General features: G+C 67.4%; 42 protein-coding genes (1 of these 42 running past the window's edge). 17 read left to right on the forward strand and 25 right to left on the reverse strand.

Annotated features, from left to right (window positions below; all coding sequences use genetic code 11):
• The 4 genes from KVS69_RS05295 to KVS69_RS05310 all read left to right on the forward strand — a co-directional run.
• Positions 1-26, forward strand: partial view of a M23 family metallopeptidase gene (locus KVS69_RS05295; RefSeq protein WP_217537408.1) — the final stretch only. It extends 865 nt beyond the left edge of the window; the window shows 26 of its 891 coding nt (coding positions 866-891); its start codon lies off the left edge, out of view; its stop codon occupies positions 24-26.
• Between the two features lie 75 nt (positions 27-101).
• Positions 102-1706, forward strand: coding sequence for a peptide chain release factor 3 (locus tag KVS69_RS05300; protein WP_093532832.1), 1605 nt, complete (start codon positions 102-104; stop codon positions 1704-1706).
• A 57-nt stretch (positions 1707-1763) separates the two neighbouring features.
• Positions 1764-2402, forward strand: coding sequence for a hemolysin III family protein (locus KVS69_RS05305; RefSeq protein WP_217537430.1), 639 nt, complete (start codon positions 1764-1766; stop codon positions 2400-2402).
• Positions 2403-2952: 550 nt separating this feature from the next.
• A complete protein-coding gene (locus tag KVS69_RS05310; RefSeq protein WP_254622043.1) occupies positions 2953-4845 on the forward strand; it encodes an AsmA family protein in 1893 nt (630 codons plus the stop codon).
• 219 nt (positions 4846-5064) lie between these two features.
• Here the strand turns inward: KVS69_RS05310 and KVS69_RS05315 are convergent, their stop codons facing one another.
• Genes KVS69_RS05315 through mtgA form a run of 3 tightly spaced genes read right to left on the reverse strand, consistent with a single transcriptional unit; the run spans position 5065 to position 7228 of the window.
• Complete coding sequence (locus tag KVS69_RS05315) at positions 5065-5496, reverse strand: CBS domain-containing protein (protein ID WP_095364327.1); 432 nt, start codon at positions 5494-5496, stop codon at positions 5065-5067.
• On the reverse strand, positions 5456-6475 hold the full coding sequence (locus KVS69_RS05320; protein ID WP_217537410.1) for a glycosyltransferase family 2 protein: 1020 nt from the start codon (positions 6473-6475) through the stop codon (positions 5456-5458). Before KVS69_RS05320 ends, KVS69_RS05315 begins: the two co-directional genes overlap by 41 nt.
• 3 nt (positions 6476-6478) lie before the next feature.
• The gene (gene mtgA, locus KVS69_RS05325) at positions 6479-7228 is read right to left on the reverse strand and encodes a monofunctional biosynthetic peptidoglycan transglycosylase (protein ID WP_093532827.1); all 750 of its coding nucleotides are present in this window, start codon (positions 7226-7228) and stop codon (positions 6479-6481) included.
• An 83-nt stretch (positions 7229-7311) separates the two neighbouring features.
• On the opposite strand from mtgA, the gene KVS69_RS05330 reads away from it, so the two are divergent.
• The 3 genes from KVS69_RS05330 to KVS69_RS05340 all read left to right on the forward strand — a co-directional run bounded on the left by KVS69_RS05330 (position 7312) and on the right by KVS69_RS05340 (position 12326).
• On the forward strand, positions 7312-8205 hold the full coding sequence (locus KVS69_RS05330; protein ID WP_217537411.1) for an Hsp33 family molecular chaperone HslO: 894 nt from the start codon (positions 7312-7314) through the stop codon (positions 8203-8205).
• A gap of 152 nt (positions 8206-8357) precedes the next feature.
• The gene (locus tag KVS69_RS05335; protein ID WP_179197306.1) at positions 8358-9182 is read left to right on the forward strand and encodes a hypothetical protein; all 825 of its coding nucleotides are present in this window, start codon (positions 8358-8360) and stop codon (positions 9180-9182) included.
• 369 nt (positions 9183-9551) lie between these two features.
• Entirely contained in the window at positions 9552-12326 is a 2775-nt protein-coding gene (locus KVS69_RS05340; RefSeq protein WP_068853699.1) for a TonB-dependent receptor, read from the forward strand.
• Between the two features lie 115 nt (positions 12327-12441).
• On the opposite strand, the gene KVS69_RS05345 is transcribed toward KVS69_RS05340, so the two are convergent.
• Positions 12442-13044, reverse strand: a complete 603-nt coding sequence (locus KVS69_RS05345) for a TetR/AcrR family transcriptional regulator (protein ID WP_068853700.1) — start codon at positions 13042-13044, stop codon at positions 12442-12444.
• A gap of 175 nt (positions 13045-13219) precedes the next feature.
• Here KVS69_RS05345 and KVS69_RS05350 point away from each other — a divergent pair, with 175 nt between their 5' ends.
• From KVS69_RS05350 to KVS69_RS05360, 3 genes are all read left to right on the forward strand, one after another.
• Positions 13220-14140 carry an alpha/beta hydrolase gene (locus KVS69_RS05350; protein ID WP_217537412.1) on the forward strand — a complete coding sequence of 307 codons (921 nt, stop codon included), beginning with the start codon at positions 13220-13222 and terminating at the stop codon, positions 14138-14140.
• Positions 14137-16617 (forward strand): acyl-CoA dehydrogenase, encoded by a 2481-nt coding sequence (locus KVS69_RS05355; RefSeq protein WP_217537413.1) that lies wholly within the window; start codon positions 14137-14139, stop codon positions 16615-16617. Before KVS69_RS05350 ends, KVS69_RS05355 begins: the two co-directional genes overlap by 4 nt.
• 88 nt (positions 16618-16705) lie before the next feature.
• Positions 16706-17179, forward strand: a complete 474-nt coding sequence (locus KVS69_RS05360) for a hotdog fold domain-containing protein (protein ID WP_217537414.1) — start codon at positions 16706-16708, stop codon at positions 17177-17179.
• Between the two features lie 521 nt (positions 17180-17700).
• Here the strand turns inward: KVS69_RS05360 and KVS69_RS05365 are convergent.
• Positions 17701-18057, reverse strand: a complete 357-nt coding sequence (locus tag KVS69_RS05365) for a DUF1304 domain-containing protein (protein ID WP_068853704.1) — start codon at positions 18055-18057, stop codon at positions 17701-17703.
• 29 nt (positions 18058-18086) lie between these two features.
• Complete coding sequence (locus KVS69_RS05370) at positions 18087-19424, reverse strand: MFS transporter (RefSeq protein ID WP_217537415.1); 1338 nt, start codon at positions 19422-19424, stop codon at positions 18087-18089.
• A gap of 144 nt (positions 19425-19568) precedes the next feature.
• On the opposite strand from KVS69_RS05370, the gene KVS69_RS05375 reads away from it, so the two are divergent.
• Complete coding sequence (locus KVS69_RS05375; RefSeq protein ID WP_217537416.1) at positions 19569-21161, forward strand: choline dehydrogenase; 1593 nt, start codon at positions 19569-19571, stop codon at positions 21159-21161.
• A 27-nt stretch (positions 21162-21188) separates the two neighbouring features.
• Here the strand turns inward: KVS69_RS05375 and KVS69_RS05380 are convergent, their stop codons facing one another.
• Positions 21189-21368 (reverse strand): hypothetical protein, encoded by a 180-nt coding sequence (locus KVS69_RS05380; protein WP_217537432.1) that lies wholly within the window; start codon positions 21366-21368, stop codon positions 21189-21191.
• On the opposite strand from KVS69_RS05380, the gene KVS69_RS05385 reads away from it, so the two are divergent.
• A complete protein-coding gene (locus KVS69_RS05385) occupies positions 21304-22695 on the forward strand; it encodes a serine hydrolase domain-containing protein (RefSeq protein WP_095364335.1) in 1392 nt (463 codons plus the stop codon). The two genes, KVS69_RS05380 and KVS69_RS05385, sit on opposite strands and share 65 nt — an antisense overlap.
• 234 nt (positions 22696-22929) lie before the next feature.
• Here the strand turns inward: KVS69_RS05385 and KVS69_RS05390 are convergent, their stop codons facing one another.
• From KVS69_RS05390 to nudE, 7 genes are all read right to left on the reverse strand, one after another.
• Positions 22930-23469, reverse strand: coding sequence for a histone (locus KVS69_RS05390; RefSeq protein ID WP_068853707.1), 540 nt, complete (start codon positions 23467-23469; stop codon positions 22930-22932).
• Between the two features lie 839 nt (positions 23470-24308).
• Positions 24309-24704: a glycine cleavage system protein GcvH gene (gcvH, locus tag KVS69_RS05395; RefSeq protein WP_217537417.1), complete on the reverse strand. Its 396-nt coding sequence runs from the start codon at positions 24702-24704 to the stop codon at positions 24309-24311.
• A gap of 62 nt (positions 24705-24766) precedes the next feature.
• Positions 24767-25879: a glycine cleavage system aminomethyltransferase GcvT gene (gcvT, locus tag KVS69_RS05400; RefSeq protein ID WP_068853709.1), complete on the reverse strand. Its 1113-nt coding sequence runs from the start codon at positions 25877-25879 to the stop codon at positions 24767-24769.
• Positions 25880-25969: 90 nt separating this feature from the next.
• The gene (locus tag KVS69_RS05405; RefSeq protein WP_217537418.1) at positions 25970-26293 is read right to left on the reverse strand and encodes a YnfA family protein; all 324 of its coding nucleotides are present in this window, start codon (positions 26291-26293) and stop codon (positions 25970-25972) included.
• A complete protein-coding gene (gene mazG / locus KVS69_RS05410; protein WP_217537419.1) occupies positions 26290-27102 on the reverse strand; it encodes a nucleoside triphosphate pyrophosphohydrolase in 813 nt (270 codons plus the stop codon). Before mazG ends, KVS69_RS05405 begins: the two co-directional genes overlap by 4 nt.
• Before the next feature lie 11 nt (positions 27103-27113).
• Positions 27114-27917: a 3'(2'),5'-bisphosphate nucleotidase CysQ gene (gene cysQ, locus KVS69_RS05415; protein WP_184126776.1), complete on the reverse strand. Its 804-nt coding sequence runs from the start codon at positions 27915-27917 to the stop codon at positions 27114-27116.
• Complete coding sequence (gene nudE / locus KVS69_RS05420) at positions 27914-28462, reverse strand: ADP compounds hydrolase NudE (protein ID WP_068853712.1); 549 nt, start codon at positions 28460-28462, stop codon at positions 27914-27916. The genes cysQ and nudE overlap by 4 nt, the downstream gene beginning before the upstream one ends.
• Positions 28463-28524: 62 nt before the next feature.
• Here nudE and bioA point away from each other — a divergent pair, with 62 nt between their 5' ends.
• Together bioA and KVS69_RS05430 are read left to right on the forward strand one after the other, a co-directional pair.
• Positions 28525-29916 carry an adenosylmethionine--8-amino-7-oxononanoate transaminase gene (gene bioA, locus KVS69_RS05425; protein WP_217537420.1) on the forward strand — a complete coding sequence of 464 codons (1392 nt, stop codon included), beginning with the start codon at positions 28525-28527 and terminating at the stop codon, positions 29914-29916.
• Positions 29907-30641 (forward strand): 16S rRNA (uracil(1498)-N(3))-methyltransferase, encoded by a 735-nt coding sequence (locus KVS69_RS05430; RefSeq protein ID WP_217537421.1) that lies wholly within the window; start codon positions 29907-29909, stop codon positions 30639-30641. Before bioA ends, KVS69_RS05430 begins: the two co-directional genes overlap by 10 nt.
• A gap of 58 nt (positions 30642-30699) precedes the next feature.
• On the opposite strand, the gene KVS69_RS05435 is transcribed toward KVS69_RS05430, so the two are convergent.
• The 7 genes from KVS69_RS05435 to pilG form a co-directional block, all read right to left on the reverse strand.
• Complete coding sequence (locus KVS69_RS05435) at positions 30700-31170, reverse strand: chemotaxis protein CheW (RefSeq protein WP_068853715.1); 471 nt, start codon at positions 31168-31170, stop codon at positions 30700-30702.
• Between the two features lie 34 nt (positions 31171-31204).
• A complete protein-coding gene (locus KVS69_RS05440; protein WP_217537422.1) occupies positions 31205-32548 on the reverse strand; it encodes a chemotaxis protein CheB in 1344 nt (447 codons plus the stop codon).
• Positions 32514-39035, reverse strand: coding sequence for an Hpt domain-containing protein (locus KVS69_RS05445; RefSeq protein WP_217537423.1), 6522 nt, complete (start codon positions 39033-39035; stop codon positions 32514-32516). Before KVS69_RS05445 ends, KVS69_RS05440 begins: the two co-directional genes overlap by 35 nt.
• Positions 39036-39129: 94 nt before the next feature.
• Positions 39130-41166 (reverse strand): methyl-accepting chemotaxis protein, encoded by a 2037-nt coding sequence (locus KVS69_RS05450; RefSeq protein ID WP_184126770.1) that lies wholly within the window; start codon positions 41164-41166, stop codon positions 39130-39132.
• A 43-nt stretch (positions 41167-41209) separates the two neighbouring features.
• Positions 41210-41740 (reverse strand): chemotaxis protein CheW, encoded by a 531-nt coding sequence (locus KVS69_RS05455; RefSeq protein ID WP_068853719.1) that lies wholly within the window; start codon positions 41738-41740, stop codon positions 41210-41212.
• The gene (locus tag KVS69_RS05460; protein WP_068853720.1) at positions 41740-42105 is read right to left on the reverse strand and encodes a response regulator; all 366 of its coding nucleotides are present in this window, start codon (positions 42103-42105) and stop codon (positions 41740-41742) included. Before KVS69_RS05460 ends, KVS69_RS05455 begins: the two co-directional genes overlap by 1 nt.
• Before the next feature lie 18 nt (positions 42106-42123).
• Complete coding sequence (gene pilG / locus KVS69_RS05465; protein ID WP_068853721.1) at positions 42124-42525, reverse strand: twitching motility response regulator PilG; 402 nt, start codon at positions 42523-42525, stop codon at positions 42124-42126.
• Positions 42526-42773: 248 nt separating this feature from the next.
• Here pilG and gshB point away from each other — a divergent pair, with 248 nt between their 5' ends.
• Both gshB and KVS69_RS05475 read left to right on the forward strand, forming a co-directional pair.
• Positions 42774-43724, forward strand: coding sequence for a glutathione synthase (gene gshB / locus KVS69_RS05470; protein WP_093533781.1), 951 nt, complete (start codon positions 42774-42776; stop codon positions 43722-43724).
• Entirely contained in the window at positions 43721-44608 is an 888-nt protein-coding gene (locus KVS69_RS05475; protein WP_068853723.1) for an energy transducer TonB, read from the forward strand. Before gshB ends, KVS69_RS05475 begins: the two co-directional genes overlap by 4 nt.
• 30 nt (positions 44609-44638) lie before the next feature.
• Here the strand turns inward: KVS69_RS05475 and tsaB are convergent, their stop codons facing one another.
• Genes tsaB through mrcB form a run of 4 tightly spaced genes read right to left on the reverse strand, consistent with a single transcriptional unit; the run spans position 44639 to position 50415 of the window.
• Positions 44639-45343, reverse strand: a complete 705-nt coding sequence (gene tsaB, locus KVS69_RS05480) for a tRNA (adenosine(37)-N6)-threonylcarbamoyltransferase complex dimerization subunit type 1 TsaB (RefSeq protein WP_217537424.1) — start codon at positions 45341-45343, stop codon at positions 44639-44641.
• 5 nt (positions 45344-45348) lie between these two features.
• On the reverse strand, positions 45349-47385 hold the full coding sequence (locus tag KVS69_RS05485) for an ATP-dependent DNA helicase (protein WP_217537425.1): 2037 nt from the start codon (positions 47383-47385) through the stop codon (positions 45349-45351).
• Positions 47386-47422: 37 nt separating this feature from the next.
• A complete protein-coding gene (locus KVS69_RS05490) occupies positions 47423-47953 on the reverse strand; it encodes a hypothetical protein (RefSeq protein ID WP_217537426.1) in 531 nt (176 codons plus the stop codon).
• 23 nt (positions 47954-47976) lie between these two features.
• A complete protein-coding gene (gene mrcB, locus KVS69_RS05495; protein WP_217537431.1) occupies positions 47977-50415 on the reverse strand; it encodes a penicillin-binding protein 1B in 2439 nt (812 codons plus the stop codon).
• A gap of 95 nt (positions 50416-50510) precedes the next feature.
• Between mrcB and KVS69_RS05500 the strand changes: the two genes are divergently transcribed.
• The coding region (locus tag KVS69_RS05500; protein ID WP_217537427.1) for a glycosyltransferase family 2 protein at positions 50511-52048 on the forward strand (1538 nt) is incomplete at its 3' end.

The following is a 52048-nucleotide window of genomic DNA, read 5'->3' on the forward strand; positions in this document are numbered from 1 at the left end:
ACGGCGGCGACGCGGCCAGCCACTGACCCGCCGGGCGGGGCGGCCCGGTATACTGGCGGGCTTATCTCCATGAGAAGCGCCCCGGGCGGGCGCGTCACGCCATGTCCGAAGTCGCTACCGAAGCTGCGCGCCGCCGCACCTTCGCCATCATTTCCCACCCTGACGCCGGCAAGACCACGCTGACCGAGAAGCTGCTGCTGTTCGGCGGTGCGATCCAGATGGCCGGCTCGGTCAAGGGCCGCAAGGCCGCGCGCCATGCCACCTCGGACTGGATGGCGCTGGAAAAGGAGCGCGGCATCTCGGTCACCTCATCGGTGATGCAGTTCCCGTACGAAGGCAAGATCGTCAACCTGCTCGACACCCCCGGCCACGCCGACTTCGGCGAGGATACCTACCGCGTGCTTACCGCGGTGGACTCGGCGCTGATGGTGATCGACGTGGCCAAGGGCGTGGAAGAGCGCACGATCAAGCTGATGGAGGTGTGCCGCCTGCGCGACACCCCGATCATGACCTTCATCAACAAGCTCGACCGCGAGGGCAAGGAGCCAATCGACCTGCTGGACGAGGTGGAAAGCGTGCTGGGCATCCAGTGCGCGCCGGTGACCTGGCCGATCGGCATGGGCCAGCGCCTGAAGGGCGTGGTCCACCTGATCAGCGGCGAAGTGCACCTGTACGAACAGGGCCGCAACTTCACCCGGCAGGATTCGACCATTTTCCCGTCGATCGATTCACCGGGCCTGGCCGAAAAGATCGGCGCGGGCATGCTGGCCGAACTGCGCGACGAGCTGGAACTGGTGCAGGGCGCCAGCCACGCGTTCGATCTTGATGCCTACCTGGCCGGCAGGCAGACGCCGGTGTTCTTCGGTTCGGGCGTGAACAACTTCGGCGTGCAGCCGCTGCTGGACTTCTTCGTCGAGCACGCGCCGTCGCCCCAGGCACGCGCCACCACTGGTCGGGTGATCGCCCCACAGGAAAACAAGCTGACCGGCTTCGTGTTCAAGATCCAGGCCAACATGGACCCGCAGCACCGTGACCGCGTGGCGTTCATGCGGGTCTGTTCGGGGCGCTTCGTAGCGGGAATGAAGACCTTCCACGTGCGCACCGGCAAGGAAATGAAGCTGGCCAACGCGCTGACCTTCATGGCCAGTGACCGCGAAATCGCCGCTGAAGCATGGCCGGGCGATGTCATCGGCATCCACAACCACGGCACCATCTCCATCGGCGACACGTTCACCGAAGGCGAAGCGGTGAGCTTCACCGGCATCCCGAACTTCGCGCCGGAACTGTTCCGTCGCGCGCGCCTGCGCGATCCGCTCAAGCTCAAGCAGCTGCAGAAGGGCCTTGCGCAGCTGTCCGAAGAAGGCGCCACCCAGTTCTTCCGCCCGCTGATGAGCAACGACCTGATCCTGGGCGCGGTGGGCGTGCTGCAGTTCGACGTGGCCGCCTACCGGCTGAAGGACGAGTACGGCGTGGAAGCGACCTTCGAGCCGGTGAGCGTGACCACGGCGCGCTGGGTGACCTGCAACGATGCGAAGAAGCTGGAAGAGTTCCGCGAGAAGAATGCGGGCAACCTCAGCATCGACGCGGCGGGCCAGCTGGTCTACCTGGCGCCGACCCGGGTCAACCTGCAGCTGGCGCAGGAACGCGCGCCGGACGTGCGCTTCGCGGCAACCCGCGAAGCGGCGCACAGCATGTCGGTCGCCTGACCTGGCGAAACCGGCGATGATAGGGGGGAGCGGGCTCCCCCTCCCCGCGCGACGATCATCGCCATGACCTCTGTTGCTTCCGTACGTGAAGAAATCGCCAGCGCCCTGACCCACGGGCTGGGCGCGGTGGCCGCGCTTGCCGGCAGCGCGGTATTGATCACCCTGGCCGCGATCTACGGCGACGCCTGGCAGCTGGCCAGCGCCATCGTGTTCGGCGTGGCACTGCTGCTGCTTTACACGGCCTCCACGCTCTACCACGCCATCCAGCACCCGATCGCCAAGGGCCGGCTGAAAGTATTCGACCACTGCGCGATCTACCTGCTGATCGCCGGCACCTATACCCCATTCACCCTGATCGGCCTTCGGGGTCCCTGGGGCTGGGGCATGTTCACGGCCATCTGGGCACTGGCGCTCGCTGGCGTGGTCTTCAAGCTGTTCTTCACCGGCCGCTTCAAGCTGCTCTCCACGATCATCTACATCGCGATGGGCTGGATGGTGCTGGTGGCGATCAAGCCGATGTGGTCCCACATCGACGGCTGGACCCTGGGCTGGCTGTTTGCCGGTGGCCTGTCCTACACGCTGGGCACCTATTTCTACCACCGCGAATCCATCCCCTACTCCCACGCGATCTGGCACCTGTTCGTGATCGGCGGAAGTGTCTGTCACTTCGTTGCGGTTACTGCACAGATTCTTTGAAGCAACCGCAACCGCAACGGCAACAGCAGGTTGCCGTTTGCTTGCTGTTTAGGGGCGGTGTGGGTGGGCCGCCGGGACACGCCGCAAGTACGTCCTTGTAGGCTCGTTCGCGCCATCCATGGCGCTCTACGGTCCCGTCAACCCACCCACACCGCCCCTTCGACATCTGGTCGGCAGGCAACGGAGATCAAGAGCAGGCCCTTGCTCTTCCCACCGCTGAGAAACTGCTTGGGGGCGGGCGGGGGTAGCCCATGCCGGGACCGTAGAGCGCCATGGATGGCGCGAACGAGCCCCCATGGATGGGTTTACGGCGTGGCCCGGCATGGGCTACCCCCGCCCGCCCAGCACGTATCAATGAATAGCAAGCGCTCCAGCCTTGGCTTCGGCTTTGGCGCCACACTGACGCGATCCTTACCAATGCTTCGCGTTGCCTGCACGATGAACGGGCAAGGATGGGCGGGTGAATACCGTTCCCGCTCCTACGCCCGTTGCGCCATCCTCCCGCTCACGCTGGCGTTTTCGCCGACCGGGCAAGCGCGGGCAGCGCTGGCTGGCGGTGCTGGTTTTCCTTTTCGCGCTGATCCTGCTGGTGATCGCGCTGTGGGACTGGAACTGGTTCAAAGGCCCCGTCGAGCGCGCCGTGCAGGCCAAGACCGGCCGCGAATTCCATATTGGCGGCAATCTGGATGTCGATCTCGGGCGCACCCTTACCGTGCGCGCCGATGGCCTGACGTTCGCCAATGCCGAATGGTCCAAGACCCCACGGATGGCGAGCGCCGACCGCGCCGAGATCGACCTGCGCGCCTGGCCCCTGCTGCGTGGCGATATCCGCATTCCGGAAATCCGCCTGACCCGCCCCGATCTGCTGCTGGAAACCGCGCCTGGCAAGGACCAGCCCGGCAACTGGGATTTTCTTGGCCCCAGCGATGGCGAACCGCCGGTGCTGCAGCGACTGCTGGTTGACGATGGGCGCCTGAAATTCCTCGATGCCGCCGGTAAAACGGACATCCTGGTCGCGATCACCAGCGGCAAACCACGCAATGCCGACAGCGCACCGCCGCTGCTAGTCAGCGGCAAGGGCCGCTGGCAGGGCAATCCGTTCACCTTGGCAGGCAACACCGAATCGCCGTTGGAACTGACCAACAGCGAGCATCCGTTCCGCATCCATCTGGATGGCCGTGCCGGCAGTACCCACGCCATTGCCAGCGGCACCCTGACCAACCCGTTCGCCCTGCGCACCTTCGATCTTGATTTCGCGCTCAGCGGCCAGGACATGGAAGACCTGTATCCACTGATCGGCCTGGCCATCCCCTCCACCCCGCCGTATCGCCTGAAAGGCCGCCTCAAGCGCAACAACGATGTCTGGCGGTACGAGAACTTTACCGGTGTCGCCGGCGACAGCGACCTGGGCGGTACCGCGCAGATCGACGTCAGTGGCGACCGCCCCTTCCTCAAGGCCGAGCTTGTTTCCAAGCGCCTGGACTTCGACGACCTTGCCGGCTTCGTCGGCGCCCCGCCCAAGACCGGCGCCGGCGAATCGGCCAATGCCGAACAGAAGGCCGAGGCCGCCGCACTCGCAGTGAAGGCGCGCGTGCTTCCGGATACGCCCTACGACCTCAGCAAGCTCCGCGCGATGGATGCCGATGTGCACTGGAAGGCGCAGCGCATCAACTCCCCCGCGCTGCCGCTGGACGACATGGATGCACACCTGAAGCTGGACGACGGCCTGCTGCGCCTGGAGCCGCTCAACTTCGGGGTCGCCGGCGGCGACATCCGCAGCACCATCCGCATGGATGCACGCAAGCCGACCATTGCCACCCAGCTCAAGGCCAGCATCCGCAAGGTGCAGCTGGGCGGGCTGTTCCCCGACGCGAAACTGGCCGAGCAGGCCTCCGGTGGCATCAGTGGTGAGATCAACCTCACCGGCAACGGCAACTCGATCGCATCCATGCTGGGAAGCTCCGATGGCGCTGTTGCGGTGGGCATCGGCCGCGGCCATGTCGGCAACCTGATCATGGAACTGGCCGGCCTGGACGTGGCCGAATCGCTGAAGTTCCTGTTCACCGGCGACAAGCAGATTCCGCTGCGCTGCGCGTGGGGCGATTTCGGCGTGAAGCAGGGCCTGATGACCTCGCAGCAGCTGGCGTTTGATACCACCGATACGCTGATCCTTGGAGAAGGCACGGTGGACCTGAAGCAGGAAAAGCTCGACCTGCTACTGCGCCCCCGTCCGAAGGACATCAGCATCCTGGCACTGCGTTCGCCGCTGCGCATCGGCGGCACGTTCAAGGATCCGTCGTTCCGGCCGGACTTCAAGGCGCTCGGGCTGCGAGGTGCCATCGCGCTCACGCTGGGCAGCATTGCCCCGCCTGCCGCGCTGCTGGCCACGATTGAAACCGGGCCAGGTGAGGATTCGAATTGCGGCGGCCGGTACGCGAAGTAAAGAGCCACGCCCTGCGTGGCTGCTCTTCGTTTCCGCGCACGACCAACCCTCGGGGGCGGCCGGCGGGCAGCCCTCGTAGGGACTGTCAAAAACATGGATGTTTTTGCCAAGCCCCCATGGAAGGGTTCACGGCGTGTCCCGTAGAGGGCTGCCCGTCGGCCGCCCCAGCACGGAAGAACTGAAACGCTGCTCTTCGCTTGAAAATACCTGCAGGCAGGCTCAGCCCGCGACGATGTACTGCTGCAGCTGGTCCAGCTTCTGGGCCTGTTCGTCGATCACCGATTTCACCAGGTCGCCGATGGAGATCACGCCGATCACGCCGCCGCTGTCCACCACCGGCAAGTGGCGGATGCGGTAGTCGGTGACCAGTTGCAGGCAGTGTTCAACCTGCTCGGACGGCGCCACCGTTACTACCTTGGCGGTCATGATGTCGCTGACCTTCGTCGACCTCGAAGAGCGGTCATGCAGCACGATCTTGCGTGCGTAATCGCGTTCGGACAGGATGCCGACCAGGCTGCGGCCGTCCATCACCAAAACCGCGCCGATGCCCTTGTCGGCCATCAACCGGATCGCGTCGATCACCGCCGATTCCGGGCCTACCGCGAACACCTCAGGGGACTTGCCTTCCAACAGCTGTCGTACCGTGGTCATCTCGCTGCTCTCCACCGATGGGATGCACGCCCGAGTCTGCCACGAACGGTGCATGCCAGGTGTCAACCACGTACAACGGCCGCTGCTTGGATTCCTCGTACAGCCGGCCCAGGTACTCCCCGATCAGGCCCAGCGCGATCAGCTGCACCCCGCCAAGGAACAGGATCACCGCCATCATCGTGGGGTAGCCGGCTACCCGATCGCCGTAAAGCGCCGCCTTCAGCACCACCCACCCGCCAAACAGGAATGCCACGCCTGCCGTGGCCATTCCCAGGTAGGTGGCCGCCCGCAGCGGCACCGTGGAAAAGCTGGTGATGCCTTCCAGTGCGAAGTTCCACAGCTTCCACAACCCGAACTTGCTGTCGCCCACCATCCGCGCATGCCGGTGATACGGCAACGCAACGCGGCGGAAGCCGACCCAGCCGAACAACCCTTTCATGAACCGGTGGCGTTCACGCAGCTGACCCAGCGCCTGCAGCGCGCGCGGTGACAGCAGGCGGAAATCGCCGGTATCGGCTGGAATCGGGATCCTCGACAGCCGCCCGATCACCCGGTAGAACGCCGCCGCGGTACTGCGCTTGAGCCAGCTTTCGCCGTCGCGCGCCTGGCGGGTGCCGTACACGTTGTCATAGCCCTGCCGCCACAGCGCCACGAATTCCGGAATGAGCTCGGGCGGGTCCTGGCCATCGGCATCGAGGATCATCACCGCGCCGCCGTCCACGAAGTCCAGTCCGGCCGTCAATGCCGCCTCCTTGCCGAAGTTGCGCGACAGGCGCAGCACGCCCACGCAGCTGTCGGCTGACGCCAGTTCCTGCATCACCTGCCAGGTGGCATCGGTGCTGCCATCGTCGACGTACACGATCCGCCCCTCGACGCCCTCCAGTCCATCCAGGACCGCGCGCAGGCGCGGCTGCAGCAGGGGCAGCGCCAGCGCTTCGTTGTGGGCCGCGATGACCAGGGTGAGGCGTTCAATTGTCATGGCTCACTCATCTTTCAGGTAGGCGCCGCCGCCGAGCTGCCGCGCCTGTCGCTGGATCCAGGCGGCGCGTCGCTGCACATAGGGGCCGGGGCGTGCGGCATTGTACCGGCGCGGAGCCGGCAACACGGCCGCCAGTTTTGCGCTTTCGGCCGGCGACAGCCGCGCCGCATCCTTGTTCCAGAACTGCCTGGATGCCGCCTGCGCACCGTAGATGCCATCACCGAACTCGGCGATGTTGGCGTACATCTCCAGGATCCGAGACTTCGGCCACAGCGTTTCGATCAGCAGCGTGTACCAGGCCTCCAGCCCCTTGCGGATCCAGCTGCGGCCCTGCCACAGGAACAGGTTCTTGGCGACCTGCTGGCTGATGGTGCTGGCGCCGCGCAGGCGCCCGCCGCGGGCATTGTGGTCGCGCGCCTTTTCAATGGCCTGCAGGTCGAAGCCATTGTGTTCGGGAAAGCGCTGGTCTTCGGCCGCTACCAGCGAGATGGGCAGGCTCGGGGCCATCTGGTCGAGGTCGCGCCACTGGTAATGCAGCCGGTAGCTCCAGTCGCCCTGGCCCAGCGCCTCGCCATAACGCCACAGCATCACCGTCGACAGCGGCGGGTCGATGAAGCGCAGCACGGCCACCTGCAGCACGCTGCCGGCCACGAACAGCACCGGAAGCCACAGCAGGTGTTTCCAGCGCCAGCGGCGCCGGCGGGTCGGTTCCAGGCCCGGTTCGGCCTTGTGGTTGCTGCGCTCTGCCCCCATTAGTGGTGCATCCTCTGCTTGCACGGTTGTCGGCGCATTATCCGGCAACACGCCCTCATTACTTAAGCGCAGCCACCGACCCGATGACCGCCCAGACCGATTCCCTCATCCGTTTCCTGCTTCCCGATGCCGGCGTGCGCGGCGTGCACGTGCACCTTGACGCCAGCTGGCAGCAGATCCTCTCCTACGGCACCTACCCGCCGGCCGCGGCCGAGCTGCTGGGTGAAGCCACCGTGGCCTCGGCGCTGTTCACCGGCCACACCAAGGTGGACGGCCGGCTGTCGATCCAGCTGCGCAGCAACACCGCCATGCGCACGCTGTTTGCCGAATGCACCGCCGCCGGCACCCTGCGCGGCATCGTCCAGCTGTCCGGCGAAGGCGATGCCCCGCGCGACCTGACCGCACTGGGCGAGGACGCGCTGCTGGCCATCACCATTGAAAACCCCGGGCTGGACCCGCGCGAGCCACAGCGCTACCAGAGCCTGGTCGGCCTGGGCGCATCAGGACTGGACGAGGCCTTCGAAGACTACTTCCGCCAGTCCGAACAGCTTCCCACGCGCCTGCTGCTGGCCGCCGATGGCGACCGTGCCGCCGGCCTGCTACTGCAGAAGCTGCCCGGCGACGAGGGCGATACCGACGGCTGGTCCCGGGCCAGTGCGCTGTTCGAGACGCTGGGCAAGCAGGAACTGCTGGACGTGGCCGGCAATGAGCTGCTGCACCGGTTGTTCCATGAACAGGCCCCCGAGCTGCTGGGCGAGCGCCCGCTCCGCTTTGCCTGCTCCTGCTCGCGCGAACGGGTGGAGGGCATGCTGCAGTCGCTGGGCGAAGTGGAAGCCCGGGCGGCCGCCGAACCCACGGGGTCCGTGGACATCCGTTGCGAATTCTGCGGACGGGAGTATCACTTTCCGTTGACGGAATTCGACATACTGTTCCGCGACGCCGTTGTTTCCTCACCGGCACCTGAACGGCTTCAGTAATCGCCGCGCGAGTTTTGTTCTGGGGAGAACCAAGACTTGTTAAGAATTCATAAACACCCTAGGATCAGTGTCCCGCTTCGGCGGGAACTTGTGCTCATTACCGCTGTCTGAGAATTCCCATGCGCGCCCTTCTGCGTCTACCGCTGGCCCTGATGATCGCCCTCGCCGCGATCCCGGGCGCCTATGCGCAGTCCAAGGCCCGCCAGGACAGCACGGTGATTCCGGTCTGGAACAAGGGCAGCGGCAAGGTCGAAGCCCTGCTTTACCTGGAACCCACCGGGGAACAGGCTGCCGGCGCCCGCTGGCACTTCGGGCGCAGTTCGCTGGATGCCGCTTTCGGGCTGTCCTCGGGCGATTCGCTTGGCCTGCTCTGCAACAGCAGCCGCGGCACCAGCATCAGCGGGCTGGCCAGCCACTGCATGCTGGCCAGCCTGGGTGACGAGGACGACAACGCGCTGAGCCGCCGCGTCACCGGCACCGCCGCGTTCAACCGCCCGGGCGGTCGCGTCGGCATCACCGCCGGCACTGGCAAGGACACCCTGCCCGCCTGGCTGGCCGGCCCGAACAAATCGCCGGCGCTCCGCGCCGAGCAGAACGACCTGACCGTGTTCGGCCAGAAGAACATCGGCCGCGAAGGCTTCGTCTCCATTGGCGGCACCTACGCCAAGGCACGCCTGGTGCCGTTGTCCGACGTGTCCCCGGCTTTGGTGGACCGCTGGGACAGCAAGAGCCTTACCCTGGGTGCCGGCTACGGCAACTTCAGCGGCAACATCATCGGCCGCGTGGTCGACGTGCCCGGCCAGCCCGGCAAGTGGGAGGGCCTGGGCGTGGGCCTGACCTGGCGTACCCCGTGGAGCGGCCAGCTCACCGTGGGTGCCGAAAACGTGATCACCCGCGGCAAGAACCCGTTCGCCCCACGCAACGAGAGCACCGATGAGGGCACCGTGCCCTACGTGCGGTACGAGCAGGACCTCTGAGTCCAGGTTTCGATGACCCGGGAAGACCAGAAAAGGCGCGCCATTGGCGCGCCTTTGTCGTTCCAGCGCCCCGGTTGAGGTCACTGAACACGCCAACCTGATACAGAGCGTGACAAAACAACTGCAACTATTTTGCTAACAATTTGTTAACAAATGAGCCGTTTGACGCTTGCAACCCTCTCAAGGGCCTTGATCCACAAGGACTTTGCCGAATTTCACACAGATCACAGACTTCATTAACGCTACTTTAATTCTTTCGAAGCGGCAGTTACTATCGAGTCAGCCTTGTGGTCTTTGGTGCTCTCTATTGGCACCGCCTGAGGCAAACACCCCAGTGAATACCCAAGATTCCCTTGGAGAGAGAGAGCAATGAACTTTAAGTCCAACAAGCTGCGTGATGCAGTGGTCGTTGCACTGGTCGTCGCGGCCGGCACCGCCACCGCGCAGGCGCAGGAAGCTGCCAATACGACCAACCTGGACCGCATCTCGGTCACCGGTTCGCGCATCAAGAGCACCGACATCGAGACCTCGCAGCCGGTGCTGAGCCTGACCCGCGCGGACATCGACAAGCAGGGCGTGACCTCGGTCGCCGACATCCTGCAGCGCGTCTCCGCCAGCGGCGCCGCACTGAACCGTACCTTCAACAACGGCGGTGACGGCACCTCCGGCATCAGCCTGCGCAACCTGGGCAGCCAGCGTACCCTGGTGCTGGTCAACGGCCGCCGTTGGACCACCGGCATCACCGGCAGCGTCGACCTGAACACCATCCCGACCGCGATGGTCGAGCGCATCGACATCCTGAAGGATGGCGCTTCGACGATCTACGGTTCGGACGCCATCGCCGGCGTGGTGAACATCATCCTGAAGAAGGATTTCGACGGCGCTGAAGCGAACGTCTACAAGGGCCAGTACAGCGCCGGCGACGGCGAGCGCGAAGCCTATGACTTCACCCTGGGCACCACCACCGACCGCGCGTCGGTGATGATGGGCGCTTCCTACGTCAAGGAAGGCTCGGTCATGGCCGGCGACCGCGCGATCTCCGCCGGTGGCCCGCCGTTCTTCAGCGGCCAGAGCAGCACCGGCATCCCGGGCTCGTACATCCGCGGCGGCACCCGCTACGTCATTCTCAATGGCGTCGAAACCGTGTTCGACCCGAACATCCACGGGTACAACACCTCGCCGGACAACTACCTGCTGACCCCGCAGGAACGTACCTCGCTGTTCACCACCGGCTCCTACAACATCACCGACAACGTGACGTTCAAGGCCGAAGCGCTGTACAACGAGCGTAAGTCCGAGCAGCTGCTGGCCGCCATGCCGGTGACCAGCCAGACGCTCAGCGCGCAGAGCATGTACAACCCGTATGGCGTCAACCTGACCGGCGTGAACCGTCGTTTCAATGAAACCGGCGGCCGTTCGTTCAACCAGAACGTCAAGAACTGGCACTTCTATGGTGGCTTCGAAGGCTTCTTCGAGTTCGCTGACCGCACCTTCGATTGGGATGCCGGTTACCGCTACGACAAGACCGACGAGAATGTGCTGACCTACGGCCTGTTCAACAAGACCAACCTGGCCCTGGCCTATGGTCCGTCGCGTATCGACCCGCTCACCGGCAACCCGGTCTGCGTGACCAACACCGGCGCCACCGGCACGATCATTCCGGGCTGCGTCCCGGTCAACCCGCTGGGTCCGGAAGGTTCGATCTCGCAGGCTGCGATCGACTACACCGCCTTCACCGCGCATGACTCCTCGACCCTCGAGTCGAAGGGCTACTACGCCAACATCTCCGGCACCATCGTTCCGCTGCCGGCCGGTGACCTGGCCTTCGCAGCCGGTTACGAATACCGCAAGGAAAGCGGCCAGTTCGACCCGGACGCCTTCATCGCCGCTGGCCTGAGCACCGGCAATGGCGCCAAGCCGACCAAGGGTTCGTACGATCTGGACGAGTTCTACCTGGAACTGTCGATCCCGGTGCTGGCTGACCTGCCGGGCGCAAAGCTGCTCGACTTCAGTGCGGCCACCCGCTACTCGAAGTTCAGCAACTTCGGCAACACCACCAACAACAAGTTCGGGTTCCGCTGGAAGCCGATCGACGAACTGATGATCCGTGGTAACTACTCGGAAGGCTTCCGCGCGCCGAGCATCAACGACCTGTTCGCCGGTGATGCCGATTCGTTCGAAACCTACGCCGATCCGTGCTCCAGCACCAACGGCCTGCGTGTCGGCGGCGTGGCACAGCAGTGTGCCGACCAGGGCGTTCCGGCCGGCTTCGTGCAGCCGGGCGCCGGCAGCGGCGCCAACAAGCAGACCCCGGAAGCGTTCACCTGGACCTCGAACCCGGATCTGAAGCCGGAAACCTCGACCAGCAAGACGCTGGGCCTGGTGTTCAGCCCGAGCTTCGTGACCGGCCTGAATGTCACCCTGGACTGGTGGCAGATCGAAGTCGAAAACGCGATCACCCGCCCGGCGATCAACGACATCATGTCGTACTGCTACGGCGGCACCCCGCAGCAGCAGGCAACGTACTGCGGTCTGATCACGCGTGACCCGAACTACGGCACCGCCGCGCAGAACGGCGCCATCGTCGACGTCCGCATGCCGCTGCAGAACCTGTCTTCCTACAATGTGGAAGGCTGGGACCTGGGCGTGCAGTACCGTCTGCCGGAAACCAGCTTCGGCCAGTTCACCTTCACGGTCGATGCCACCTACCTGAGCAAGTGGGAAACCAAGGCTACCGCAGACGCAGACGTCGACGGCCGCCAGGGTAACTACCTGGACCAGGATCCGTACTGGCGCATCCGCGGCAACGCGTACCTGGATTGGTCGTACGGCGACTTCGGCGTCAACTACGGCGTGCGCTACAAGTCGGGCATGACCGAAGATTGCCCGTTCGATCCGTCCGATACCGATGTCTTCGGTTACTGCTCGGATGGCGACAACGGCACCAACCACATCGGTGCGACCACCTATCATGACATCCAGTTCCGCTACAACACCCCGTGGAACGGCACCGTCATGCTGGGTCTGAACAACGTGTGGGACAAGGATCCGCCGGTGTCGTACCAGGTGTCGTACAACATGTTCGACCCGCAGTACGACCTGCCGGGCCGCTACTACTACATGCAGTACAAGCAGAAGTTCTGATCGATCCACTGATCGGTACCTGATGCAGCAACGGCCCCGAAAGGGGCCGTTGTTTTTTGTGCCATCCATGAAAAAGGCCGCATTCCGCGGCCTTTTCCTTTCCTGTGCAGTGCGCTCAACCGATCGGGATCAGCGTCTCGATCACATGCTCCACATACGCTTCGAAATCCTCGCGCGCCGGCTTGGGCTGCTGCAGCTGCAGCGACAGCTGCAGGAAGCCGACGTACGCCGCGTACGCCAGCCGCGCACGATGCTGCGCGTCGGTACGGCTCAACCCGGCCTGGCGGAACGAAGCCACCAGATACTCCAGGCGGCGGTGCGACACGCGGTCGATCACCGGCCGTACCATCGGATGGTCCAGTGCCTTGAGCAGTTCGCTGTAGATGATGTGCGGCTGCACTTCGTGCGCCACCACCTGGAACAGCTGGCGCAGGCGCGCACGCGGATCCGGCACGTCTTCCAGGCTGCCGAACACCTGCTCCTGTTCGAACAGCTCCCAGCGCTCCAAGGCGGCCTGCAGCAGCGCATCGCGCGACGGGAAATGCCAATAGAAGCTGCCCTTGGTCACTCCCAGGCGCCTGGCCAGCGGCTCCACCGCGACCGCGCCGACACCCTGTTCAGCGATGAGATCCAAGGCGGCCTGCGCCCAGTCTTCCGCGCTCAGGCGGCTGTTGCGGCCGGCTCGGGGCTCGCCGGCGGAAGCTTCAGGTTCATTCATGCGCTGATTTAACCATACGCCGGGGTCGGTTTGTGTGGAATTGGCCGAAACCGCGGCCGGAAAACCCTGCGCTGTCGGGCCGCACCGCGTAGAGGCACGCCCAGCGTGGCTGCTTGGGATGCCAACCATACTAGAGAGTATTGACATGCCAGAAGCCAGGTCCATACTAGCAAGTATGGTAACTCCCGCCTCCCGCCCATCCGTCCCCACCGACGAGCGCCTCACCGCCGCGCACGACACCGTGCTGGCGGCAACCCGCTCGGCCCCAGGGCGCCGCGGCACCGTGCTGTTCGCCCATGGTTTCGGCCAGACCCGGCACGCCTGGACTGCCACCGCGCAGTCGCTGGCCGCCGCCGGCTACCAGACGTTCGCCTACGATGCACGCGGCCATGGCGACTCGGACTGGAACCCGGCCACCCTCGCCTATCACGGCGAACAGTTTGCTGATGACCTGATCGTGCTGGCCGGCGAACAACCGCAGCCGCCGATCCTGGTGGCCGCGTCGATGGGCGGGCTGTTCGGCCTGCTCGCCGAAGCGCGCTGGCCGGGCCTGTTCTCGGCGATGGTGCTGGTGGACATCACCCCGCGCTGGGACACCGCCGGGGTCGAAAAGATCCTGATGTTCATGACCGCGCATCCGGAAGGATTCGCTTCCCTGGAACAGGCGGCCGATGTGATCTCGGCCTACCTGCCGCACCGCCCGCGCAAGTCGGAAGAGTCGCTGCGCGCCCTGCTGCGCGAGGATGGCCACGGCCGCTGGCGCTGGCATTGGGACCCGCGGCTGGTCGCCGAACTGGCGCGCGACAGCGAACAGCACCAGGACGCGCTTGCAGACGCAGCGCGCCAGGTGAAATGCCCGGTGCTGCTGGTCAGCGGCGAGCGCAGCACGTTGGTCACCCCGCAAACGGTGGCCGAATTCCTGGCGTTGGTGCCGCACGCGCGCCACGTGCAGCTGCCGGAGGCCACGCATATGGTCGCCGGCGACGACAACAACGCCTTTACCGCTACTGTGTTGGACTATCTGGACGTGTTGCCCTCGGCCTCCGCCGTGGCACAGTCCGCCACAACCGAGCACGTCACCGGAGCACGCTCATGAGCATTGTCGTTCCCTTCCTTGCCATCCTGCTGGCAGGCGCCATCGTCGCCTACCACCGGATGCGGCTGATCACCTGGACGCTCGTCAGCCTGGTGCTGCTGGCGGCCTGCTGGTTCGTCCCCTATGTCAACCAGACCGCCACGATCGTGGCTGCGGCGATCGTCGCCGTCATTGCCGTGCCGCTGCTGCTGCCGTTCATCCGCAAGCCGCTGCTGACCGCGCCGATGATGAAGGTGTTCCGCAAGGTGCTGCCGCCGCTGTCGCAGACCGAGCGCATCGCGCTGGAGACCGGTTCGGTCGGTTTCGAAGGTGAGCTGTTCACCGGCGACCCGGACTGGAACAAGCTGCTCAACTACCCCAAGCCGCAGCTCACCGCCGAAGAACAGGCCTTCCTGGACGGCCCGGTGGAAGAACTGTGCGCGATGGTCAACGACTGGGAGATCACCCACGTCTACGCCGACCTGCCGCCGGAGCTGTGGGCGTTCATCAAGAAGAACAGGTTCTTCGGCATGATCATCCCGAAGGAGTACGGCGGCCTGGGCTTCAGCGCGCTGGCCCACCACAAGGTGATCCAGAAGCTGGCGTCGGTGTCGAGCGTGGTCAGCTCCACCGTCGGCGTGCCCAACTCACTGGGCCCGGGCGAACTGCTGGTGCACTACGGCACCCAGGAACAGAAGGACCAGTACCTGCCGCGCCTGGCCGATGGCCGCGAAGTACCGTGCTTCGGCCTGACCGGTCCGTTCGCCGGTTCGGATGCAACCTCGATTCCCGATTACGGCATCGTCTGCAAGGGCGAGTGGAACGGCGAGCAGGTGCTCGGCGTCAAGCTCACCTTCGACAAGCGCTACATCACCCTGGCCCCGGTCGCGACGCTGATCGGCATGGCGTTCCGCATGTACGACCCGGACGGCCTGATCGGCCCGACCCGCGACATCGGCATCACCCTGGGCCTGCTGCCGCGCGACACCGCCGGCGTCGAGATCGGCCGTCGCCACTTCCCGTTGAACTCGACCTTCCAGAACGGTCCGATCCGCGGCAAGGACGTCTTCATTCCGCTCACCCAGCTGATCGGCGGTGCCGAGAAGGCCGGCAAGGGCTGGAACATGCTCAACGAGTGCCTGGCCGTGGGCCGCTCGATCACCCTGCCCTCCACCGCCAGTGGCGGTGCCAAGGCCGGTGCGGTGGTCACCGGTGCCTATGCGCGCATCCGCAAGCAGTTCGGCCTGTCGGTCGGCCGCTTCGAAGGCGTGGAAGAGGCGCTGGCCCGCATCGGCGGCAAGGCCTATGCGATCAGCGCGCTGTGCCAGGCCACTGCGGCTGCGGTGGACCGCGGCGACGTGCCGTCGGTGCCGTCGGCCATCGCCAAGTACCACTGCACCACCATGAGCCGTGAAGTGATCTCGGACGTGATGGACGTGATCGGCGGCAAGGGCATCATCCTGGGGCCGCGCAACTTCGCCGGCCGCAGCTGGCAGGCCGCGCCGATCGCGATCACGGTGGAAGGCGCCAACATCATGACCCGCAGCCTGCTGATCTTCGGCCAGGGTGCGATCCTCTGCCACCCGTGGGTGCTGCAGGAAATGAAGGCGGCGCAGGATCCGGATACCAAGGCCGGCCTGCAGTCCTTCGACCGCAGCCTGTTCGGGCACATCCGCTTCGGTATTTCCAACGCGGTGCGTTCGTTCTGGCTGGGCCTGACCGGCGCGCGTTTCGGCGCCGCCCCGGGCGATGCCTACACCCGCCGCTACTTCCGCAAGCTGGACCGCTATTCGGCCAACCTGGCGCTGATGGCCGACATCTCGATGATGACCCTCGGCGGCAAGCTGAAGTTCAAGGAATCGCTGTCGGGCCGCCTGGGCGACGTGCTGAGCCACGTGTACATGACCAGCGCCATGCTCAAGCGCTACCACGACGAAGGCGCGCCGGTGGCTGACCAGCCGCTGCTCGCCTGGGCGTTCCATGACAGCGTGCACAAGATCGAGGAATCGCTCTCCGCCGCGCTGCGCAACTTCCCGATCCGCCCGATCGGCTGGCTGATGTGGCTGCTGATCTTCCCGTTCGGCCGCCGTGCCGAAGCCCCGGGCGACCGTCTGGGCCACCGCGTGGCGGCGCTGCTGATGGCGCCGAACGAAGCGCGCGACCGCCTGGCCAGTGGCGTGTTCCTGACCCCGTGCGAGAACAACCCGGGCGGCCGCATCAACAGCTACCTGTCCAAGGCGATCATGGCCGAGCCGGTGGAGCGCAAGTTCATCAAGGCGCTCAAGACCAAGGGCATCGAAGCACTGGACTTCAACGCACAGCTCGACGAAGCGGTGTCCGAAGGGGTGATCACCCAGGACGAGCGCACGCTGCTGGAAGAGCTGCGCACGCTGACCATGGACACCATCACGGTGGACGACTTCGAGCCGCATGAACTGCGTTCGGCCAGCTACTACGACCGCGAACGCAAGGACGCGCAGTCGCAGGAAGCGGCATAACGCCAGCCTCGACGCATCTCACAACGGCGGACTTCGGTCCGCCGTTTTTCATTGCCTTCCTCGCCGCCGCTTTCCGGGAGACCTGCTGATGTCCGCCCCCCTCTTGACCCTCTACCGCCGCATGCAGCGCTGGCCGGCCGGCCAATGGCTGTTCTCGCGCGCGGTCTGCTTCAAGGCGCCCTATTTCGCCAGCATCGCCCCGCGCATCACCGTGCTCGAACCGGGCCGCTGCGAAGGCCGCATCGCGCACCGGCGCCGGGTGACCAACCACATCGGCACCGTCCACGCCATCGCGCTGTGTAACCTGGCCGAGCTCACCGCCGGCCTGATGGTCGACGCCTCGCTGCCCAAGGGCATGCGCTGGATCCCCAAGGGCATGGAGGTGAAGTACTTGGCCAAGGCAACCGGTACGCAGCATGCAGTCGCCACGCCTGCGCAGGCGATTGTCAGTGCCGAAGCGGGCTATGCGCTGCCGGTGAACGTGCAGGTGCGTGATACCACCAGAACGGTGGTGTTCGAAGCGCGGATCGATATGTGGGTGTCGCCGGTCAAGCGCAGTTGATTCTGTATCTCGCGAAGAGCAGCGTTTCAGTTCTTACGAGCTGGGGCGGCCGTCGGGCAGCCCCGCTCCGGGACACGCCGCAAGTACGTCCTTGTAGGCTGCTAGAAAACATCCATGTTTTCTAGCGTCCCTCCGGGGGCAACCCGCCGGCCGCCCCCGATGGTGGGTCGTGTGCGGAAGCAAAAATCAGCCACGCAGGGCGTGGCTCTACATGGTGCCGCTGGCAGGTCAGGTTCCCGAACAAATGCACGGAACGCACCAACGCCCGGTAACGCATGAAGAATGATCTGCGCGGCCGTTGATCTTCCTTGGCCACCAATCCACTGTCGAGGGTCGGCGGGGGTGGGTTTGCGGGACCGTAGAGCGCCATGGATGGCGCGAACGAGCCTACATGGACGTACTTGCGGCGTGTCCCGCGAACCCACACCCGCCGGCCCAGCGCGAGCACGTTCGCAGGCCTCGGCTGTTGGCTCTCCGCGAACATCGCACCGACCAACGGTCGGTACCTAGCGCAGGGGGAGTCAGGCCGGCACAAACTGCCAGGCAATCACCGCCAGAATCGCAGGCAGGGCCTGGATGAAAAAGATCCGCTTGTTGACGCTGTAGGCGCCATAGCACCCGGCCACGATCACGCAGCCCAGCATGAAGTTCACCAGCATCGGCAGGTGGTCGAACAGGCCCCAGAACAGGCCTGCGGCCAGGAAGCCGTTGTAAAGGCCCTGGTTGGCCGCCAGCACACGCGTGGTCTCCGCCTTCTCCGGCGTGTTGCGGAACGTCTTCAGGCCCAGCGGGCGCGTCCACAGGAACATTTCCAGGACCAGGAAGTACACGTGCAACAGCGCGACCACCAGGGTCAGGATCAGTGCGGTCCAGTACATGCGCAAACCTCGAACGAATTGGAAACAGCTTACTCCGGCCGCTCGACCGGCAGCTTCTTTTCTTCGCGCAGCAGCCCGAACGCCGCTGCCGTCATGATGCCCGCCACCACCAGCCCGCCGGCGAACACCGCATGCGAGCCGAACAGCGACAGCCCCTTGTGCACCCATGCGAAGGTCAGGTCGCCACCGCGGTACACCACCGTGTCGATGGCCGCGCCCGCCTTGTAGCGCCACTGCCGGTCCACCCGGGTGAAGATCGTCTCGCGGGCCGGCTTGGCCAGCGAGAACTCGCTGGCCCGCGTCATCACCTGCACCACCGCCACCAGTATCGGCAGCGGCGAGGCGGCCAGCACCGAGAAGCCGATGATGATCGCAAACCCCGGGATCAGCAGCGCCGGCGCGATGCCGAAGCGCGACAGCAGCCAGCGCGTCAGCCCCAGCTGCAGGATCAGCGTCAGCGCGTTGATCGCCAGGTCCACCCGCGAATAGAACGCCGTGCTCGCCGCCGGGTCCGTGTACAGCCGGCGCACGATCGAGGCCTGCTCGTTGTACAGCAGCGTGCCGATGCCCACCCCGAAGACCACCATCACTGCCAGCCAGCGCAGCAGTGGCTCGCGCGCGATCAGTTTCAGGCCGTCGAGCACCCCGCCGCCCATCGGCGCCTCGCCCGAGGCCAGCTGCAGCTCCTGCTCGCGTGCCACCGCCCACAAGCGCAGCCGCCAGATGCAGAACAGGCACACGCTGAGGAAGCCCGCCGAGACCAGCATCAGGTTCGCGATGCCTACCCGCTGCACCAGCGTCGAGGTCAGCGTCGGGCCCAGGAACGCGCCGATCGTGCCGGCCGCCCCGATGTAGCCGTAGAACGCCCGCGCCTGCACGTTCGAGAACACATCGGCCATGAAGCTCCAGAACACCGCCACCGCGAACAGGTTGAACACCGTCGTCCAGAAGAAGAACAACATGCCCCGCCCCGGCACCCCGCTGTCGAACAGCAGGTAGAAGCCCAGCAGCGTCACGATGAAGAAGCCGTACACCGCCGGCAGGAACACCCGGCGCGGGTAGCGGCTCACCAGCGCCCCGTACAGCGGCTGCAGCACCACCATGATCACGAACACGCAGGTGAACAGTACCTGCAGCACGAAGTCCTGCAGCGCGATGCCATGGCCGTCGAACCACGCGATCAGCGCCGGCGGGAACACCGTCTGCAGGTCGGCCGATGCCGCCATCGCCTCGCGCACCGGACGCAGCACGTAATAGCCGCTGAGCAGGCAGAAGAAATAGACGCAGGCCCAGAACAGCGGCGGCGACTGGCGCAGCGCCGCGCGCAGGCCGGGCTGCGCGGGCGCGCTCGGGTCCGGGGCATTCATGGCGCGCAGGTCCCGCACAGGCGGCGTGGCAGCGGCAGCATCGTGGCGATTCCGGGCAGCAAAGCGCGCACGGTAAACGATGCACCGCAACATCGCTAGGGGGCGACTGGCTTATGCTCGTGCCATCACCGTTGGGGAACGGACATGTACGACTACATCATCGTCGGCGCCGGCTCGGCCGGCTGCGTGCTGGCCAACCGGCTCAGCGCCGACCCGCACTGCCGCGTGCTGCTGCTTGAAGCCGGCCCGCGCGACCGCAACCCGTTCATCCACATGCCGGCCGGATTGGCGCGGCTGGTCAACAACCGCCGCATCAACTGGAACCTCTACACCGAACCGGAGCCGGCACTCGATGGCCGGCGGCTGTGGTGGCCGCGCGGCAAGGTGCTGGGTGGCTCCAGCGCCATCAACGCCATGTGCTACGTGCGTGGCGTGGCGGCCGACTACGATGGCTGGGCCGCCGCCGGCGCCACCGGTTGGGACTGGTCGCACGTGCTGCCCTGGTTCCTGCACGGCGAGGCCAACAGCCGCGGCGCCGGGCCTTGGCACGGCGATGCCGGCCTGCTGTCGGTGTCCGACCTGCGCCACCACAACCCGCTCTCCGATGCGTTCCTGGAGGCCGCCGTGCAGGCCGGGCACGCACGCAACGAAGACTTCAACGGTGCGCACCAGCTCGGCGTTGGCCTGTACCAGGTCACCCAGCGCGACGGCGTGCGCTGCTCCAGCGCCACCGCCTACCTGCGCCCCGCGCGCGGCCGGCGCAACCTCACCGTGCTCACCGGTGCCCGCGCCCGCGCCCTGAGCTTCCAGGGCGACACCGCCAACGGCGTGTACTTCCGCCACCGGGGTGCGCACCGTCATGCGCATGCGGCCGCCGAGGTGGTCCTCAGCGCCGGCGCGATCCACTCCCCGCACCTGCTGATGCTCTCCGGCATCGGCCCGCACCGGCAGCTGCGCGCGCACGGCATCAGTACCCGTGTCGACCTGCCCGGGGTGGGCGGCAACCTGCAGGACCACCTGGATATCTGCACGCTGGTGCACACCCGGCCGGGCGTCAGCTACGACCGCAGCAACCAGGCGCGCATCGCCTTCGACTACTTCCTGCGCGGACGTCGTGGCGCCGGCACCAGCAACATCGCCGAGGCCGGCGGCTTCGCCCGCTCGCCGTTGGCGCCGGGCGACGGTGCAGACGTGCAGTTCCACTTCGTGCCGGCCATGCTGGACGACCATGGGCGCCACCGCCTGCCGGGCGACGGTTACACCCTGCATGCCTGCGCCCTGCACCCGCGCAGCCGGGGGCGGATCCTGCTGCGCGATGCCGACCCCGCCTCCGCGCCGCGGATCGAGGCCAACTACCTGGGTGATCCGGAGGGGCACGACCTGGCCATGATGAAGGCCTGCGTGCGCATGTCGCAGCAGATCCTGGCCCAGCCGGCGTTTGACCGCTGGCGCGGTGCGCCGATATTCCCGGCCCGCGACGACCTGGACGATGCCGCCCTGGAAGCCTTCATCCGCGCCAAGGCCGAGACCATCTATCACCCGGTGGGTACCTGCGCGATGGGCCAGCATGCCGACGCCGTGGTCGACCCGCAGCTGCGCGTGCGGGGCGTGCAGGGCCTGCGCGTGGTGGACGCCTCGGTTATGCCCAGCCTGGTCAGCGGCAACACCAACGCCCCCACGATGATGATCGCCGAACGCGCCGCGCGCTGGCTGGGGGCCCCGGTCCCGGCCACCTGAACAGGGCGTCGACGACGACCCTCCCATTCAATGCAAAAACCGGGCCTTTTCAATGCGATACGCATTCATCTTCGCTTCGTTTGTGCAATCACGAAAAGCAGCGCTAGAATCGGTGCCAGCAGTTGCGCACGGGCCCCAAACGATGAAAGAGAACAGCAGGCGCCGACCGATCCGTTCGGCGGCAACCGGGTTGCTGGGCATGCTCATGCCCATCGCCATGTCGTCCACCGCACAGACACCCAGTGCGACACCGGCCGCGTTCCCCGTCAACATCGAGAACAGCGCCGCCTCCGCCATTCCGCACACCCAGCCTGCGGCGTATCGGGCCACCACGACCAATCCGAAGGTGCTGCCGCCGGCCGCCGGGTTCAACGTGGCCAACATTGAATCGATGGCCCAGCAGCTCACTTATGGCGAGCGCGTACCGGGCATGGCCGTGGCCATCGTGCAGGGCGGCCGCGTGCTCAGCGCGCGCGGCTATGGCGTCACCGACGTCAACAACCCGCAGATGGTCGATGCGCACACCGTGTTCCGGCTTGCATCGCTGTCCAAGGCGTTCGCCGGCACCATGGCCGGCCTGCTGGTCAACGACGGCACGCTGCGCTGGGACAGCAAGGTCACCGACTACGTGCCCGGCTTCCAGCTCAGCACGCCCGAGGCGACCGAGCGCCTGACCGTGGCCGATCTGCTCAGCCACCGCGTCGGACTGCCGTACAACGCCTACGACCGCGACGTGGAAGCGAACGCCGAGTACTACACGCTCACCCACAAGCTGGCCTCGACCTCGCTCAAGTGCCAGCCGGGCGACTGCTACGCGTACCAGAACGTGGCCTTCAGCCTGATCGGCGACGTGGTGTACGCCGCCTCGGGCAGCTTCTACGAGCAGTCCGTGGAACGCCGCCTGTTCAAGCCGCTGGGCATGGACGATGCCAGCCTGGGCCTGGCCGGCATCCAGGCCAGCTCGCGCTGGGCGCGCCCGCACGTGCGCAGCCGCAACGGCTGGGTGTCGCTGAGCCCGAAGCCGACCTACTACCGCCTCGCTCCCGCTGCAGGCGTCAACGCCAGTGCCAGCGACATGGCGCAGTGGCTGCTGGCCCACACGGGGCACCGCCCCGACGTGCTGCCTGCGCCGCTGCTGGCCACGCTGCACTCGACCCTGATCAACACCCCGGGCGAGATGCGCTCGGGCTGGCGTCGCGAGCGCCTGCACTCGGCCGGCTACGCGCTGGGCTGGCGCAACTTCGATTACGCCGGGCATGAAGTGATCTTCCATGCCGGTGCCGTACAGGGGTATCGCGGCCTGGTGGCGCTGGTACCCGAACGCGACCTGGGCATCGCCATCATGTGGAACGGCGAAAGCAGCCTGCCCAGCGGCCTGCTGCCGACCGTGCTCGATGCGGCCATGGGCCTGCCCGCGCAGCGCTGGCTGGACGTGGACACCGACTTCGGCAGCGACAACCTGATGACCGAAGACAGCACGCCGGCCAAGCGCAAGGGCGTGTCGTCGGATCGGGCGGTGGCGTCGCCGCGGTAAGCGTCAGCGAGCTGTATCGCATCCAGTGCAGGGCGGCCTACGGGTCGCCCTTTTTTGTAGTGCCGGCCGCTGGCCGGCTCCCGATACCGCCTGGGCCGACTGACAGTCGGCGCTACCGTCGGGATCAACGTTCGTTGATCCCTCGCGGGCGGGGGATTTTTTTTGCACAGCAAAAAAAAACCCCCTCCCGCTGGGCGCCGGGAAGGGGTTTCAGGTACGGCTATCGGGAATGGATCAGATCAGCGGTGCCGGGGTTGCCGGCAGGGCGACCGGTGCAGCCTTCTTCTTGCGGACCGCCGGCTTGCGCTTGGCGACCTTCTTCACTGCCTTCTTGGCCGATGCCTTCTTGGCGGCCGGCTTGCGCGCGGTGGCCTTCTTGGCAGTGGCTTTCTTGGCGACCTTGCGGACGGCCTTCTTGGCAGTCTTCTTGGCAGCCGCCTTCTTGGCTACCTTGCGGACGGCCTTCTTGGCGGTCTTCTTGGCGGCCGCTTTCTTGGCTACCTTGCGGACGGCCTTCTTGGCAGTCTTCTTCACTGCCTTCTTTGCGGTCTTCTTGGCGGCGGCCTTCTTGGCGACCTTGCGGACCGCCTTCTTTGCCGTCTTCTTCACTGCCTTGCGGGCAGTCGCCTTCTTGGCTGCCTTCTTTACCGTCTTCTTGGCAGCCGCCTTCTTGGCTACCTTCTTCACGGCCTTCTTGGCAGCCGCCTTCTTGGCGACCTTCTTCACGGCCTTCTTGGCGGCCGGCTTTTTCTTCGCAGCTTTCTTGGTTGCCATGGGATTGGCTCCTCGTCAGTGATCTATGGAGTTGAAACGCCCAGGTAAAGCAAACCCGCCGTTACTGCCGTGCGGGGACCGCCGTCGCGTCCAGCGCGTCGTGACGGATACGGAGATACCTGCCACAGGATGCCAGGCAGGTATCGAATGCGGGGTGCCCTTGCATTTCACCGGAGGTAGCGAAGCCGACTCCACCGTCTTGGGACGCGCGGCGGATGTTCTGGTTGTGCTTCGCGACTGGATGTCGATTCGGCTCACTCGTTTGGCAGGCAAGGTCTGCTGGGCGAAACCTAATCACGCTTTTTTTCACTGTCAACAACCCCCGCGAAAAAATTTCACATGGATGCCCTCCGGCGCACCTCGCCTGGACCCTCCGCAAGCGCTCGGCGACACCCCTTCGACGGTCGTTGTTTGCGTGCACGCATCCATCCGAGCGGCGATGCGTAGAAAGAAAAACACTTAAAAGAAGCACTTTCGCAAACTGCACTGCAGATGCACCCGCGCTGCAGCCCGCAACCGGCGATTGCGCTGACGGCATCGCAACGGCTTCCCGCACGGGAACAAAACAGGGGCAAAAACTTTTCACATCCGCGAACGCTTTTTGCGTCCGGATTTGCAGAACTGCGCAAACTTTTGGGCGGTGGTGGACGCCAGGTTCGTGCCGGTTGCGTGCATCCATGACCCGCGCGATGGGGGTCGATGCACGTCGATGCGACCATCGACGGCGTCGCCATCCATCACGCACGGATAACGCGTTGGACGTCGGCAACCGGACGATGCCGCGCGCAGGCAAAAAAAAACGGCCGCACAGGGCGGCCGTCTTTCCAGGCAGGCGAGGATCAGTTGTCCTCTTCCTCGAGCAGTTCGGCGTAGTCGTCCGGGTCCAGCAGGTCGTTGACCTCCTCCTTGTTGGACAGCTCGATCACGCAGAGCCAGCCGTCGCCGTAGGCGTCTTCGTTGATGGTTTCCGGCTTGTCGGCCAGCGCCGAATTGACCTCGACCACCGTGCCGGAGACCGGGCTGTACACGTCGGAAGCCGCCTTGACCGACTCGACCACCGCGATCGCCTCGCCCGCTTTTGCTTCGGCGCCAACTTCGGGCAGCTCGACGTAGACCAGGTCGCCAAGCAGGCCTTGGGCGTGGTCGGAAATGCCGATGGTGACGCGGCCGTTGCCTTCAACGCGCGCCCATTCGTGGGACTTGAGGAATTTGAGGTCGCCGGGGATCTCGCTCATGGGACTGCTCCGAAGAATTTCAGGGGGGTCAAAAAACGGGGGTAGTGTAAAACAACCGGTGCTCAGCTTTCGCCCAGCACGCCGGGCTGCGCCTGGCCTTCGCGCACGAACGGGAACTTCACCACGCGCACCGGCACCTGCCGGCCGCGGATGTCCACGTGCACCTGGCCGAGCTCGCCACCCGGCACGCGGGCGAAGGCGATGCCCTTGCCCAGCGTCGGCGAGAACGTGCCCGACAGGATCTCGCCGGTGCCGCCGGCGGTGGTCACCGCCTGGCCATGGCGCAGCACGCCCTTCTCGTCCATCACCAGGCCGATCATCTGGCGCGCGTCGCCGGCAGCCTTCTGCGCCTCCAGCACGTCGCGGCCGATGAAGTCGCGGCCTTCGTCCAGCGCCACCGTCCAGGCCAGCGCCGCTTCCAGCGGGCTGATCGCTTCGTCCATGTCCTGGCCGTACAGGTTCATGCCCGCTTCCAGGCGCAGCGTGTCACGCGCGCCGAGGCCGGCCGGGCGCACGCCGGCGGCCGCCAGTGCATTCCAGAAGGCGATGACCTGGTCCTGGGCCACCAGGATTTCGAAGCCATCCTCACCGGTGTAACCGGTGCGGGCAACGAACAGCGGTGCGCCGCTGGCAGCGGTGACGTCCACGGCGGCGAAGCGGCCCAGCTTCTGCAGCGCGGCGCGGTCGGCCTCGGCCACCAGGCCGGTGACGCGCTCGCGTGCGGTCGGCCCCTGCACGGCGATGATCGCCAGGTCTTCGCGCTCGGTCACCTGCACATCGAAGGCGGCGGCCTGCTCGCGGATCCAGGCCAGGTCCTTCTCACGGGTGGAGGCGTTGACCACCATGCGGAAGAAGTCGTCGGCCAGGTAATAGACGATCAGGTCGTCGATCACCCCGCCCTGCGCATTGAGCATGCACGAGTACAGTGCCTTGCCCGGCACCTTCAGTTTGTCCACCGAGTTGGCCAGCAGGCGGCGCAGGAACGGGCGCACCTGCGCGCCGCGCAGGTCGACCACGGTCATGTGGCTCACATCGAACATGCCCGCATCGGCGCGGACCAGGTGGTGCTCGTCCAGCTGCGAACCATAGTGGATGGGCATGTCCCAACCGCCGAAATCGACCATCTTGGCGCCGAGCGCGCGGTGGGTATCGTTGAGTAGCGTCTTCTGGGTCATGACCACAATCCGGGGGATGAAAATGCAGGTAGTCATTATCCCAGAACCGCTCCGTCAACGCCTGCGGCGGTGCGCCACGGTCGGCCCCGCCTAGCCCGCGCGCGGTGCGAACATGATCACCGCCATGCCGGCCAGGCACAGGGCCACGCCCAGCAGGTCCCAGCGGCCGGGACGGATGCCATCCACCACCCACAGCCACGCCAGCGCGGTGCCGATGTATACCCCGCCGTACGCAGCGTAGACACGCCCGCTGGCAGCCGGGTGCAGGGTCAGCAGCCAGGCGAACAGGGCCAGGCTGGCGGCGGCCGGCAACAGCAGCCAGGCGCTGCCATCGCGGCGCAGCCACAACCACGGCAGGTAGCAGCCGACGATCTCGGCCACGGCGGTAAACACGAACAGCAGCAACGTTTTCACGGCTTGGCTTCGGCGGCCTTGGCCTGTTCCCACAGGCGCTCCTGCGCCTCCAGGTCCAACCCGGCCATCGATGCGCCCGCGGCCGCCGCCTGCGCTTCCATGGCGCGGAAGCGCCGTTCGAACTTGTGGTTGGCGTGGCGCAGCGCGGCACCGACGTCGACCTTGGCGTGCCGCGCCAGGTTGGCGCAGACGAACAGCAGGTCGCCCAGCTCCTCCTCCAGCCGCACCTGGTTGTCCTGTACCGGACCGCGCGCGAATTCCGCCGCTACCTCGTCCAGTTCCTCACGCACCTTGTCCAGCACCGGCGCCGGGCCGGGCCAATCGAAGCCCACCCGCGCCGCACGCGACTGCAGCTTCACCGCCCGCTGCCACTCGGGCAGCCCGCGCGAGATGCCGGCCAGCGCGGACGTGTCGGCGTCGCCCTTGGCGGCGCGCTCGGCGCGCTTGATCGCTTCCCAGTTGCTGTTGACGTCTTCAGCCCCATCGACCTGCACCTGCGCGAACACGTGCGGGTGGCGGCGCTGCATCTTGTCGCTGATCGCGCGGGCGACATCGGCAAAGCCGAACGCGCCCTGCTCGCTGGCCATCTGCGCATGGAACACCACCTGCAGCAGCAGGTCGCCCAGTTCGTCGCAGAGGTCGTCCAGGTTGCCACGGTCGATCGCGTCGGCGACCTCGTAGGCTTCTTCGATGGTGTACGGGGCAATACTCGCGAAATCCTGCTGCAGGTCCCACGGGCAACCCCGCAGCGGATCGCGAAGGCGCGCCATGATGCCCAGCAGGCGTTCCAGTTCGGCGGGTGCGGACATCGGTGCTCCGGTCAGGCGGGAATCCAGGTACGCCACGGCAGGCGGGTGTCGCCCAGCGCGATGAAATCGCCGTTCAACAGCGTTTCGCGGCGGTTGTAGCGGAATGGTTTGCCGGTGGCGGCCGACAACACCGCGCCGCCTGCGGCATGCAGCACGCACTGGCCGGCGGCGGTATCCCATTCGGCGGTTGGCCCCAGACGCGGGTACACGTCCAGTGTGCCTTCCGCCAGCCGGCAGAATTTCAGCGACGAGCCCTGTGCGACGACCTCGATCTCGCCCATGCGATCCAGCAGTGCCTGGGTTTCCGGGCTGCGGTGCGAGCGGCTGGCGGCCACCTGCAGCGGCGGCAGCGCCGGGGTGCGGGTGCGCAGCACCGAGTCATGCATGCCGTCACGGCGATAGGCCAACTCGCCGCGCATGGCGTGCCAGGCCACCCCGCTGACCGGCGCCAGCACCACGCCGAACGCCGGCGCGCCCTGGTAGATCAGGGCAATGTTGACGCTGAATTCGTCGTTGCGCTTGACGAACTCACGGGTGCCATCGAGCGGGTCCACCAGCCAGTAGGCGCCCCAATGCCGGCGCACCTCCCACGGCACCTGCGCCGATTCCTCGGACAGGATCGGCAGGTCCGGGGTCAGCTGGCCCAGCCCGCGCAGGATCACCTGGTTGGCGGCCAGGTCGGCGGCGGTGACCGGGCTGCGGTCGGACTTGATCTCCACGTCGAACGGCGTGGCATACACCGCCATGATGGCGGCGGCGGCGTCCTGGGCAATGGCAATGACCGTTTCGCGCAGATCGGTGGTGAGTTTGATCATTCCCCGCGTTCCAGCCACTGGCGGGCAATGAACAACGCCGCCAGCGAACGCCCTTCTGAAAAGTCCTCGCGCAGCATCAGCCGGTCGAGCTCGGCGATTTTCCACGGCACCACTTCCAGCTCTTCGGGCTCATCGCCAACCAGCCGTTCGGGGTAGAGGTCACGGGCCACCACCAGGTGCGACAGGTGGCTCATGTAGGTCGGGGCCAGGGTCATGGCGCGCAGCACGTCCAGGCGGCGCGCGCCGTAACCGGCTTCTTCCTTCAGCTCGCGGTCGGCGGCCTGTTCGGGGGTTTCGCCGGCATCGATGCGGCCCTTCACCAGCCCCAGTTCGTAGCGGTGCACGCCGGCCGCGTATTCACGCACCAGCAGCACGGTCTGGTCATCCAGCATCGGCACCACCACCACCGCGCCGTGGCCACGGCTGACCAAGCGCTCGAAGCGGCGGCGTTCGCCGTTGGAGAACTCCAGGTCCAGGTGCTGCCGCTGGAACGGGCCGCTTTCCTCGTCCGTAATCTGGTGGATGGTGGGCAGCGGACGGGTCATGCGAACTGGCTCTTTGAGATCGATAGAATGCAGGCAGGTGAAAACGTGGCCATGAGCTCGAAATGCTAGCAGACCCAGCCCCCCTTACGTTGGCCGACCGGTGGCGGCAACGCGACCTGGCCGTGCTGTGGCACCCGTGCACGCAGATGCGTGAGCACCCGGACACCTTGCCGCTGGTGCCGATTGCGCGCGGTGAAGGCCCGTGGCTGGTCGATCACGACGGCCACCGCTACCTGGATGCGGTGAGCAGCTGGTGGACCAACCTGTTCGGCCATGCCGAGCCGCGCATCGGCGCGGCCATCGCCCGCCAGGCCACCCAGCTGGAGCAGGTGATGCTGGCCGGCTTCAGCCACGAACCGGCGGTGGAACTGGCCGAACGGTTGCTGGCGATCGCACCGCGCCAGGCCGGGCGCGCGCCGTTGTCCAAGGTGTTCTACGCCGACAACGGCTCGGCCGGGGTCGAGGTCGCATTGAAGATGGCGTTCCATTACTTCCGCAACCGCGGCGAGGAGCACCGCACCCGCTTCGTGGCGCTGGAGAACGGCTACCACGGTGAAACCCTGGGCGCGCTGTCGGTCGGGGATATTCCGCTGTACCGCCGCGTGTACGCGCCACTGCTGACCGAGGCACTGTTCGCGCCCTCGCCGGACGCCTACCTGGCCGAACCGGGGCAGAGCGCCGCTGAGCGCGCCCATGAGGCGGCTGATCGCCTTGCCGACCTGTTCGACCAGCACCCGGGCGAGATCTGCGCGGTGATCCTGGAGCCGCGCCTGCAGTGTGCTGGCGGCATGCGCATGCACGACCCGGTCTATCTGAAGCGGGCGCGCGAACTGTGCGATGCCAATGGCGCGTTCCTGATCGCCGATGAGATCGCCACCGGCTTTGGTCGTACCGGCACCCTGTTCGCCTGCGAACAGGCCGGGGTGATGCCCGACCTGCTGTGCCTGTCCAAGGGCCTGACCGGCGGCTTCCTGCCGCTGGCGGCGGTGCTGGCTACCCAGGCATTGTACGACGCGTTCCTGGACGACAGCCGCGAGCGTGCCTTCCTGCATTCGCACAGCTACACGGGCAACCCGCTGGCCTGCGCGGCCGCGCTGGCCACGCTGGACATCTTCGCCAGCGAGGATGTGATCGCGCGCAACCGCAGCACCGCCGAGGTCATGCGCACCCTGGCCGCGCCCTTCACCGACCACGCCCATGTGGCCGATGTGCGCCAGGCCGGCATGGTGGTCGCGTTCGAGCTGACCCGCAACGGCGACAAGCGCACCCCCTTCCCCGCTGGGGCGCGGGTGGGACTGCATGCCTACAACGCCGCGTTGCGGCGCGGCGTGGTGCTGCGCCCGCTGGGCAACGTGCTGTACTGGATGCCTCCCTACTGCGTGGAGGACGAACACCTGGACCTGCTGGCCCAGACCACCCTGGCTGCGATCGAGGAAGCTGTTGCATGCGCGTGACCCGTTCTTATGTGGAAGCTCCGCTGGCCGTCGGCCAGACCCTGTCGCTGCCCGAAGAGGTGGCCAATCATCTTGTCCGCGTGATGCGTCTGCGCGAGGGCGAAGGCTGCGTACTGTTCAATGGCGATGGCCACGACTACAGCGCCACGCTGGTGGAATCGGGCAAGCGCGACGCCCGCGTGCGGATCGAGGCCGCGCAGGCGCTGGACAACGAATCCACGCTGTCGATCACCCTGCTGCAGGGCATCGCGCGCGGCGAGAAGATGGACCTGATCCTGCAGAAGGCCACCGAACTGGGGGTGCAGGCGATCGTGCCGGTCAATGCCGAGCGCACCGAAGTCAAGCTGGACGCGGCGCGGGCGGAAAAGCGCCTGGCGCACTGGCGCAGCGTGGTGGTGTCGGCCTGTGGGCAGTCCGGGCGCGCCCGGGTGCCGGAGGTAGCCGCGCCGCTGGGCGTGCAGGAGGCGGCCAAGGGAATGCCTGCCGAAGCGCTCAAGCTGACGCTGGACCCGCTGGGCGAGCACCGCTTGTCCACGCTGGAGCCCGCGCCCGGTGGGGTGGTGATTGCGATCGGGCCGGAGGGCGGCTGGTCGCCGCGCGATCGGCAGGCGCTGGCGGCAGCCGGGTTCCAGGGATTGCAGCTGGGGCCGCGGATCCTGCGCACCGAAACCGCCGGGTTGGCCGCGATCGCGGCCTTGCAGGCGCGGTTGGGGGATCTGGGCTGACGCGTCGTCACGACCCACGGTCGTGAGCTACCGCATTTCCGGGGTGTCGAATCCCCGGTCAATTCACCGGAAGCGCCTCATCCAGGGCCGCTTCCAGCGCGTCAAGATCGGGCAGCAACGCGCTCTGTTCGCCCAGCAGCACGCGCATGTGCACGCCTTTCGGCAGGGTTTCTTCGGAGGCGTCGGCCAGCAGGCCGTCGCGCGGCACCGCGATCAGCTGCGGGAAGGTATGGGTCAGCAGCGCAAGGTACGGGCGATTGGGGTTGCCACCCAGCGCTTTGAGCACCACTACCTTGTTGTTGCTCACCACCGCGTCCTCGCCCTGGCCGGACAGGCGCGCGAACGACATCAGCGGCACGTCCCAGCCCTGCCAGCGGATTTCGCCGATCAGCCACGCGGGCGCGTTGTCCACCGGGGTGACCGGCACCTTGGACATCATTTCGGCCACCGTCGCATTGGGCAGCAGCACGCGCTCGCTCCCGGCCTGGATCAGTACCCCACGGATTTCGTCGTTGCTGGCGTAGCTCATGCGTCTGCTTCCTGAAAGTGATACGGCGTGGCGATTACTCGCTCACGCCCCAGCGTTCGGCGATGGCGGCGGCCAGCTGCGGCGGATCACCGGCGGCCATGCCGGCGGCAACCACCGCGTTGGCGGCGATCGGGTCGTAACAGCCCTCACCGGTCTGGCCCGCGACCCAGCCGCCGGCCACGGCCAGCGACAGGACGTCATCCAGCAGCGCCACGTCACTGCCGCTGAGCATCACCACGGCGCTGTGCGCCGGCGGCAACGCGGCCACCTGGATGCCCTTGGCATCCGCGGTGAAATGCAGGCCGCGGTTGTGCACGGCCACGCCCACGTCATCGGGCAGGATGTAGGCATTGCCGGCCAGCACCGGCTGGTCGGATTCGGCCAACACCACGGGCAACGCCGACACACGGGCCATCTGCTTGACCAGGTTGCCGTAACGGCCCCCGTCCAGGCGCATGTAGACCAGGATCGGCACCGCCAGCCCGGCCGGCAGCGCGGCCAGCAGCCGGCGCAGCGCGTCGGGGCCACCGATGCCGGCCAGCACCAGCACGGCGCCGGGTGCGGCGCTGCTGGGGTCGGCGTCAGCTTCCAGCTCGACCAGCGACAGGCGGTCGATGTCAAACGCATTGGCTTCGATTGGCGCGCTGACTGGCGCAACCGGCGCGGCAACGGGTACCGCGCTGTCTTCATCCACCAGCGACCAGCTGCTGTGGTCGCCCAGCGGCGCGCGCGGGACAGGCGGGGCCGAGGCCGGGACCGGCGGCGGCACGCTGGCCGACGGTGCGGCGACCGGCGCCTGCATGGCGGCCAGTGCTTCCTCCAGCGAGATCGGCTCGCTGTAGCCTTCCGGCGCCTGGTACAGGCCGTCAGGCGGCACGTCGCCGGCGGCGTCGAAGGCTTCGCGCACATGGAATTCCAGCGGCGCGTCGGCATGCAGTTCGGCAGGAGTCTGCGGCAGGCCGGGCTCGGGCTGCAGCAGGCCTTCCTGCTCGGCGCCCGGCGGCAGCACGTCCTGGTGCCCGTGCAGCTTGGCCACCAGGTGGCGCGCCCAGCGCTGGGCTTCCCAGCCTTCCCGGCGAGCAGCCAGTTCGGCTTCGTCGAAGATGACCGTCAGCGACGGCGAGGCCAGCACCGGGTCGAGGCGTTCAAGCGCATCCTCGATGGCCGGTTCCAGCGCGATCAGCACCGCGCCGGCGTCCGCGCCGCCCAGGGTTTCCAGATCCACGCTGTTGGGATCCTCTTCCAGCACCACGGTCGCACCGGCCTGGGCCAGCGCTTCGCGCAGGCGCTCACGCGCCGGGCCCACCCGTGCCAGCAATGCCACCGACGGCAGCGGGTTCAGGTCATTCACGGGCACGGGCGATCCCCAGCAGGTCATACACGTTTCGCATCAGGTCCAGCTCCTGGTACGGCTTGCCCAGGTAACGCTGGACACCGATTTCAAAGGCGCGTTGACGGTGCTTGTCGCCGCTGCGCGAGGTGATCATCACGATCGGCACGCCCTTGTAGCGTGGATCGGCGCGCATGGCGGTGGCCAGTTCATAGCCATCCATGCGCGGCATTTCAATGTCCAGCAGCATCAGGTCGGGAACCCGCTCTTCCAGGCGCTCCAGCGCTTCGATACCGTCGCGGGCGACGGTCACTTCGAAGTTGTGGCGTTCCAGGATGCGGCCGGTGACCTTGCGCATGGTCAGCGAGTCGTCGACCACCATCACCAACGGGGCCTGGCGGTCGGTTGCCTGCGCGGCCGGCGCGATCGGCTTGAGCGGGTTGGCCTGGTAACGGCGCACCAGCGGGGCGACGTCCAGGATCACCACCACGCGGCCATCGCCGGTGATGGTGGCACCGTAAATGCCCGGTACCGAGGCGATCTGCAGGCCGACCGGCTTGACCACGATTTCGCGGTTGCCCAGCACCTGGTCGATCGCCACGGCCGCACGCAGTTCACCGGCGCGCACCAGCAGCAGCGGCACCTGGTCCTGCCCTTCGGCACGGGCCTGGCCCTGGCCGACCAGCGTGCCCAGGTCGTGCAGCGCGAATTCTTCGCCGCCGTAGTGGTAACCGCCATTGGCCGATTCGAAGCGCTCGCGCGAGATCCGGCCGATACCGCTGACCGAGGCGACCGGCACCGCGAAGGTGGTCTCGCCGATCTGCACGAACACCGCCTGGGTGACCGCCAGGGTCTGCGGCAGGCGCAGGGTGAAGGTGACGCCCTTGCCCGGCACCGAGTGGATGTCCACCGAGCCGCCCAGCTGGCGCACTTCGTTGTGCACCACGTCCATGCCCACGCCGCGGCCTGCCAGCTGGCTGACCTGGTCGGCGGTGCTGAACCCGGGCGAGAAGATCATCGCGTCCAGTTCGGCATCGCCGAGCACGGCGTCGGCCTCGACCAGGCCGCGCTGTTCGGCGCGGCGACGGATCGCCTCGCGGTTCAGCCCAGCGCCGTCATCGGCCACTTCCAGCACGATTTCCGAGCCTTCGCGGCGCAGCCGGATGGCGATCTCGCCTTCCTCCGGCTTGCCGGCGGCGCGACGCTGCTCCGGGGTCTCCAGGCCATGGGCCACGGAGTTGCGCAGCATGTGTTCCAGCGGCGCGACCATGCGGTCGAGCACGTTGCGGTCCAGTTCGCCGTGGGTACCGTCCAGGGTGACGTGGACCTGCTTGCCGGTGTCCTGGCCGGCCTGGCGGACCACGCGGCGCAGGCGCGGCACCAGGCCGTCGAACGGCACCATGCGCGCGCGCATCAGGCCATCCTGCAGTTCCGAGCTGACCCGCGACTGCTGCTGCAGCAGGACGTCGTACTGGCGCGACAGATCGTCCAGCACGCCCTGCAGGCCGCCAAGGTCGGCTGCGGATTCGTTCAGCGCACGGCTGAGCTGCTGCAGCGTGGAGAAGCGGTCCAGTTCCAGCGGGTCGAACTTGTGGTCGACCTGTTCCTGCTCGCGCTGGTAACGGGCCACGATCTGGGCTTCGGTTTCCAGGTCCAGGCGACGCAGCTGGTCGCGCAGGCGCGCATTGGTGCGGTCCAGTTCGCCCATGGCACCGCGGAAGGCACCCAGCTGCTGTTCCAGGCGCGACCGGTAGATCGCCACTTCACCGGCGTGGTTGACCAGGCGGTCCAGCAGGTCGGCGCGCACGCGCACCTGCTCCTGCTGCGGACGCGCCAGGGTGTCTTCGTCAGTGGACGCTTCCAGCGGCACCGGTGCGGACAACGGTGCCGACGCAACCGCCGTATCGACCACCGCCGGGACCTCGACTGCGGCAGCAGGCGCGGCGGGCGCGTCTTCTGCTTCGGCGCGGCCGAGCGTGCGCGCTTCGAACGCGGCGATCAGGTCGTCCGGCATGGCCACGTCGCGGTGGCGACCGGTGCGGGTCAGCATCTGGTGCAGGCGGTCGAAGCCACGCTCCAGCAGGTGGACGTCGCTGCGGTCGATATCGGTACGGTTGGCGGCGACCGCCTCCAGCAGCGATTCGATGCCGTGGCCCAGGTCGCCGATGGCGTTGATGCCGGCCATGCGTGCGCCACCCTTGAGGGTGTGCAGATCACGCTGCAGCCCGGCGATCGCTTCGCGGTCCTGGGGCGCGGCGCGCAGTTCGCTGATCAGGCCATCGCAATGGTCGAGCAGGTCCTTGCCTTCCTCGACGAAGATGTCGACCAGCTCGCGGTCCAGCACGCTGAAGTCCAGCGAACCGGCGTCGTCGATTTCCTCTTCTTCGGCGGCCGCTTCGTCCGCCGCAACGGCGGCGGACAGCGGGGCGTCTTCCAGTTCGAACAGCGGTGTCGACGGCGACGATGCTTCGGCATCGGACAGGCCTGCTTCGGACTCGGCGAATGCATCGCGCTCGTCCAGTGCTTCGTGGCGGGCATCCAGGCCCAGCACCGGTGCGTCTTCGGCAGTTGCTTTCGCATCGGGACCGTCGACGATGGTCAGGCCATCGTCCAGCGCCTGCTGCAGCTCAACCGATTCGCCGAACGCGGGGGTCGACGGGATGACGTCTTCCAGCACCGCAGCGTCTTCGTTGTCTTCGATGGCATCCAGGCTGTACCCGGTGCTGTCATCAGCGGTGACCGGTGCGTCGGTCTCCGATTCGATCGCGTCGTGCAGCGCCTCGACTTCCACGGCTTCCAGTTCGATGGCCTGGATCTCTTCGGCCACGATTTCTTCGGCCACGACCGTTTCGGCGACGGGCTCTTCGGCGACGATGTCGAGCGGCTGCGACGGCTCTGCGTCAGCTGCGTCCCCGACCTCCACCGACTCCGGCAGCGTGTGTTCGTAGAAGCGCGACAGATCGTCCGCACCCGTCAGCTCCACCGTTTCCAGGCCGTGCTCGACGATGGGGGCTTCCACGGTTTCCGGCGTGGTATCGACCGGCGCGCTGGACGGCGCGTCGAACGGGGTCACCAGCTCGGCGTTGAAGTAGGCGGAAAGATCGTCACTGCCCGTCAGCTCATCGACCACCAGGGCATCGTCGGCGGTTTCGCCGGCGTCGACCAGCGACAGCGCGTCGGCCTCGACGATGGCCTGCTGCAGCCCGGTGTCGGTGCTGTCGTCGGCAACGGCGTAGCCATTGCGCTCATCGAACTGTGCGGACAGCGCGGCCAGCTCATGGGCGGTGACATCGTGCGCGGCCTGGGATGCATCGGCCTCCGCGTCGTTGTCGGCATCGGCAACGGCATCCCGTTCGTCGGCGTCATCACCGTCCAGGTCCATGCCATCGTCGGCAACCAGTGCCGGCCAACGTGCTTCGGGCAGCGTTTCGGCCAGCGCCTGCAGGCGTTCGGCCAGCGCAGCCTGCGACGGAATGCGCGGGACTTCGGCCTGCAACGCCACCATCGTGGTACGGATCGCAACGGCGGCAGCGGCCAGTGCCTCGACGCCTTCGGTGCCCGGGACCGCATCCGCCGCCAGCGAGCGCTTGATGAAGCTCTCGGCGTTACCGGTGACAGCGGTGATTTCCGGCACGTCGGTCATCGCGAACGCACCATTCATGGTGTGCACCGCGCGCAGCAGGGTATCGGTGACCGGTTGCGGCGCCGCCTGTGCTTCTTCCAGCCAGGCCTGCAGCGTGGCGTGGTGGGCCTCGACTTCGGCCTCCAGGATTTCGCGCAGCACCTCGTCGATGTTGGCCGGGGTTCCGCCGGTTTCCTCGACCGCCTCGACGGCCTCGACGTCGGCGGCTTCCTGCGCGACGTCGGCCACGACCACGTCGGTCGGCTCCACCGGCGCGGCGGCCGGAGTCGGCCGCTGCAGCGGCACATGGAAGGTTTCCTCGCCCGCGGCAACGCGGTCGGCGATGCCCTGCATGGCCTGCAGGTCCGCGCTCACGCGGCTGCCATCGCGCAGCGCAGCGTTGAGCTGCGGCAGCACTTCATAGGCCTGGGTGACCATTGCCACCACCGCTGGCGATGCCGGGCGGCTGCCGTCCAGCACGCGGTTGAGCATGCCTTCGATCTTCCAGCTGAACTCGCCCAGGGTGCGCGCGCCAACCAGGCGGCCACTGCCCTTCAGGGTGTGGAACACGCGGCGGATCGGACGCAGGCGGTCCATGTTGTCCGGGGCCATGCGCCAGACCGGCAGCAGGTTGCCCAGGTTGACCAGTTCCTCGTCGAACTCTTCGATGAAGACGTCGCGGATGTCCTGGTCGATGTTCTCGCCATCGTCCTCGAAGCCGGCGTCGATGGTGCCCGGCTCGTCAGCGGCAACCGGCGCGTCGACCACGGCAGGCGCCTCGACAGCCGGCGTAGTGGAGAACTGCGCGGCGGCGGCATCCAGCTCGGCAAGGAAGCGCGCGGATTCGTCGTCCAGCTCGATCTTGCTGATCACCGCTTCCTGCACGCCAGCGACGGAGCCCACGCCCGTTGCTTCGATGGCAGCTTCGTCTTCGCGAGCCTCGTCCTGGCGGGCCTCGATCAGGTCTTCGGCCGGTACGGCGACCGCTTCAACCGGTTCGTCTTCAACCGGCTCGGCCTGCTCCTGCAGGAACGCCGGCAGTGCCTGCACATCCAGCTCGCTGCTGTCGGTGGCCGGCGCGTCGTCGATCTGCAGCGAGAGTACGTCGCCGGCATTGTGCAGCGGCTCGTCGAAGGTGAATTCGATCGGCTCGTCGCTCAGTTCCAGTGCATCGTGTTCGGCGGCGACCGGGTCGAACCCGGTGGCGATCGGTGCTGCGGGGTCGGACGGCGTCGCGTCCACGCCATCCAGGGCGATCGGTGCGATGTCGGTTGCCGGCGCGGCCTGCCACGACGTGCCGACGCTGGCATCTTCCGCCAGCACCGGATCGAAGTGGGCGAAGGTGGGAGCGTCATCGGTACGCACCGGTTCGCTGTGCAGCGTCCACTGCGGCGCGTCCGCAGCGACCGGAGCGGTCGACGCTTCGAACACCAGCGTCGGCGCCGGCTTGCTGGCCGGCACGACGGGCGCGGCGGCAGCGACCTCAGGCAGCGGCTCGAAGGTGAAGTCCGGCAGCGGCGGTGAAGGCACGTCGCCCGGTGCCGGGGCGGCCGGCGTGACCGCCGTTTCCACCGGGGCCACCACGGGGGCATCCCATCCGGTCAGCTCCACGTGTTCCGGGGCAACCGGCAGCGCTTCAGCGCTGGCATCGACCGGGGCGGCATTTTCGTCCGGCAGTGGCCAGTAACGCAGCGTTTCCAGGCTGGTGCGGGTGATGTCGAGAATGTCGTCGCGACCCTGGCGGCGTTCGCGCAGGGCTTCGAGGTAATACTCCAGGCTGGCCATGGCGTCGGCCAGGGTGTCCAGCTGGCGGCCGCTGGGTACGCGCTGGCGGCCGATCAGCTCGACCGCGATGTACTGGCGCACGCCCTGCAGGTAATCGGCCGGCGTGGAAAGGTCGAGCATGCGCAGCGCGCCGGCGACCTCGCCCAGCAGGCGTGGCACTTCGTGCAGCTGCTCGTGGTTCCAGTTGGTTTCGATGAACGCGACGAAATGCTCGCGCGCGGCCGAGAAGTTGGCGATCGCCTCGTGGGCAAGCACTTCAACGGTACGCCGGCCTTCGGCCGCACTCGGATCGTCTTCGCCACTGCCGCCGGCGCCGAGGTGGGCGACCTGGTCGTCCAGCGAGGCATCCACGTACAGCAGCGCACCGGCGATATCCAGCAGCAGGGTTTCATCGATCTGCTGCTGGCCGTCGACCACGCCACGCAGCGCATCGCGCTGCTGCACGACCACGCCGCGGGCCACGCCCAGGCCCATCATGCCCAGGGTGTCGGCGACCGCGCCCAGTTCGTTGACCTGGGTCTGCAGCTGGGCCGGCTCGCCGCCCGTACGCAGGTGCAGGTCCAGTGCGTCCTTGATGCGCAGCAGCTCTTCCTTGACCGCATTGCCCACGGTGTCGAGCAGCTCGCGGTTGCGGCCGCTCAGGCTGCCACGTGCGTGGTCCAGTTCGGCCTCGGTGGCGCTGGCACTGTCCGGCGCGAACGCGAACAGCACGCTTTCATTGATCACCGGCGCGGCGCGCGCCAGGCGGATGTCATTCAGCAGCGGCAGCAGCACGATCGGAATGTCGCGGTGACCGTTCTGCAGGCGCTCCAGGTAATCGGGCAGCAGCACGCTGCCGCGCATCAGGGTGGCGCAGGCTTCGTCGCGGTCGGGCACTTCCCCGGCACCGATGGCATTGGCCAGCTGTTCCATCTCCTCGGCCACCATCGCCGGGGCATACAGCTCGACCATGCGCAGGGTGCCCTGCACCTGGTGCAGGTAGCCGGCGCAGAAGCGCATGCGGCTGCCATCGGCAGGGTCTTCGGCGTAGTACTCGAGCTCGTTGCGCACCTGGCGCAGGGTCTCGTCCAGCTCCGGCTTCACCCAGCCCAGGGCGGCGTGGCTCATGGCATCGCGCAGCGTGCTCATGCCAGGTCTCCCGGCAGGTGGGCGCGCATGTCGTGCTGTGCTTTATCGCGATGCATCATCTGCTGATTCCTTCCCTCTCCGCCCTGCCCGCGGCTCACGCCGGCAGCTTGAAGTCGGCAACCGAGCGGCGCAGGTCGGCCGCCAGCTGTGCCAAATGACCGATCGACTCGGCGGTCTGTCCCGCGCCCTGCGAGGTCTGGCCGGTAATCTGACGGATCACGCCCATGGTGCGGGTGATGTCCGACGCGGCCGACGACTGCTGCTGGGCGGCGATCGAGATGTTCTTGATGAGGTTGTTGAGCGCGTTGGACACGCGTTCGATTTCGGTCAGCGCCGTGCCGGCATCCTCGGCCAGGCGTGCACCGGACACCACTTCGGCGGTGGTCTGCTCCATCGAGCTGACCGCTTCGTTGGTATCGGCCTGAATGGCCTGGACCAGGTTCTCGATTCGGCGGGTCGCACCGGAGGTGCGCTCTGCCAGGCGCTGCACTTCGTCGGCCACGACCGCGAAACCACGGCCGGCTTCACCGGCCGAGGCCGCCTGCACCGCGGCGTTCAACGCCAGGATGTTGGTCTGCTCGGAAATGTCGTTGATCAGTTCCACGATCGAACCGATTTCCTGCGAGGACTCGCCCAGGCGCTTGATGCGCTTGGAGGTTTCCTGGATCTGGTCGCGGATCTGGTCCATGCCCTGGATCGTTTCACGCACCACGCCGGCACCTTCGGCGGCGATGACCACCGAGCGCTGTGCCACGTCGGCCGACTCGGCGGAGTTGCGCGACACCTGTTCAATGCTCGACGCGATTTCGCCAATGCGGTCCGATGCCGAGGTGATCTGGTTGGCCTGGTGGCCCGCCGCTTCGGCCAGCTGCATGGCCGTGGCCTGGGTTTCCTGGGTGGACACGGCGACCTTGGCCGACGTGTCGTTGATGGTGGTCACCAGGTGGCGCAGTTCGTCCACGGCGTAGTTGATTGCGTCGGCGATGGCGCCGGTCATGTCCTCGGTCACCGAGGCCTTGACCGTCAGGTCGCCTTCACCCAGCGAGCTGATTTCGTCCAGCAGCCGCATGATGGCCTGCTGGTTGCGGCTGTTGAATTCCACCTGGGTCTGGTAGCGCAGTTCCTGCTCGCGCGAACGGCTGCGCACGGTGCTGCTGACGAAGCCGATGATGGCGATCAGCGACAGCGCACCGGAGATCACGCCCAGCCAGAAGTTCGGGAACAGGCGCGTGTCGCGCACCGAGCCGAACGAGGAGAACGCCTCGAACAGCTTCTTGCTGTCATCCAGCATCTTGTTGGAGCCGGCGGTCAGCGCCGCGGCCGAGGACTGCGCCGAGAACAGCTGGCGCGAGCTGGCCAGGATCGCGTCAGCGTCCTGCTTCATCGTGTCCCACTGCTTCTGCGACTGCTCCAGCGCGCCCAGCGCGGCGGCGTTGCGGACCGGGGCGATGCCCAGTTCGTCATTGCCGTTGCGCAGCGCATCCAGCACCTGGGTGAACACCACGGAGTCGCGGGCCAGCGCATCGCCCGCAGCGGCCGCGTTGCCACCACCGGCGCGCATTTCGGTCACCCGGCGGGCCATCGAGCCCACCACCACGACCTGCTGCAGGGCGTTATACACCTGCGAGGCCGGGGCGCCGCTGGCCGACATGGCACGCACAACTTCGTTGAGCTGGGCCTGCAGGGCAGGCACGCCGTTGACGAAGTTGTTGGCGTTGCCGGCCAGGGCCAGCACCGCCGGTTCACTCGCCACCAGCTGCGCCGCGCTCTTGCCGAGCGGCTCCCAGGTCTGGGTCAGCTGGTTGAGCGGACCGGACACGTTGGCTTCGCTGCCGTAGCGGCCCTGCAGGCTGCTCACCGTGCTTTCGATGCGCGCCTTGGTGTCCTTGAAGGCGGTGAAGGCCTGGGCGTTGCCCGAGACCGCTTCACGGCCCTGGTTGGCCAACTGCTGGGACAGCACCTGGAGATCGGCCGCGCCGGTACTGGCACCGGCCAGGCGGCTGCCCTGCCAGGTGGCCACACCGGTGTTGACGCCGAACACGATCATCGACAGGGCCAGCAGACCCAGCCAGAAATTGGTTCCTACCGTGCCCAGCTTGCCGGCCTTGGCGGTTTCCGAAGAAGTACTCATCGTTCAACCTCGATCTTCAATGCAGTGAGGCAGGCTGCAGCGTTCACGCCGCGGCCTGCCTGAATTCGGGGGTACGGGACAACAGCGAGAGCGAGAACACGCCCCAGTCGTGGCCGTCGCCATGGAACGCGCGGTCGATGAAATGGGCGTAACGGCCGCTGGCCAGGTCGCCGCTCTCGATGTCCTGGTCCAGCTGGAAGCTGCGCTGGCCGAACAGTTCATCAATGGTCAGGGCAACGTCGCCGCCGGCCTGGCGCATGATCAGCACCCGCTGGCCTTCCTGCTGCACGGTGCGCTCGCCTTCCATGAAGTACTTCAGGTCGACCACCGGGAACAGGTTGCCGCGCAGGTTGCCCACGCCCAGCAGCCACGGCTGCGCGCCAGGCACCGGGGTGATCGGCGGCATCGGCACGATTTCGACCACCTCGCGGAAGTCCGAGACCAGGTGGCGCTTGCCAACCCGGTAGCCGACGCCGCGCCACAGGTCCTGGGCGAACTGCCGCTCGGGCAGCTGCACCGCATGGGCCAGGCTGCGCCGTTCGTAGGCTTCAAGGATGTCGAAGGGAGAACGCATCAGGACACCAGCAGTTCATTGATCTGCGCGATCAGGTCTTCTTCGCGCGGTGGCTTGACCACATAGGCGGCCGCGCCCTGGCGCAGCCCCCAGGCCTTGTCGGTTTCCATCGCCTTGGTACTGACGATGATCACCGGGATGGCCTTGGTCTTCTCATCGCGGTTCAGCGCGCGGGTCGCCTGGAAGCCGCTCATGCCCGGCAGCACCACGTCCATCAGCACAAGCTGCGGCTGGTGTTCCTGGACGAGCTTGATCCCGTCCTCGGCGTTGCCGGCCTCGAGCACTTCGTGCCCGGCCTTGGTCAACCATTGGATGAACACCGCCCGGTCGGTCGGTGAGTCCTCGATCAGAACGATTCGAGCCATTGTGCCTTTCCCCCCTGGTCAGGCGTTTACGTATGTGCGGATGGCACCCAGCAGTTCTTCACGCGTGAAAGGCTTGGTCAGGTACTGCTCCGAGCCCACGATGCGACCGCGCGCCTTGTCGAACAGGCCGTCCTTGGACGACAGCATGATCACTGGCGTGGCCTTGAACAGCTGGTTGTTCTTGATCAGCGCGCAGGTCTGATACCCGTCGAGACGGGGCATCATGATGTCCACGAAGATGATCTGCGGCTGTGTGTCGGCGATCTTCGCCAACGCCTCGAAACCATCGGTCGCGGTCACTACTTCGCAGCCTTCACGCTTGAGCAGCGTTTCGGCCGTTCTGCGGATGGTCTTCGAATCATCGATGACCATCACCCTGAGCCCTGCGAGTTCCCCACCCGCAGCCATGTTTTCAGTCATTACCTTTCCCCGAGCGCGCGACGCTTCTGCTTTGGTCCGGCGCCGCTGCGAAAGCGTATCTATATCCCACCACGCGGCCGTCATCAAGGGTGTGCTTCCCAAGCCAAGCCGGGAGCGCCCCCCGCGAACCGGCCCGGCCCGGAACTGCGCAAAGCGTGAAGACCGCCGGACGCTGCGTTCCGCCGCTCCGGGCAGGCAATACGGGCGCATTGCCGCTACCATCAGCGCCTGCCCGCCAGGTTGCGACCATGCCGTTGAACGTCATCGTGGTGATGGATGCCATCGCCCATATCAAGATCGCCAAGGACACCACCTTCGCCATGCTGCTGGAAGCCCAGCGCCGTGGCCATGCACTGCACTACGTCAGCCCCGGCGGGCTGGCGCTGCGCGACGGGGTGGCGGTGGCCCGTACCGCCCCGCTGCAGGTGCGCGACGACAAGCATGACTGGTTCACGCTGGGCGAATTCGGCCAGACCACCTTCGGCCCCGGCCAGGTGGTGCTGATGCGCAAGGATCCGCCGGTGGATGCCGAATTCATCTACGACACCCAGGTACTGGGCGTGGCCCAGCAGGCGGGCGCGCTGGTGGTGAACGATCCGCAGGGCCTGCGCGACTACAACGAGAAGCTGGCCGCCCTGCTCTTCCCGCAGTGCTGCCCGCCGACCCTGGTCAGCCGCCGCCACGCCGACCTGAAGGCGTTCGTGCTGGAACATGGCCAGGCCGTGCTCAAGCCGCTGGACGGCATGGGCGGGCGCTCGATCTTCCGCAGCGGCACCGGTGATCCGAACCTCAACGTGATCCTGGAAACGCTGACCGATGGCGAGCGCAGGCTGACCCTGGCTCAGAAATTCATCCCCGACATCACCGCCGGCGACAAGCGCATCCTGCTGGTCGACGGAGAGCCGGTGGACTACTGCCTGGCGCGGATTCCGCAGGGCGACGAGTTCCGCGGCAACCTGGCCGCCGGTGGTCGCGGCGAAGGCCGCCCGCTGAGCGAGCGCGACCGCTGGATCGCCGCCCAGGTCGGGCCGGAGATGAAGCGCCGTGGCATGCGCTTCGTGGGGCTGGACGTGATCGGTGATTACCTCACCGAGGTCAATGTCACCAGCCCCACCTGCGTGCGCGAACTGGATGCGCAGTTCGGGCTGAACATCGCCGGCACCCTGTTCGACGCGATCGAGGCCAGCCTGGCGCAATGAGTACGGCGGTCGCTCCGATGGTGCCCCTGCAGGCCCGCGAATCGCAGCGCCTGGGCGCGACCCTCGCGCTGTCGGCGCTGGTGCATGCGCTGCTGATCCTGGGGGTGGGCTTCGCGGTCAGCGACAATGCCGCGCTGGTGCCGACCCTGGACGTGATCTTCAGCCAGACCCAGACCCCGCTGACCCCCAGGCAGGCCGACTTCCTGGCCCAGGCCAACCAGCAGGGCGGCGGCGACCACGACAAGGCGCAGCGCCCGCGTGACAACCAGACCGGGATCGTGCCGCAGCCCCAGGCCGGGCTGTCGCCGGTGCCGCAGCAGCGCCAGGATGCCGCGCGCCCGCCACCGCCGCAGGCGCGGGTGGTGGCCAGCCGCAACAGCCCCGACCCGATCGCCGAGGCACAGCCACAGCCACTGCCGGAGCATCCGCAGCCGGACGCGGCGATGACCGCGCGCGAACAGCGCGATGCCGAAATGGCCCGGCTGGCCGCCGAGGTGCACCTGCGTTCGGCGCAGTACGCCAAGCGCCCGAACCGCAAGTTCGTGTCGGCCAGCACCCGCGAATACGCCTACGCCAATTACCTGCGCGCGTGGGTGGACCGCGCCGAACGCGTGGGCAACCTCAACTACCCCGACGAGGCGCGCCAGCGCCGGCTGGGCGGCCAGGTGGTGATCACCGTGGGCGTGCGCCGCGATGGCAGCGTGGAAAGCAGCCGGATCCTGCGCAGCAGCGGCACGCCGCTGCTGGATGAAACCGCGCTGCGGGTCATCCGCCTGGCCCAGCCGTTCCCGCCGCTGCCCAAGACCGATGACGGCGTGGATATACTGCAGGTCACCCGGACCTGGGTGTTCCTGCCCGGCGGCGAGTTGCGCGACGACCGGTAAGGCCGGCTCGGCTCCGGGCGCTCTGATTGATCAGCGCTGCTTTGCCGCCCGCGCAGCCTGCTGTTCGACCAGGGTCAGGGCGACGTTGTTGCGCAGGTAAGCCGGTTCAACCAGCTCCGGGGCCATCGCCTCGCCGCGCTCGAACATCGGCACCGCCAGCGCCAGCAGGTCGGAGGCACGCGGCAATGCCTGCGCGTCAACACCGTCCAGCTGATCGGCAAGCCGCGTGGCCAGCACGCCCTCGGCCGCACCGAAGCCCGTACCGACACCAAACCAGCGCGTGCCATCGGGCAGTTCCACGGCCTCCGGCGCACACACCACTTCCTCGCCCTGCAGCTGCCACTGGCCATCCACGCGCACGTGGCGCGCCGCATAGACCTCCCCCATGCGCGCATCGATGCTGCTCAGGACGTGGATGGCTTCAGCCGGCGCGCGCAGCGCCAGCACCTGCAGGGTGGAGACCGGGATCAACGGGCGATCCAGCGCCAGCGCGATGCCTTGCGCGATGGCAATCGCCAGCCGCACGCCGGTGAACGCGCCCGGCCCCCGCCCCAAAGCAATCGCATCCAGCTGCGAGCGCGCCAGCCCGGCCTCGGCCAGCAGTTCCTCGGCCCAGGGCAGGCTCAGTTCGGCATGGCGGCGCGGGGCGATCTCGAAGCGCTCACGCACCTGCCCATCCACGTACAGGGCAACGGAGCAGGCTTCGGTGGCGGTTTCAAAGGCGAGCAGTTTCATGGGGATCAGAACAGGGAAGTAGGAAAGGCATCGGCAACCGCGGCGGGACTGGCAGTCCCGGTGTCGGCAGCAGTGGCAGGCCATTGTGGCGCAAAGAAGGTCTGCACATCGCCCAGCGAGCGCGTGCGCCGGAACGGCGGCAGCGAATCCAGGAAGGTGCGGCCGTAGCTGCGGCTGACCAGGCGCGGGTCGCACAGCACCAGCACGCCCCGGTCGGTCTCGCTGCGGATCAGCCGCCCCACGCCCTGCTTGAGCGCGATCACCGCCTGCGGCAGCTGCTCGTCGCGGAACGGGTTGCCGCCATCGCGACGGATGGCATCCAGCCGTGCCTCGAACACCGGGTCATCGGGCGCGGCGAACGGCAGCTTGTCGATCACCACCACGCTCAACGCATCGCCCACTACGTCCACGCCCTCGCGGAAGCTGGCCGAGCCCAGCAGCACGCCGTTGCCGGATTCGCGGAAGCGCTGCAGCAGCGTGGCGCGCGGCGCCTCACCCTGCACGAACAACGGCCACGGCGCGTCGCGCAGTGCTTCGGCGGCTTCGCGCAATGCGCGATGCGAGGCGAACAACAGGAATGCGCGCCCGCCCGATGCTTCCAGCACCGGGGTCAGCGCGCGGATCAGCGCGGTACCAAAGCCGCGCGCGGCCGGATCCGGCAGGTCGGTCGGCAGATAGCACAGCGCCTGCCGGGCCCAGTCGAACGGACTGGGCTGCAGCAACGTGATCGGGTCGTCCAGGCCCAGCCGCTGGGCGATGTGCTCGAACCTGCCGTCCACCGTCAGCGTGGCCGAGGTGAATATCCACGCCGCCATCGAACGCTGGCGGTGCTCGCGCAGCGGCCCGGACACATCCATCGGTGTGCGCTGGCAGCGGAAGCCACGCGGGGTGAGCTCATACCAGAGCACCTCGGCCGGTGCTGGAACCTGCTCCGGCTCGGTATCGAAGTCCAGCAGCGGCGCATCATCGCCCAACCAGCGCGACAACCGCGACACCGCCTCCATCGCCCGCGCGTGGCAGGCATCCAGGCCGGGCGACGACGCGCGCACGCCATCCAGTACGTCGCGCAGCGCCACGAGCGCACTCATCGCGGCATCGAAGCCATCGCGCACCTGCGGCACCGCCAGGGCGCGCCACTGGGTACCGCGCGCGGGCAGGCCGTCCATCGCCGTGCGCAGCTCGCGCAGGGTCTGCTCCAGCGCGCCGGCATGCGCGTGCAGCGCGGCCTGCGCACCGGCCACGCTGCGGCTCTCGGCCAGGCAGTCGCGCGCCAGCTCCTGCCACGGCCGCATGCCGAATCCTTCGCCGAAGAAATTGGCGGCCAGCTCCGGCAACTGATGCGCTTCGTCGATCACGAACGCCTGCGCGCCCGGCAGGATTTCGCCGAAGCCCTCCTGTTTGAGCGCCAGGTCGGCCAGCAGCAGGTGGTGGTTGACCACCACCACGTCGGCCGCCTGTGCACGCTGGCGCGCCTGCACTACGAAGCAGTCATCCCAGAACGGGCACTCCGTACCCAGGCAGTTGTCCACCGTGGAGGTGACCATCGGGTACAGCGGCGAATCATCGGGCAGCGCTTCCAGTTCGGCCATATCGCCGAATTTCGTACGCCCCGACCAGGCCAGGATGCGCTGGAACTGCGCCACTTCCTGCGGCGAAGTGAAGCGCGGCTCGCCGCGCGCCTGCTGCAGCCGGTACCGGCACAGGTAATTGGACCGCCCTTTGAGCAGCGCGCTGCTGTGCCCCACCCCGAGCGCGGCACGCACGCGCGGCAGGTCGCGGTGGTACAGCTGGTCCTGCAGCGCGCGGGTACCGGTGGAAATGATGGTCTTCAGCCCCGACAGCAGCGCCGGCACCAGGTAGGCGAAGGTCTTGCCGGTGCCCGTGCCGGCCTCGGCAAGCAGCACCTCGCGCTGGTCGAAGGCTTCGGCGATGGCCGTGGTCAGGCGCAGCTGCGCCGGACGGGCGACGAAGGCATCAAGTTGGCTGGCGAGCGTGCCACCCTCGCTGAGGGCTTCACTGCTGGCGTGGGCAAGGCGGGACATGCCGTCATTGTAGTGCCGGCCGCTGGCCGGCACCGTTTCAATAGCGCTTGATGCCCGGCACCGTGCAGCCTTCCAGCTGGGCGTGCGCCGATGCCGCGTTTTCCTTCTCGCCGCGCGCCAGGCGCGCCTGTTCGATGGTCGCCCAGTGGCGGCGGCACAACGGGCCGGTCTTCGAGCCCAGCTCCACCGCCTTGCGGGCCAGCGTTTCGGCGCGGGCCCAGTCGCCCTGCAGCAGCGCGATCTCCGCGCGTTCCTGCACGATCGACGGATCACCTTCGTTGATCAGCAGCGCCTGGTCCAGCGCGTCGGCCGCACCGGCCAGGTCGTTGGCCTGGCGCTTGGCCTTGGCCACCACGCGCAGGTCCTCGATGCCGGCATCGCGCAGCGGCTGCACATCCAGCTCCTTGTCGTCCTTGCCGGCGCTGGCATCCACGGCCGCCATGCGCTGGGCCGGCGTGGTGGTGTCGACCGGCGGCTTCACCGGCGGCGCGGTGGACACGCAGGCGGCCAACGCCAGGCCGAGCGCGAGCACGGAAGCGGTACGGATCACGGTGCGGGAAGTCGTCATGCGGAGCTGCCTTGCGTTGCGCTTCATCGAGCGGGGGGAGTGGCCGCGGGGGCGGCCTGCGCCGGCTCGGCGGCCGGTTCGGGCTTCTTGTCCAGGCCGAACCAGCTGCGCCAGCCACCGCCTTCGCCACCCTCGCCGCCTTCGCCCTCCGGCAATGCGGTGGGGGCCACGCAGGCAGCGTAGGCCGGCGCGTAGCCGACCACGAACGGGAAGCGGCGCGCGCCCGGGCAGGACTCGTCGGTGGCGGCGGTGCCGCCGGCTTCCACCGGCTGCCAGTCCAGGCCTTTGTTGCTGACCTTCAACGGCGCGCTCGGCAGGCGGCTGAAGATGCCCGACCATACCCGCATGGCGCCGGTGGCGCCGAACAGGCCGGTCTGCTCGTTCTGGTCGTTGCCCATCCAGACCACCGCCAGGTGGTCGCCGGTGTAGCCGGCATACCAGCTGTCACGACCATCGTTGGAGGTACCGGTCTTGCCGGCCGCCTGCAGGCGCGACAGGCCATCGGCGTTGAGGCGCGCGGCGGTGCCGCTGGACACCACCTGCTGCAGGCCGATGCTGATCAGGTTGGCGGCGATGGAGTCGCCTTCCTGGGCCGGCGCCGGGGTCTTGTCATAGCGCTTGAGCAGCTTGCCCTGCGGATCGAGCACGCCGCGCACGGCGTGCAGCGGCTGGATCTCGCCACCGGACGCCAGGAACTGGTACAGCTGCGCCATCGCATAGGGGCTCTGGTCGGTCGCGCCCAGGATCACCGAGGGATTGCTCTCGGCCTTCAACCCGGCCAGCACGTGGATCAGCTGGGTGACCCGCTCCGGGCCCACCTGCATGCCCACCCGCACGGTGGCCTGGTTGTAGGAATTGGCCAGCGCGTCGACAAGGCGCACGGTGCCGTGGCTGCGGTTGTCCGCATTGCCCGGGGTCCAGCGCTTGCCGCGGCTGAGCTGCACGGTCACCGGCGAATCATCGACGAAGGTGGCCAGCGAATACTTGTCCGGCTGCGCCAGCGCCAGCAGGTACACGAACGGCTTGAGCAGCGAGCCGACCTGCCGCTGCGCTTCGATGGCGCGGTTGAAGCCCGGCTCGGACACATCGCGGCTGCCGACCACGGCCAGCACGTCGCCGTTGTGCACGTCGGTCAGCACCAGGCCGGCCTGCAGTTCGGGGCGGCGCTTGTTTTCCAGCGACTTCAGCGTTTTGGTCACCGCACCTTCGGCATAGGCCTGGGCCGAGGGCGCCATGCCCGTCATCACGCTCAGGCCAGCGCCCTGCAGCACGGCTTCGGGGTAGTCATGGCCCAGCTGGCGGCGCACCAGGTCGACATAGGCCGGGAACCGGTTGGCGGCGATCAGGCCGGGGTTCTTCGGCACGCCCAGCGGCGCCTTCAGCGCACGCTGCAGCTCGGCGTCGTCGATCAGGCCGTTTTCGTGCAGCTTGCCGAGCACGAAGTTGCGCCGGTCCAGCGCGCGCTCGGGGTTGCGGCGCGGGTCGTAGTAGGACGGCCCCTTGACCAGCCCGATCAGCAGCGCGATGTGTTCGGTGTTGAGCGAGGACAGGTCACGACCGAACCAGAATTCGGCGCCGGAGGACATGCCGTGGATCGCCTGGCTGCCGCGCTGGCCCAGGTACACCTGGTTGAGGTAGGCCTCCAGGATGGTGCGCTTGTCGTAGCGCGCCTCCATGATCAGCGCGTACAGCACCTCGTTGAACTTGCGGGTGACGGTCTGTTCCTTGCCGATCCCGAGCAGGCCGCTGCGGGCCAGCTGCTGGGTCAGCGTGGAAGCGCCCTGGCGGCTCTGGCCGCCGGAGCGCACGGTCACCCAGACCGCGCGCGCGATGCCGCTCAGGTCGATGCCATGGTGCCGGTTGAAATCCTTGTCCTCCACCGCCTGCAGGCCGGTGACCAGCAGCTCGGGGGTGTCTTCGAGCCGGACCAGGCGGCGCTCTTCCTGCTTCTGGCCGTACAGGGTGGCGATACGCGCCGGGTCCAGCCGCGCGGCCTTGAGCGCCTTGCGGCTGTCTGCGTCGCGCAGCGAGGCGATCTGGCCACCGGACAGACTCAGCTCGATCCGGCGCGGCGCGACCTTGCCGTCGACGTCGTTGTAGCCGCGGCTGGACACCACGAAGCGGCCGCCGTCCTGGCTGAAGGTGGCCGGCGCCTTGCCGGTGCCGTCATCGCGGTAGGCCGATGCCGCCAGTTCGGTCTTGAGCGTCTGCGTATCCATGGCCACGCCCGGCGCCAGCGCCAGCGGCCGTGCGTAGACACGGGTGGGAATCTGCCAGCGCAGTTCGCCGAAGCGCTGGGTGACCTGGGTGTTCAGGTACACCGTATAGGGAATGAGGAAACCCAGCGCCAGCGCCACGGCGGCCATGCCCCAGGTGATCAGGCGACGGCGCCACAGCGGCCAGCGGCTGTCGGTGTCGTCCTCGAACGCGTCGTTGTCGTCGGAATCGTAGCGTGGGGGCACGGGCATGCAAGAATGTAAAAGTCCGGCGAGTCTAGCGCAGCCACGGTAGCGCGCGTGTCCCCCGGTTTTCCCCGCTTAGCTGGAGTTGTAACGGGATGTCGACATCCTTGGCCGATGCACGCTACTTCCTGAACCGCATGATCGGCCTGTTCCGGCGCAGCGTGGCCAGCCTGCGCACCCGGGGCTGGCGGGCCACCTGGCAGCGTATCCGGGTCCATGCGCAGCCCCTGCCCGAGCTGCAGCGCGCCCCGTTGTACCTGCCAGCGGCGGCCCCGTTCGCGCCGTTCGCGGTGCCGTGCAGCGTTGAGCCACGGGTCAGCATTGTGATCCCGGTGTACAACCATGCCGCCCACACCCTGGCCTGCCTGCGCGCTCTGGCGGCCCACCCGCCGCACGTGGCCTGCGAGATCCTGGTCATCGACGACGGCAGCAGCGACGAGACCCTGCAGTGGATGCCGCAGGTGCAGGGGCTGCGCTACGAAGTCCGGGCGGCCAACGGCGGCTTCATCGAGGCCTGCAACGACGGCGTGGCGCGCTCGCGCGGCGCCTTCGTGGTGCTGCTCAACAACGACACCGTGCCGCAGCCCGGCTGGCTGGATGCGCTGCTGGAGACGTTCGACAAGGTCCCGCAGGCCGGCCTGGTCGGCTCACAGCTGCTGTATCCCGACGGCCGCCTGCAGGAGGCCGGCGGCGTGGTGTTCAGCGACGGCAGTGCATGGAGCTACGGCCGCTTCGAATCGCCTGACGACCCGCGCTATCGCGCGCTGCGCGATGCGGACTACTGTTCCGGCGCCGCGTTGATGCTGCCGCGTGCGCTGTGGGACCAGCTGGGCGGGCTGGATACGCGCTACCGTCCGGCCTATTACGAAGACACCGACCTGGCCTTTGCCGTGCGCGCCGCCGGCCGCCGGGTGCTGGTGCAACCGGCCAGCCGGGTGGTGCATGACGAAGGCACCAGCAACGGCACCGATACCGGCAGCGGGATCAAGGCCTACCAGGTCCGCAACCAGGGCGTGTTCGCGGCCCGGTGGGCGCAGGTGCTGGCCCGGCATCCGGCCCCCGGCAGCGTGCCGTCGCCGGCGTTGCTGCACCGCCACCAACGCCAGGTGCTGATCCTGGACGAACGCGTGCCGCAACCGGATCGCGATTCCGGTTCGCTGCGCCAGTACAACCTGATCCGCATGCTGCTGGCCGAAGGCCTGCACGTGGTATTCGTGCCAACCCTGCGCGAACATGCCGGCGCGCCCACCGAAGCACTGCAGGCGCTGGGCGTGGAAGTCTGGTACGCACCGTTCCTGGAGGGCGTCGGCGCGTGGCTGCGCGAGCACGGGTCGCGCTTTGCGGTGGTGATGATGGTGCGCCACCACGTGGCCAGCGAGTGCCTGCCGCTGCTGAAGCGCTACGCACCGGATGCGCGGCGGGTGTTCGATACCGTGGACCTGCACTACCTGCGCGAGCGCCGCGGCGCCGAACTGGCTGGCGATGCCGGGCTGCTGCGCAATGCCGGGCGCACCCGCACGCGCGAACTGGCGGTGATGGCCGCCAGCGACGTGACCGTGCTGGTCAGCGAGGCCGAGCGCGCGCACTACAGCCAGGTTGGGGATGTGCTGAGCCGCTGGGCGGCCGCCGCGCC

This window comes from Stenotrophomonas sp. GbtcB23 (genome assembly GCF_019091045.1).
Lineage (GTDB): Bacteria > Pseudomonadota > Gammaproteobacteria > Xanthomonadales > Xanthomonadaceae > Stenotrophomonas > Stenotrophomonas rhizophila_A.

Excerpts from the sequence above, each read along its gene's own strand:
- KVS69_RS05300 (WP_093532832.1), top strand. The coding sequence starts at position 102 with ATGTCCGAAGTCGCTACCGAAGCTGCGCGCCGCCGCACCTTCGCCATC.
- KVS69_RS05315 (WP_095364327.1), bottom strand. The coding sequence starts at position 5,496 with ATGACCACGGTACGACAGCTGTTGGAAGGCAAGTCCCCTGAGGTGTTC.
- KVS69_RS05320 (WP_217537410.1), bottom strand. The coding sequence starts at position 6,475 with ATGACAATTGAACGCCTCACCCTGGTCATCGCGGCCCACAACGAAGCG.
- mtgA (WP_093532827.1), bottom strand. The coding sequence starts at position 7,228 with ATGGGGGCAGAGCGCAGCAACCACAAGGCCGAACCGGGCCTGGAACCG.
- KVS69_RS05330 (WP_217537411.1), top strand. The coding sequence starts at position 7,312 with ATGACCGCCCAGACCGATTCCCTCATCCGTTTCCTGCTTCCCGATGCC.
- KVS69_RS05335 (WP_179197306.1), top strand. The coding sequence starts at position 8,358 with ATGATCGCCCTCGCCGCGATCCCGGGCGCCTATGCGCAGTCCAAGGCC.
- KVS69_RS05340 (WP_068853699.1), top strand. The coding sequence starts at position 9,552 with ATGAACTTTAAGTCCAACAAGCTGCGTGATGCAGTGGTCGTTGCACTG.
- KVS69_RS05345 (WP_068853700.1), bottom strand. The coding sequence starts at position 13,044 with ATGAATGAACCTGAAGCTTCCGCCGGCGAGCCCCGAGCCGGCCGCAAC.
- KVS69_RS05350 (WP_217537412.1), top strand. The coding sequence starts at position 13,220 with ATGGTAACTCCCGCCTCCCGCCCATCCGTCCCCACCGACGAGCGCCTC.
- KVS69_RS05355 (WP_217537413.1), top strand. The coding sequence starts at position 14,137 with ATGAGCATTGTCGTTCCCTTCCTTGCCATCCTGCTGGCAGGCGCCATC.
- KVS69_RS05360 (WP_217537414.1), top strand. The coding sequence starts at position 16,706 with ATGTCCGCCCCCCTCTTGACCCTCTACCGCCGCATGCAGCGCTGGCCG.
- KVS69_RS05365 (WP_068853704.1), bottom strand. The coding sequence starts at position 18,057 with ATGTACTGGACCGCACTGATCCTGACCCTGGTGGTCGCGCTGTTGCAC.
- KVS69_RS05370 (WP_217537415.1), bottom strand. The coding sequence starts at position 19,424 with ATGAATGCCCCGGACCCGAGCGCGCCCGCGCAGCCCGGCCTGCGCGCG.
- KVS69_RS05375 (WP_217537416.1), top strand. The coding sequence starts at position 19,569 with ATGTACGACTACATCATCGTCGGCGCCGGCTCGGCCGGCTGCGTGCTG.
- KVS69_RS05385 (WP_095364335.1), top strand. The coding sequence starts at position 21,304 with ATGAAAGAGAACAGCAGGCGCCGACCGATCCGTTCGGCGGCAACCGGG.
- KVS69_RS05380 (WP_217537432.1), bottom strand. The coding sequence starts at position 21,368 with ATGAGCATGCCCAGCAACCCGGTTGCCGCCGAACGGATCGGTCGGCGC.
- KVS69_RS05390 (WP_068853707.1), bottom strand. The coding sequence starts at position 23,469 with ATGGCAACCAAGAAAGCTGCGAAGAAAAAGCCGGCCGCCAAGAAGGCC.
- gcvH (WP_217537417.1), bottom strand. The coding sequence starts at position 24,704 with ATGAGCGAGATCCCCGGCGACCTCAAATTCCTCAAGTCCCACGAATGG.
- gcvT (WP_068853709.1), bottom strand. The coding sequence starts at position 25,879 with ATGACCCAGAAGACGCTACTCAACGATACCCACCGCGCGCTCGGCGCC.
- mazG (WP_217537419.1), bottom strand. The coding sequence starts at position 27,102 with ATGTCCGCACCCGCCGAACTGGAACGCCTGCTGGGCATCATGGCGCGC.
- cysQ (WP_184126776.1), bottom strand. The coding sequence starts at position 27,917 with ATGATCAAACTCACCACCGATCTGCGCGAAACGGTCATTGCCATTGCC.
- nudE (WP_068853712.1), bottom strand. The coding sequence starts at position 28,462 with ATGACCCGTCCGCTGCCCACCATCCACCAGATTACGGACGAGGAAAGC.
- bioA (WP_217537420.1), top strand. The coding sequence starts at position 28,525 with ATGCTAGCAGACCCAGCCCCCCTTACGTTGGCCGACCGGTGGCGGCAA.
- KVS69_RS05430 (WP_217537421.1), top strand. The coding sequence starts at position 29,907 with ATGCGCGTGACCCGTTCTTATGTGGAAGCTCCGCTGGCCGTCGGCCAG.
- KVS69_RS05435 (WP_068853715.1), bottom strand. The coding sequence starts at position 31,170 with ATGAGCTACGCCAGCAACGACGAAATCCGTGGGGTACTGATCCAGGCC.
- KVS69_RS05440 (WP_217537422.1), bottom strand. The coding sequence starts at position 32,548 with ATGACCTGCTGGGGATCGCCCGTGCCCGTGAATGACCTGAACCCGCTG.
- KVS69_RS05445 (WP_217537423.1), bottom strand. The coding sequence starts at position 39,035 with ATGAGCACGCTGCGCGATGCCATGAGCCACGCCGCCCTGGGCTGGGTG.
- KVS69_RS05450 (WP_184126770.1), bottom strand. The coding sequence starts at position 41,166 with ATGAGTACTTCTTCGGAAACCGCCAAGGCCGGCAAGCTGGGCACGGTA.
- KVS69_RS05455 (WP_068853719.1), bottom strand. The coding sequence starts at position 41,740 with ATGCGTTCTCCCTTCGACATCCTTGAAGCCTACGAACGGCGCAGCCTG.
- KVS69_RS05460 (WP_068853720.1), bottom strand. The coding sequence starts at position 42,105 with ATGGCTCGAATCGTTCTGATCGAGGACTCACCGACCGACCGGGCGGTG.
- pilG (WP_068853721.1), bottom strand. The coding sequence starts at position 42,525 with ATGACTGAAAACATGGCTGCGGGTGGGGAACTCGCAGGGCTCAGGGTG.
- gshB (WP_093533781.1), top strand. The coding sequence starts at position 42,774 with ATGCCGTTGAACGTCATCGTGGTGATGGATGCCATCGCCCATATCAAG.
- KVS69_RS05475 (WP_068853723.1), top strand. The coding sequence starts at position 43,721 with ATGAGTACGGCGGTCGCTCCGATGGTGCCCCTGCAGGCCCGCGAATCG.
- tsaB (WP_217537424.1), bottom strand. The coding sequence starts at position 45,343 with ATGAAACTGCTCGCCTTTGAAACCGCCACCGAAGCCTGCTCCGTTGCC.
- KVS69_RS05485 (WP_217537425.1), bottom strand. The coding sequence starts at position 47,385 with ATGTCCCGCCTTGCCCACGCCAGCAGTGAAGCCCTCAGCGAGGGTGGC.
- KVS69_RS05490 (WP_217537426.1), bottom strand. The coding sequence starts at position 47,953 with ATGACGACTTCCCGCACCGTGATCCGTACCGCTTCCGTGCTCGCGCTC.